This is a genomic window from Thioalkalivibrio sp. ALMg13-2, from assembly GCF_000381185.1.
GTDB classification, from domain to species: Bacteria; Pseudomonadota; Gammaproteobacteria; order Ectothiorhodospirales; family Ectothiorhodospiraceae; genus Thioalkalivibrio; species Thioalkalivibrio versutus.
Map to the genome: position 1 here is coordinate 170,181 of NZ_KB906100.1, position 56,822 is coordinate 227,002.

The following is a 56,822-nucleotide window of genomic DNA, read 5'->3' on the forward strand; positions in this document are numbered from 1 at the left end:
CGGCCATCCTCGCTGCGGTAGAGGATCAGCTCGCCCGCGCTCATGCCGTCACCTTGTTCAGCATCTCCAGAATCTCGCCCTCCAGGTTCTGGATATCCTGCTCGATATCTTCCAGCGGCCGGGGCGGTTCGTAGACATAGAAATGCCGGTTGATAGGGATCTCGTAGCCTACCCTGGTCTTGCCGTGATCGATCCAGGCGTCATCGACGAAGGGCAGCACTTCCCGGGCCAGGTAGTCCTCGCAGTGGTCGCGGACGAGATCGAGCAACTGGCTGTTGTCGGCGTCCTTGTCGTAGCCGATGGGCAGCGGCAGCGGGATGTCGGCGGGCAACGGCACGATCTCGGTATCGCGCAACTCGGTATCCGGCTCAGGGTCGCCCTTGCTGTCCCGGCAGATGGCGGCTTCGGGGTCGCGCTCGGACAGGGCGTTGAGAACGGCCTTCTTGACCGGCGCGGGCAGTTTTTCACCGGCGTCCTTGAACGCGGCCTTGAGCAGGGGTTCGAACTCGGCGCGGTCGGTATGAAGTCGGCCATCCAGCCCTTCCAGAATACTGATCATGCGCTGCTGGGTGGCTTCACCGGCTTTCACCTCGGCCTCCATCTCGGCTTCGTTCTTGCGCTTTTTGCTCTTGGCGAGATTGACAAAGGTGGTCTCCTGCCAGAGGCGCTCGATGCGCTCGGCGCTGACCTGGAAGTTGAGCCGGAGGGGGCGTTCCACGGTGACTTTCAGGTAGCCAAAGTCGCGGTTGTCGAAGACCTTCGTGCAGACCCGCTCGCTCTGCTCCCCGTTCAGCCCCACCCGGCAGGTGGCGCCGTCGGTGAAGTCGGCGTAGAGGCGGGTCAGCTCTTCGATGTGCGCATCGCCCAGTTCGTTGCGCTTGTTGCCCAGGCTCTTTTTCATCTTGCGGTAGTGGCGGGTGCCGTCGATGAGCTGCACCTTGCCCTTGCGCTCATCCGGCTTGCGGTTGCTGACCAGCCAGATGTAGGTGTAGATGCCGGTGTTGTAGAAGAGCTGGTCCGGCAGGGCGATGATGGCGTCCAGCCAGTCGTTCTCGATGATCCAGCGGCGGATGTTGCTCTCGCTGGGGCCAGGCTCGCCGTTGAACAGGGGCGAGCCGTTGAAGACAATGGCGATCTTCGAACCCTCACCCCCTTGTTCAGGGCTGGGCTTCATCTTGCTGAGCATATGCAACAAGAACAGGGTGGCGCCGTCGTTGATGCGCGGCAGACCGGGGCCGAAGCGGCCGTTGAAGCCCAGCTCCCTGTGCTCCTTCTTCACATAGTCTTCCTGGGGCTTCCACTCCACGCCGAAGGGCGGGTTGGCCAGCATGTAGTGGAAGGTCTTGTCCGGGTGGCCATCGCCGGTTTCGCCGTCGCCCAGGGTGTCGCCAAAGGCGATGTTGTCCACCGGCTCATCCTTGATCAGCAGATCCGAGCGGCAGATGGCCCAGGATTCTTCGTTGTACTCCTGCCCGTACAGCGCCAGGTGGGCCTGGGGATTCTGTTCGGTAATGTATTCCTCAGAAACCGACAGCATGCCGCCGGTCCCGGCGGTGGGGTCATAGATGGTGCGGGCGATGCCGGGGGTGTAGACCTCCTCGTCCTTGGTATAGAGCAGATGGGCCATCAGGCGGATCACCTCCCGCGGCGTGAAGTGATCGCCGGCCTCCTCGTTGGCCTGCTCGTTGAACTTGCGCACCAGCTCCTCGAACACATAGCCCATGTCGTGGTTGCTGACCCGGTCCGGGTGCAAGTCGATGCGGGGGTCGGCGAACTCCTTGACGATGAGGTACAGCCGGTTGGCCTTGTCCAGCTTCTCGATCTCGGACTCGAACCCGAAGGCCTCGAATACGGCCCGGGCGGACTCGGAAAAGCCGTTGATGTAGCTGGTGAGATTGGTGGCGATGTTCTCGGGGTCTGCCAGTAGCTTCTCGAAGGTGTAGGGGCTGATGTTGTACAGCGGATGTTCGCGCCCCTGGCTGGCCTTGCGCGCAAGCACCTTGTGCAGAGCGTCACCCTCCAGGCCGCGAGCCTGAAGCTTTTCGTACTCCTTCAGCACCTGCTCCTTGGTGGGCGCCAGCACGCAGTCCAGGCGGCGCAGCACCGTCATGGGGAGCATGACCTTGCGGTACTGCGGCGGCCGGTAGGGGCCGCGGAGCTTGTTGGCGATGTCAAAGACGAAATCAATCAGGCGAGACGTATCGGTGGAGGCCATTGGTCCCCTGCTATGGTTTGTGATTGTTTCCTGGGTAGAAGGTCGAACGCTGTGATCCAGGGTCAAACCTTGCCTTTTGCCTCTCCCGGGCCCGCGAGCAAAAGGCCTGGGGAAACACGGAGACCCCCTTGCACGCTCCCACAAGTATGCCTGCGCGACCCTCACCCCAGTGGACACCAGCCCGGCCGACGACACGGACCGGCACCCGATGGCACGGGCCGAGGTTCGAACGCTCCAGCCTCGGAGTGGAGATCCAGCAAACCCGGCGCGGGCAAGCTCAGATGTGGCCCATCGCCTCCATGGCGCGGGCGACCTTCACGAAGCCGGCGATGTTGGCGCCGACCGTGTAGTTGCCGGGCGCGCCGTATTCCTCGGCTGTTTCGTGGCAGGTGCGGTGGATGTTGGCCATGATCTCCTGCAAGCGCGCCTCGGTGTATTCGAAGGTCCAGGAGTCCCGGCTCGCATTCTGCTGCATCTCCAGCGCACTGGTGGCCACACCGCCGGCATTCGCGGCCTTCCCGGGGCCAAAGGCGATCCCGGCCTCGCGGAAGGTCTGGATACCCTCCGGGGTGACCGGCATGTTGGCGCCCTCGGCGACCGCGATGCAGCCGTTTTCGACCAGGACCTTGGCGTCCTTTCCGGTCAGTTCGTTCTGGGTGGCACACGGCAGGGCCACATCGCAGGGGATCTCCCAGATACTGCCATTCTCGCTGTACTTCGCGCCCTTCTTGCGCTCCGCGTAGGCACTGATCGGGCCGCGCTCGCGTTCCTTGATCTGGCGCACCAGGTCCAGGTCGAGCCCGTCCTCGTCGAGGATAACCCCGCGGGAGTCGGAACAGGCGATCACCCGGGCGCCCAGCTGCTGGGCCTTCTCGGTGGCATGGATCGCCACGTTGCCGGCCCCGGAGATGATCACGCGTTTACCCTCCAGCGAGTCGTTGCGCGCCTTCAGCATCTCCTGAGTGAAGAAGATCGCCCCGTAGCCGGTGGCCTCGGTGCGTGCACGGCTGCCGCCCCAGTCGAGACCCTTGCCGGTGAACACGCCGGCCTCGAAGCGGTTGGTCAGGCGCTTGTACTGGCCGAACAGGTAGCCGACCTCGCGCTGGCCCACGCCGATGTCGCCCGCGGGCACGTCAGTGTACTCGCCGATGTGGCGGTACATCTCGGTCATCAGGCTCTGGCAGAAGCGCATGATTTCGGAATCGGAGCGCCCCTTCGGGTCAAAGTCGCTACCGCCCTTGCCGCCCCCGATCGGCAGGCCGGTGAGGGCGTTCTTGAACACCTGCGAGAAGCCGAGGAACTTGATGATGCCCAGGTACACCGAGGGGTGAAAACGCATGCCCCCCTTGTAGGGGCCCAGCGCACTGTTGAACTGGACGCGGAAGGCCCGGTTGATGTGCAGCTCGCCCTTGTCGTCCTGCCAGGGGACGCGAAAGATGATCTGACGCTCGGGCTCGCAGATGCGCTGGATGATCTTGAGCTCGGCGAGCTCCGGGTACTTCACCAGCACCGGTCCCAGCGTCTCCAGCACGCCATGGACAGACTGATGGAATTCCGTCTCCCCGGCGTTGCGGTGCAGGACTTCCTGATAAATGGGTTCGAGCTTCTCGTCGAGGCTTCCGTTCATGGATCGCATCCTGATGGTCTGATTCGGACGCATTTAGGCATGCGGGTGCCGAGAAGACAATCCCGACCGCCCCATGATGGTGCATTCCGTCACCGACTTCGCAGCGCAGGAAGGGGGCCGGGTGCGGCGTCAGATCGCGCTATTGGCCGCGATCTATCGAAGGCGACAAAGACCTGGCCTGACGCCGAGAACCTGCGCGGCCGGCCGGTCCATCGGTCGCGGCTTCGGGGTCATGGACAGCCTGCGGGCTTCCGTGCGAACCGGCGTACTTGAGAAGCCGAAGATGAAGATGGCGCAGGACATACCCGCCAGCAGGCCCTCACCGGCGCCAATAAGGATCACGCCGCTCGCGCCAGTGTCATACGTCTGGGTCAGCATCACGATCCCGACCATTATCAGCGCGATCGCCACCAGCTTGAGCGTGTCGGGGCTTTCCAGCTTCAGGGCGAAGGAGACGATTAGACGAACACCGGAGCGGTGTACCTCAGTGTGCCCGCCACGGCCACGCTAGCGTTCGCGATACTCAGGAAGTAGAACGCGAAGTGGCCCGCCACACCCGGCGCGAAGCGGCGCCTCCGAAGGAATTACCATCATCCGGCAACGCTCTGGGCCCAAGCGTCCGGAACGAAGGCACTTTTACTCACCGGTCGCGGTCTCATCTGCTATGAATAGGTGAGCATCTTCGCTCGCCCCGGTCGCCTGCAGGTCTCCACCATGTCCGAACGTGTTCCCCCGATTGCCTGGACGCCGGCCGTTTTCTTTGCACTGACCAACCTGGCCGCGGTCACGCTGGTGCCGTGGTGGTGGCTCACCCAGGGCTTCAGCGGCGCGGCCTGGCTGTTTTTTGGCCTGTTCCTGGTGCTGAGCGGGCTGGGCATCACGGTGGGTTATCACCGGCTCTGGGCGCACCGCACCTTCAAGGCGCGGGGGCCATTGCGCGTTCTGCTGGCGCTGAGCGGTGCCCTGGCGCTGCAGAACAGCATCTACAACTGGGGCGCGCGGCATCGCGTGCATCATCGCTACGTGGATGATGTGGAACGCGACCCGCATTCCATCAAGCGCGGTTTCTGGCATGCCCACATGGGCTGGATGCTACGCAACTGGCCCACCAGCGAGCCCGACTATTCGCGGGTGAAGGACCTGGCAAAGGACCCGGTGGTGATGTGGCAACACCGGCATTACTGGACCCTGGCATGGGGACTGAACCTGGGCCTGCCTCTGCTGCTGGGGCTGGCATTCGGGGATGTGATCGGCATGCTGCTGCTGGCCGGCATTTTGCGCATGGTGCTCAGCCACCACTTCACGTTCTTCATCAACTCCCTGGCGCATTGGTGGGGCCGTCGTCCCTACAGTGACGACAGCACCGCCGTGGACAACGGACTGGTCGCCCTGCTCACCTGGGGCGAGGGGTACCACAACTTCCACCACGCCTTTCAGGCGGACTACCGCAACGGGGTGCGCTGGTGGCAGTACGACCCCTCGAAGTGGCTGATCAACCTTTTTGCCTGGACCGGACTGGTGTATGACCGCCGCTGGACACCGCGCTTCAAGATCATGCGCGCACGGCTGCACACCGAGTTTCGCCGCCTGCTCAATGCCGACCAGGCCGGGCCGGCGCACGACTCCTGGCGCGCAACCGTGGAGCGGGAGTATCAGCGTTTCCGCGATACCGTGAACCAGTGGCAGGAGGTGCAGGCGCGCAAGATGCGGGCCGGGCGCGAGGCCATGAACGATCGCTGGGTGCGCACGGAACTGCGCACCCAGTTCAAGGAACTGGAGTATCGCCTCAAGATGCAGCGCCGCCGCCTGCGCGCCCTGTCGGCCTCTCGTCGCGCGACCACGGCGTGAACGCGGGCCCCGGATTGCGGGGCCCGAGTACCTTCAGGCGCGATCACCCCCCAGCTTGGCTGCGACCCGGTCGGCCACCTTGCCACGGACCACAACCTCGTCGGCGCCCGCCTGGCGCGCCGCCTTGAGCATCGCCCCTTCCACGTGCGGGCCAAAGGCGAGAATCTTCGCGTCCGGGTAGCGCTCGCGCCAGGTCGACACCGCTTCCACGCCACGGCTGCCGAGGTCGACCACCACCAGGTCGGGCTGCTCCGGCGCCTGACTGCTGGTAACCGATGCGCCGGCCGAACGCCAGCGCGACTCCAGCCGCACGCGGGTCATCAGGTCCGGGGTGTCCAGATGGATCTGCATGAGCGCTCCTGATTGGGCCGGGCGATTGAAGGGGTGGCGCGCGGCGCGGCGACCTGACCGGATCGTGGGCAACCGTGCCCGGGCGGGTCGATTCCGCGCCTGCACGTAGTACAAACTCTAGACTACCGGGTACCGCCGGCATCATCGCGTTCGCGAAGGCCGGCTGGAAAGCCCCTCCTTGGCCCGGCTACAACCAGAGAACGGATAACAATGGCCCTGAGCGAACTCGAGCGCAAACGGATCGAAAAGCTGATGGAGGCGTTCATGGAACGGCGGCGGCCGCCCGCCCATGTTCGAGACCGTCTGGACTTTGTCTGGCGCCTGGAGGGTCAAAGCGTGTCGCTGTACGAGGTGCGCCCGCTGATGGATGACGCTTCGAGGATCGTGGAAAACCCGGTATTCAAGGCCACGTTCGTGCGCAAGTCGGGCCGATGGAAACTCTACTGGCAACGGGCAGACCTGAAGTGGCATGGCTACGACCCACACCCGGAACTCGCCTCGCTGGAGGACGTGCTACAGGTGGTGGAGAAAGACGAATACGCCTGTTTTTTCGGATAGGGAACACGGATGCACGAGTTTTCGCTGATGGCCGATTTGATGCGCAAGATCGAGCAGGTGGCGGCCGACAACAACGCCCGGCGCGTGACCCGCGTACGGGTATGGCTGGGCGCGTTGTCGCATATCACGCCGGAGCATTTCCGCGAGCACTTCGAGGACGGCACCCGCGGCACCGTCGCCGAGGGGGCCGAGCTGGACGTGGAGACCTCGGACGACGAGACCCACCCCGAGGCCCAGCAGATCCTGCTGCGGAGCCTGGACGTGGCGTGAGCGCCGCCGCGACACGCGCCCCGTCGCCTGCGCGCTGGCACCTGGTGGTCACCGGCCGGGTTCAGGGCGTTGGCTTCCGGCCGTTTGTCGCGGAGCGGGCCCGGCGGCTCGGCATCACCGGCTCGGTGGGCAACACGCCGTCCGGCGTGGTGATCCAGGCCGAGGGACGAGAGGCCGCGCTCGTCGCGCTGCGGGCTGCCCTGGAGCAGGAGGCCCCGCCGGCCGCGCGGGTCGATGCGATCACCGTGACGGCATCTCGCCCCGTCGGCGATACCACCTTCCGCGTGGTTCAGGGTCCCGGGCAGGGCGGCGCGCCGGCCCTGGCGCCGGACCGTGCACCCTGCCCAGACTGCCGCGCCGAGATCCGTGACCCCGAGGCAAGGCGCTACCGCTACCCGTTTACCGCCTGTACGGTCTGCGGGCCGCGCTGGAGTATAGCGACGGCCCTGCCCTGGGACCGCTCGCAGACCACCCTGGACGGATTCCCGCTGTGCGCGGCCTGCCGGGCGGAGTTCGAGGCCCCGGGGGACCGGCGCTTTCACGCGGAGGCCATGGCCTGCCCGGACTGCGGGCCGCAGGTAACGCTGCGCGGCCCGGACGGAAGCGAACACGCCACCGGCGATGCGGCCCTGCACGCGGCAGTCAACGCCCTGCGCGAGGGGCAGATCCTGGCGCTGAAGGGTCTGGGCGGGTTCCAGCTCCTGGTGGACGCGACCCGCCAGGATGCGGTGGCCCGCCTGCGCGCGCGCAAGCAGCGCCCGGACAAGCCGCTGGCGGTCATGCTGCCGGATGGCGACTGGCTGGACCAAGTGGCACGTGCCACCGGCGCCGAACGTACGCTGCTGGATGCGCCGGAGGCACCGATCGTGCTGGTGGACCGCCGGCCCGGCGCCCCGCTGGCAGAGGGCGTGGCGCCGGGGTTCAACCGTCTGGGACTGATGCGGCCGGCGACGCCGCTGCATCACCTGCTGCTGGAGGCCTTCGCCGGCCCGCTGGTCTGCACCTCGGGCAACCGCGGCGGCGAGCCCCTTTGTATCGACACCGCGGAGGCGGTGACCCGACTGGGCATGATCGCGGACGGGATCCTGGACCACGACCGGCCGGTCGCGCGGGCACTGGACGATTCGGTGTTCCAGATCGCCGCGGGTCGGCCTCAATGCCTGCGCCTCGGCCGCGGGTATGCGCCGCTGCGAGTGCCCCTGCCAGACGCCGGGCCCGTCACCCTTGCGCTGGGGGGCCACCTGAAGGCCGCCCCGGCCCTGGCCCTGGAGGACGAGGTGGTCGTCGGCGCCCACGTCGGCGACCTGGACAGCGATGCGGCCCTGCACCGGCTGGCTGGCGAGGCCCGCGCACTGGGCGAGCTCTGTGGCGTGGACATCGCGCGCGTCGCCTGCGACCGGCATCCCGACTACGCCTCCACGTCGCTGGCCGGGGGCTGGGGGCCTCCGGTCGTCGCCGTACAGCACCATCACGCCCACGCGGCGGCCTGCCTGGCGGAGCACGGGGTACGCGAACCAGCCGTGGCGCTGGTCTGGGACGGCATGGGCCTGGGAGAGGACGGCATGCTATGGGGCGGCGAATGCCTGGCAGTGGACGCCGACAGGGGCTTTGAACGGCGCGGTCATCTGCGGCCCTTTCGCCTGCCCGGGGCCGAGGCCGCGATCCGCGAACCCCGGCGCGCCCTGCTGGGCCTGCTGCATGCCCACTTCGACGGCGATCCGGCCGCGCTGGAGGCGAGCCCCGCGCGGGCCTTGTTTACCGCTGCGGAATGGCACCCGCTGCTCGCGGCACTGGAGCGAGGGATCCACGCCCCCTGGACGTCCAGCGTCGGGCGGCTGTTCGACGCGGTCGCGGCACTGGGCGGGCTGCGCACCGGCGCCGGCTTCGAGGGGCAGGCGGCCATGCTCGTGCAGCAGGCGGCGGAGGCCGCAGGGGGCAGGGTCAACGCCACTGGCATTTCGCTGAGTACGGCCACAACACCGTGGCGGGCCGACTGGGGCCCGCTGGTCGCCGCCCTGCTGGCCGATCATGCCGGCGCGGCGACACCCGGACGCATGGCGGCCCGCCTGCACGGGGCGCTGGCCGGATTCGCGGTCGACGCCGCCCGGGCCGGGGGGCATGCAACCGTGGCGCTGACCGGCGGATGCTTCCAGAATCGGTGGTTGCTGCAACAATGCGTGGACGCGCTGCAGGCCGCCGGCTTCCGTGCGCTGTGGCCGCAACGCATCCCGCCCAATGACGGCGGGCTGGCGCTGGGCCAGGCGCTGATCGGGCGCCGGGCCGCGGTGCCCCCGAACGGAGACTGAGCCCATGTGTCTTGCCATCCCCGGTCGTATCGACAGCGTGGACGGTGTCGACCCGCTGTTCCGCCAGGCGCGCGTAGCCTTCGGTGGCGTCACGCGCGTGGTCTCGCTGGCCTGCACCCCGGAGGCCGGGCCCGGCGACTACGTGCTGGTCCACGCCGGCATCGCGATCGCCACCCTCGACGAGGCCGCTGCCGAACGCACCCTGGCGGCCCTGCGCGAAATCCCCGCGCACGACCCGCCCGCCCCGGAGGGCCCGTGAAGCACTTGGACGAATACCGCGACCCGGCGCTGATCCTGCGTCAGGTGGAAGCGATCCGCGCCACCTGCACCCGGCGCTGGACGCTGATGGAGGTCTGCGGCGGCCAGACCCACGCGATCCTGCGCCATGGCCTGGATGAACTGCTGGCGGACGCCGTCGAGCTGATCCACGGGCCCGGCTGCCCGGTCTGCGTGACCCCGGCCGAGACCCTGGACCAGGCGGTACTGCTGACCCGACGCCCGGAGGTAATGCTTTGCACCTTCGGCGACATGCTGCGCGTGCCCGGGGCGCTGGGCGACCTGAACGCGGCGCACGCAGCCGGGGGCGAGGTGCGCGTGATCTACTCGCCGCTGGATGCGGTGGCGCTGGCGCGCGAACACCCGGAGCGCGAGGTCGTGCTGCTGGCGGTGGGCTTCGAGACCACCGCCCCGGCCGCCGCGATCGCCGTGCTGCAGGCCGAGGCCCTGGGCCTGGGCAACCTGTCGCTGCTGGTCTCGCACTCGCTGGTACCGCCGGCGATGGAGGCCCTGCTAGCCGACCCGGACAACCGCATCCAGGGCTTCCTGGCCGCCGGCCATGTCTGCACGGTGGAGGGGGCGGCCGCCTATCACGCGATCGCCGAACGCTTCCGGGTCCCAATCGTGGTGACCGGCTTCGAGCCGGTGGACCTGCTGGCCGGGATCCACGCCTGCGTGGAGCAACTGGAACGCGGCGCGGCCCGGGTGGAGAACCGCTACGACCGGGCAGCGCCGGACGACGGCAACGCAGCCGCGCGCGCTGCGGTCTCTCGCGTCTTCGAGCCGGTCGAGCGCGAATGGCGGGGCATGGGACGCCTGCCCGCCAGCGGCCTCGGGCTGCGCTCGGAATACGCCCGGTTCGACGCCGTGGCCCGTTTCGGGCTCGTCACACCCGAGGCGACCGGGGATGGCCCCTGCATCGCCGGCGAGGTGCTGCGCGGACTGCGCCGCCCCACCGACTGCCCCGCCTTCGGCCGCGATTGCACGCCGGATACCCCGCTGGGCGCGCCCATGGTCTCCTCCGAGGGGGCCTGCGCGGCCTACCTGCACTTTCGGGGCGAGGCATGACCACCGACGTCGTACGCCTCGCGCATGGCGGCGGGGGGCGGATGCAGGCGAAGCTGCTGGACGAGGTGATCCTGCCAGCGCTGGGCATCCCGGCCCTCGCCGCCCCCGATGCCGCCGTGCTCGACGCCCCGGGCGGGCGCCTGGCAATTACGACGGACAGCTTCGTGGTGCGGCCGCTGTTCTTCCCGGGTGGCGACATCGGCCGGCTCGCGGTGCACGGTACGATCAACGACCTCGCTATGGCCGGGGCGCGCCCCCTGTGGCTGACCCTCGGCCTGATCCTGGAGGAGGGGCTGCCGCTGGACGACCTGCGGCGCGTCCTCGCCTCGGTGCAGGCGGCCGCAGAGGAATGCGGCGTGCGGGTGGTCGCCGGCGACACCAAGGTGGTGGAGGCCAGGCGCGGCGACGGGGTCTACATCAACACCAGCGGGGTGGGCGTCGTGCCCGAAGGCGTGCAGATCACGCCGGGCGCGATCCGGCCCGGTGATGTACTGCTCGCCAGTGGCGATCTTGGCCGCCATGGTGTCGCAATCCTCGCCGCCCGCGAAAACCTGGGCCTGGACCCGCCGATCCCCAGTGACAGCGCATCGGTCGCCGGGGCCGTGGCCGCACTACTGGCCGCCGGCGTGCCCGTGCATGCGCTGCGCGACCCGACCCGCGGCGGTGCGATCGCCGCCCTGCAGGAGCTGGCCGATGCCTCCGCCTGCCGGCTGGTGCTGGAGGACGCCGCAATCCCCGTGCGCAACGACGTGCGCGGGGCCTGCGAGATCCTTGGTCTGGACCCGCTGCACTCCGCCTGCGAGGGCCGCTTCCTGGCCGCCGTTCCGGAACACGCGACCGCTCAGGCCCTGAGGATTCTCCGGACCCGCGCGGAGACAGCCGGGGCCGTCGCCATCGGACGGGCGGAGGCGGGCGAACCGGCCGTCATCCGGCGCCTGGCGACCGGCGTGGAGCGCCGGGTCATCCTGCCGGCCGGCGAGCAACTGCCACGTATTTGCTGAAGCGGCCTGCGTGTCGCGCTATGGTGGGTCAGAACGACAGGAGGACCCCGAGATGAACTTGCGCACCCTCATGGGAACCGCTCTAGCATTGGCCACCACGCCCGTCCTGGCCCACCCCGGGCACGGACACGGGGACGCCTTCTCGCTGCTCCACTTCCTGAGTTCACCCGAGCATCTCTGGCCCCTCGGGCTGCTGATGCTGGCCATTGTCGGGGGCCTGTTCGGTGCCCGCTGGTACCGCCACCGGGCGCGACGCTGACGTCAGCCGGCGACGGACGAACCTTCCACCGCCCACCAGTAGCGCTGTTCGTAGTCGCGGTCGCGATCGCGCACGGGTACCGGGACGAAACCCATCGTCGCGAAGAAATTGGCCGCCGAGGCCTGGGCCTTGACCAGCACCCCGGCCACCCCGGCCTCGTGCGCGGCGCTCCGGCAGGCCTCGACCAGTTGCCGGCCCACACCCTGCCCGCGGTCGGCTCGCCCCACGTAGAGGCCATGCAGCAGCAGCCCGTCGGCGGCACCCTCCGGCAGCTCGCGGGGCTCCGCCGTCTCCCAGGCGGCGACGCCGACCACCTCGCCCGCACGCTCCAGCACCGTCACCTCGAGGAACATCAGATCGGCCTCGGTATAGCGGTAGGCCGGCAGGGCGAGCCGGCGCACACGTTCGGGCAGGGGCCAATCCTCGATCGCCTCGGCCACCAGATGGTTGATGGTGTCGAGATCGCCGGGGCGGGCCGGGCGGAGGGATTCGGGAGATTTCGTCATGGGCATGTTTGCAGTATTGGGCACAGTCGGGCTCGTCGTCGGCATGGTTCCTGCTCGGACCTGTTCGACAGGCCGAAGTGCCGGGACAAACGGCCCGCGCGGGCCGTCACGACAACGCCATCCCCGATCAGGGATAATCGTGGCGCACCGAAAGGAGACGACACCGCACCATGACGGAACTGAAAAAGGCGATCGAGCACCAGCGCGACTACCTCGAGGACAAACTGCATGAACCCCTGGCGGAGATCGCCGGCCGGCTGAGTGCCGCCTGGCCGCGCCGCGAGGCGCTGGACTCGATACTGGAGGAGGCGATCCGCCAGATCCCGGAAGCGACCTTCGTGTATGCACTGAACACCGAGGGGGTCCAGCTTTCGGACAACATCTCGCGCACTGGTGTACTGCCGGAACACTTCGGGCGCGATCGCTCGCAGCGCCCGTACATGAAGGAGGCCGTGCCCGCGGACGGTTTCCTGCTGTCGGATGCCTACATCAGCCTGCTCGGACGCCGGCCATCCCTGACCTCATTGCAGCTGGTGCGCGACGACCAGGGCAATGCGCTGGGCTTTCTCGGCGCGGATTTCGACCTGCGCAACCTGCCCGACTTCTCCGAGGACCTGTACGAGGAACCCAGCGAGTGGCGCCAGATCAAGGGCGATCCGTCGATTCGCGGGACACTGTTCCTGCAGAGCCGCACCGAGAGCCTGATGGACCAGAACATGGACACCGCCCTGGCCATTCTGGAAGAACTGTTCACCGAGCGCGGCGTGTTCCAGGGCGTATTTCACTTCTCCAGTTCGCGCGCCACGCTGTGGACCACCGAGGACCCGTACCGCTACCGCATCCTGACCCACGAATCCCTGGGCGACCCGGACGTCTGCCTGGCGTTTCCGCACGAGCCATACCCCGCGGAGGCGCTGATCCCGAGGGAGGACGTCGGCCGCGTGCTGGAGGCGTTGCGCGCGTTGCGCTATGCCGACGAGACCGTGTACCTGCGTTCCGCCTCGATCAACCTGTTCAACGGCATGATCAGCCTGACCTTCTCGTGCGACGGCTCGCATTACATGACCTGGGACGACTTCCTTGGCCGCTCCATCCAGTTCTGGATCGGCGCCACCGGCTGAACTCGCGCTTTCAGCTCAGGCGCTTCTGGCACTCAAACGGCAAGAAGCGTGTCTCGATTAAGTGGTAAAGGCGAGCCCCCAAGCGGATCTACCGAGAAGGTTTCAGCATCACACATTGCCGATTGCCCCGACGGTGACGCTATTCCGAAAGGGCAACAAGCAAGGTTTGACCCCAGATCCTCCACCTCATCGCGTTGGTTGGTAATGACGAGCGCCCACTCCCCGTTTTCTGCTCAATTTCCATCGGTCAGCGCAAAAGGCATGGTTTGACCCCGACTTTCCGCTATTCGGCCTTACCCCTTGCCGGTTACCCCAACGCCGATGCTTGGCCGAAAGGGCAATAGGCAAGGTTTTACCCCAGGTCCCATCACTGCCTGTGATACGCCAAGCGAAAGCCGGGCAGTCGCATAGACCCGGGGCAGGATCACTATCACCCGGCCATCTTCTTGAGGTTTTCGTGGATCTTGAAAATCACAATCAGAAGTTCGGACCACACGCGGGCCCCGATCGCGCCGAAAATGATCACCCCGAGCCCCATGAGGAAGCTCACAAATGTCATCTCATTACCGAACCGCCCGCCGGTAAACATGGTGCCAATCCCGGCCAGCGCGACACCGACCAACAAGAGCCAGTACACGATGGTGATAATTTTCGGGGTGAGCATGGTGTCGAAGAAAAATAGGTCACGCATGGAATCATCCTTGGGTTGTTTGGCGCTGGGAAATCCAGACCCGGGCCAGTAGTTGAGGTGCCCACTCGGCGAGACGGATTGGCGTTATCGCGAGAGAGCACCGATTGTATGTGGCAGATGTACTGGACGCGAAGGGACGCCGGGCGACCTCGCTCCCTGACCGGGATTACCGCCACTCAGCAACGAACTCCAACAGCAGAAGGCCTCATTCAGGGCGCGCTACCAGCACATTCGTTAGTGCTTCGTTTATCGCAGCAGGTGACGCATCATGTTTTCACCGAGGCGGCGTTGCGCTTCGGCCGCGTTATTGCATGCCTCGGTATTGGCGTCACGGCCCTGGGCCGCCTTCTCCATACACTCAACAGAAACCTTCTCGAGCTGGTCGGGGTTTTCCATCAGCGTTTCGACCGACGGAGCACCGCAGGCCCCGAGTAGAAAGACGAGCGGGGTAGCGAAAAGTACCTTTTTCATTTTGGGCATCCTTGTTTTCTGTCCGTACATTCTGCCCCTACCGTAAAACACGGTGAAGCGTATAAACCTTAATTTAATACACCTTTTTAATTTGGGACAATGCACCAACGACTCCGACAACTAAACTCAAGACGACAAGAAGCCAGCATTCGATCCCGGAGCTCCCGCCGGATTTCTACCTTACCCATTGCCAACTACCTTAGCGACGACGCCATGCCGAAAGGGCAGAGGGCAGGCCTTGACCGCAGATATCCCAGATTCGTCTCAGATCCATTGACCAATGTTTTTCTAGGCATGAATCGGAGAGAAACCTTCTTGTTTGAGATATTTTTCTAATGTCGATTCGCGTAGTTTTCCCGCTTTTACGACCAGAAAATAATAAGAAACGAACAATGCGATGGGGGCGAAAAATATTCCAATAACAATCACAACCATCAGAAGCGCCACAGGGAAAACGAAGAACAGCCAGATGTAGCCTAAAGTTTTGTATGGTGAGTTCAACGGGTCGACGCAACAGTGGCCATGAGTTTATCCGCCGGGGAGATAAAGCCCAAAGTTTTCCGCGGTCGCCGATTCAAGCGGAGGGCGACTTCATCCAGGTCGGTCTGTGAGAAGCCGGCCAGTTCCGTACCCTTGGGGAAGTACTGGCGCAGCAGGCGGTTGGTATTCTCGTTGGTGCCGCGCTGCCAAGGACTCTGCGGGTCACAGAAGTAGACCTTCACATCCGTGTCGGCGGTGAAGGCCTTATGGCTGGCCATCTCGCTGCCGCGATCCCAAGTCAGGGAGCGCCACATCTCGCGCGGGAGTCTGCGGACCTCGCGGCTGAGCGCGCTCGCGACACTCGCCGCATCCTTGCCTTGGACCTTCACCAGCATCGTAAAGCGGGAGTGGCGCTCGACAAGCGTGGCGATGTGGCTGTTCTTCGCCCCGGAGATCAGGTCTCCCTCCCAGTGGCCCGGTATCGCACGATCTTCCACTTCCGCCGGACGCTCTCGGATCGATATGGCATCAATGATCTGGCCGCGCGGCTGTCCTTCCGTGCTCGCAAGGCGTGAGCGGCGCATCATCCGTCGCGAACGCAGGTGCTTCAGCAGTTCTTTCTTGAGTACGCCGCGAGCCTGAATGAAAAGGCTGCGGTAAATCGTCTCGTGGGAGATGTGCATATTGGACGCGCCTGGATATTGAACCCGTAGCCATCCTGCGATTTGCTCGGGCGACCAGTCCAATCCGAGCTTCTCTGCCACTATTTGTTGCAGTGGGATATGCGTTGCGAGCCGACAGGGTTTGGGGCGCCGCGCCCGATCCCACGCCCGACTATCGGCCACAGTGGCGCGATATGTGCGCCGGGTGCCGTGGCGCGCGATCTCGCGGCTGATCGTGGAAGGGGCGCGCTGGAGGGTCGCGGCAATCTGACGGATCGTTGCCCCGCCAGCAAGGCTGCGGGAGATCTCCTCGCGCTCTGAGGGCGTCAACGCCAGACGGGACCTGCGACGCTCGGCAGGGGCAATTCCGCCACACGCGGCGACGACGCCATGAATCGAACCAGCCTGCTTGCCCAGCGCTCGGCCAATGTCACTGAGCGACTCGCCGGCTTGCCACCGTGCCCAAAGCTCAGCCCTCTGTTTGGCCGAGAATCCCGGCCTCCCCATTTGCTCCATATGCAACACCCCCCAAACGCAGTATTAGGACCGAAGGTGTTGCATCGATCAATTGAACTCACCATGCCTTTTTTATGGAGGAGATTTCGGATCGGTCGTATACTTTTCTTTCTCCGCTCTCACAAGCGAACATCACACTTAAGCCCCCGCCAACTTCAGATATGTAAAATTTGCCTTCTGTCCCGGGCGACATATATGAGTTTACCGTATTTGGGACTTGGATGTTTTTTACCATCCGGATATTTCCATCGTTATCAATGAATCGTATATAGGCATAAAGGGTGTAATTTTGGGTATACTCAGTCTGCCCAAGCGCCTCGATTTTTCCTTCGATATGAGATAGGTTATTCATCTGTGCCTCCCCTCGAATGTTTGCGTTGTTCCATTTTGGATAAGTTTATGTTCAGGTCGTTTGGTCGCGTCGAAAAATGGGTCGAAAACCCTCTTATGTGTTTTCTATACCTTGCTTTTTATCGTCACGGGTCCCTGATACAACTTTAAGCGCAAGTCAGCGGCTCGGTCCTAATCATGCATTTGGCCACCGCCTCCTCTTGATAAATTACGGCTTCGATAGACGCATCACTTGCGACCACCTCGCCCGTGACCTTCAAAAACTCGATTTTCTGGTGATGAGCGAAGGTATCCATCGAACGCCCGGTTTAATTGTTTTTCTGGACAATGTTGGTTTTTCGGGATTAGAGCATCAGGGTCCGATCCGGGCCCATCAGGGGCGCGATACGTAACGTCCGTGGACGAAGCGTTCGCGGCCTTGGTAGTCGATTCGAAGCCATCCATTGGGTTCGTCGCCGAGCACCTCCAGTGATGTGCCGGCGGTTACCACGCCCACGGCGCGCGTATCCGCAGAGGGGCCGGACCGGACGTTAAGCGCCTCGGCCGTCACCCGGCCCAGCTCGATTTCGTGGTCGCTGCGGCCCCCCAACGACGACGGGGAAGACAGTAAGACCGGCATCAGGGCATCGTCCCAGGCGGCCACCAGGTGGCTGGCGCGGGAGAACCCCGGGTACACGTGCAGGCTGTCGTTGATGGCGAGCCCGACCGGCAGCACGGCGGGCTGCACGTTCAGCGCCCAGCGCGTGGCGTGCGCCACCCAGGGGCTGCCGGCGTCGTCGAGGTTGGCGACCAGATGCCCGACCGGGCCGGAACGCGGGTCGAGGGGCTCGCTGGCGGCGCGAAGCGTGAACGGAAGCAGGAAGAGGACGACCAGCAACAGGCCAACCAGAAGGAAGGCCTTGAGGGCGAAGTGGTGGGCGGACCACTCGGGCGCTTCGTCGTCCCCGGTCAGCAGCAGGTCGGTGCCCTTGACGAGGATCTTGCCCAGCGACAGGAACACCAGGAGCAGCGAGAGGACCATGGCGATGGGCGGCACGAGGACCGCGCGCAGGGCATCCTTGCCAGTGGCCTCGTATACCTGGCCGTTACCGAACAGGGTCGTTTCGGCTTCCAGTTCGGTGATGGTGTCCCGCACACGCCGTTCAATGCCGGGTTCGATCACGTTGAGGCGGAAGGCCTCGCGGTTCCAACCGGTGAGCATGGGCTCGATGTAGTCTTCGCCCATCTCTTCGCGCATGGCCTGCTGGACCTCGGGCAACCGCTCGAACCGAGCGAAGGTGAGGTCGGGCCCGGCGTCGAGACCCTCCGCTCGCATCTGCGCATCCCACTCTGCGCGCAGGTCGGCGTTTACCCGCGCATCGACGGCCGATTCGAAGACGGCGCGGTCGGCGACGGTCCAGTCCCAGGGCAGGTCGAGGCCTTCGCGCTCCAGGCGGTTGCGCACACGGCTGCTGGTGGTCGGGTGGGTGCGAAACTCGGCGATCGAGGTGATGTCGGGGCGGTAACCACCGCTTTCGCGCACGAAATCGCCCACCATGCCCGGGCGGATGCGCTTCTCGTAGTGCGCGGCATCGTTGGTGTAGTGGTAACGCTTGTCCTTCCAGCCACCGTCGCCTCCGCCCGCCCGGTCCAGCACCTGGCCGGCCACCGAGGCGCCACCCGAAATGACAGCCGCCAGCGCGGAACGGCCGAGATTTTCGGCGGCGGAGACCTCTTCCTCGATCAACCAGTAGCGGGGTTCGTACTGATCGAGATCGATGCGGGCCATGTCGCCGTCGTACTGGCGCCGGGCGGTTCGGGCGCAGAAGGCCCGCTCGCCGCAGCGCTCCATGCGTTGGAAGTAGCGATACACCACGGGCGCGGCCTCGTCGGCGCGGGCGCGCACGCGGCCATTGAATGCCTGCACCCCCTGCTGGTATTCCTGCCAGCCGGACTGGATCTCGGTTTCCATGGTTTCGCGATAGCGCGCGACCTCCGAGTCACTGGATTCCACGCGGTCGTGATAGGACTGCGCGGCATCGGCATAACGGCGGTAGTTGGTACGCACGTCGGTGACGAACGTCTGGTACTCCTCCCAGTAGGTCTCGAAGTCGTCCGCGACCGCCTGGCGCAGGTGCTGGCGCAGGATCGGGAGGCGCTGACCCTCGAGGGTCTCGACCAGGCGGGCATCGGCAAACACGAGCCCGCCAAAGATGGTCAGGAAGGTCTTGGCGGCGGGTGTCTGCATCGCGTCCTCGCCGAGATCCAGGCCTTCGATCTCGACCGTGTTGCTAGCGAGCGCGGCGCGCAGTAGCTGGGTGAAGTGTGCGCGCTGACGTTCCTCGGCCGTGCTCGGCTCGATCAGGATGCGTTCGATCGCCACCTTCTGGCCCAGGAACATCACGGACCAGCCGACCAGGAAGATCATCAGATAAGCGCCCAGGCGCACCGACAGGGCGCGCACGGCCAGCCAGCGTGAGGCGGTCTCGGCCAGGAGCAGGGCAAAGCCGAAGCCGGCCAGGGTCCTCCCCAGCAACTCGATGTGATGCAGCCGTTCCGGCGACAGGGCGTCCCCGCCGGCGTACTGGACCAGGACGCCGTTAAAGGCGACCTCGAGGACCACGTACAGCGCCAGCAGCAGGAGAAACAGCACCGGGGCAGAGGGAAGACGCAACAGGAACACGCGGCTACTCCTCCAGCCGGATGCGAATGGGGCTGGACTCGCCGAAATCCACCTCGCCCCCTTCGACCCGTTCGGGCAGGCTGAAGTCCGGGCGCGCGCTACCACTGGTAGCTGCCTGTCGAACGCCCCCGGCTCGGGCATCCGACAGCGCTCGCACCCCGGAGTCCAGGGTCAAGTACAGGTCCTCCCGGGCGTAAGTTGCCTGGGTCTCGAGGTCACGCAGGTCGGCTTCCGCAGGGAGTGCGGCGATCAGTTCTCCGGCCGGCGTCCTGGGGGTGTAGTCGCCGCGGGGTTCGGGGAGGCCCGCGATGCGACCGCAGAACTGATAGACCGAGCTGTCCATGATCGCGATATCCGGAGCGCGACCTCGCTGCTTCAGGGAACGGATCGCGTCCTCGTGATACTCCGGCGCATTGATGGTGTAGGTGGCCACCTGACGCAGCCCAGCGGCGCGTGCCCGCTAGCGCAGCCCCGGCACTTCGGCGTAGCGACGCACGTCCAGATGCAGGCCGGCGTTGGGGCCCAATGTGTCGTGGATCCGCCGAAGAGCGGCGGTCGACGTGTGATCGCGCGCCCGGACGCCGTACCACCAGGTCGCGACGTCGGCGCTCAGCTCCAGGGCCTCGCGATTGCGTTCATACAGAGGATCCTGCGAAACCGCACCCTGGAGCCGCGCGCGCAAGATGCGCAGGGACTCCCGGTGGGGGCTCTGAATCAGGCCCAGGTACACATCGGGGTTCAACGTTCGCAGATAACGCAGGGTCTCGAGATCGCCGCTGGAGTAGCTGTAGCGGCCCGCACCCAGGTGGCGGTGCACCATGGCATTCAGTTGGTACAGGGCGCCTTCGCCGGCCTTGGACTTGATGTCGATATTGAGGATCTGGCCTTCGGGCGCGGAGAGGCGGAAGGCGTGCAGGGCATGGGCCAGGGTCGGGGGACGTTCATCGACCAGGCGACCGGTATTGGTATCGCGCACCTGCAGCGCGCGCCACCCGGGCAGGAACATCCGGTCAAGGCGCTCGCGCTGACCATCCCGACGGCCCGTTGCGCGGCCGGTTCGGGTGTCGTGATGGAGGACCCAGGTGCCGTCGAACAGCCGCATGACATCGATCTCGACCGAATCGAATCCGCCCTCGGCCGCCCGCTGGATGGAACTCAGCGTGTTTTCGTGGGCATCCGGGTCGCCCCGATGCGCCTCCAGACGCAGATCTCCGCATGGGGCCTCGGCGGCGGGCACGACTTCCCCGAAGTAATTAAGGTAGGTACCGCGGTCCCACAGCGCGAGCTGCATGTCGATGGTGCGCTCGTCGGGCTCGCGGAGCGCACCGGGCGGCAGATGCCGCAAGGCGGCGGGACCGTCCGCGGGGGCAACACGCCGGGGCTCCGGCGTGGGGTCGGCCGTCGGCCCCGGAACACCGGGCACAGTCGCACAACCGCCGAGCATTGATGCCAGCAGGAAGGCCGCGATCGAAGATCCCTTTCTTGTTGTCATGAAGCCGCCTTCGAATCCGGGATCCTTCCCGTAAGCGCCCAGTGGAGGGGCGAGTGCGCGCCAGAATTTAGCAAGGGGCCCGGAAAAAGGGAAACGCCATGCCGGCTTCCAGTGCGCCTCCAGCAGGTTGAGACACTCGTCGAAAGAGCGCACAGAACTGACAAGGACAAGCCCGCTGAGCGATCATGGAGCATAGGTCACGCGAGGCTACCGATGGAAACCGGATACGCCAGGGAGATGGGTGGCCGCGCCGAGCAACAGGACGCGGTGACCGTGCTACAAAACGCGGACGGGCAGAGCGCCCTGCTGCTGGTCGCGGACGGAATGGGCGGCCACGAGGGCGGGGCACGCGCCTCGCACGCCGCGATCGCGACCGCCGAACGCCTGTGGACCCGCTACGCGGGGCAGGCTGCCGATGCCCGTGACCTGCTCCACGCTCTCTTCCACGAGACCCATGCAGCCTTGCTGGAGGCCGGGGGTACCGATCCGTCACAACGCCCCGGCACCACGCTGGTGGCACTGTATGTGACCCCGACCTCCGCCTGCTGGGCCCATTGCGGCGACAGCCGGCTGTACCACTTCGAGGGCGACACCCTTCAGCGACGCACGCGCGATCACACCCGGGTCCAGCAGCTGGTCGACGAGGGGGTAATAAGCGAGGCGCAAATGGCAACGCACCCGGAGCAGAACCGGCTATTGCGAGGCCTCGGCGTGGTCGACCCGATCGAGGTGGACTACGCCGAGGCCCCCGTCACCCGTCACACGCGCTTCTTGTTGTGCTCGGACGGCTTCTGGGAACAGATCGAACCGATGGAGATCGAGGAACTGCTGGACAGCCCGGACCTCGACACGGCCACCGCGCGCGCAGCCGTCGAAGCGGCGCGACGCGGCGGGCCCAAGGGTGACAACGTGGCCCTGGCAGCATGGCGGAGCGGGCCGCCGCGCAGGCGTCTCTGGCGCCGGCACCTGAAGGCGCGCATTGGGCCCACCCTGGGCCTTCTGGCGCTACTGGCTGCGGCCCTTGCGATCCTGCTGTGGCCGCTGGACTGATGCCGACCGTATACTCGCGGACTCGCCGAGCCGCACCAGTCCTTGCCATGATGCCAGCCCACACCACGCTGCTTCGCCTCGTCTCGCTTGTCGTACTGACAGCGTTCCTGTCCGGCTGTGCGCAGCTACAGGGCTTGTTCGACCCCGAGGCGGAGTCTACCGAGGACGAGGTCGTCGCGACCGACGAGGCCCCGTCCGACCCGATCGCCCGTGAGGAGCAGGACGAGCGCCTCAAGATCGCCGAGATCGTGCAGCTCTTGCAGGGCGGCGAGATGGACCGGGCACGCTCGGCACTAGACCGGATCCTCGCAGATGATCCGGGCAACCCCGCCGCCCGCGGCCTGCGTGAACAGCTCTCCGGGGATCCGCAGGCGACCCTGGGCGAGGCCTATTTCGTTCACACGGTGGAGCCGGGCGACAGCCTGGGCGGGCTGGCGCGTGAGCACCTCGGCGATGCCACCCGCTTTGTGATCCTTGCACGCTACAACGACATCGAACGCCCGGACCGGCTGCTCGTCGGGCAACGGCTGCGCATCCCGCGGGATGCAGCGGGGCCGCAACGTGGCGAGACCGATCTGGACGAACAGCTGATGGCTCTGGACCCCGACGCCGCGCCCGGCGTCAGCGAGGACGGTTTGCGCCGCGCCATCGAGGCCGACCTGGCAGCCGGGCGTTATGGCGCGGCGCTGGAGGTCGTGGAGCTGGCCCGCGAACACCCCGAGGCGCAGAACGAATGGGCCAGCTGGCTGGACCCGCTGGCGCGCGACGCGACGATCGGCTACTGGCACCGGCGGGGCGTGGAGGCGCGCGCGGCAGGCGCGACCGAAGAGGCGCTGGAGGCCTTCGGCCGGGTGCTCGAACAGGACCCGCAACACGCGACCGCGCGCCAGCACCTTGACGAGCTGGAGCAACAGCGCAAGGAGGCCCTGCACGCGGAGGCCATCGTGCGCTACCGCAACCAGGACCTGGAGACCGCCATCGCATTGTGGGACGAGGCCCTGGCGATCGACCCCGGGTTCGAGGCGGCGCGCGGCTATCGCCTGCGAGCCCTGGAACTGCAGCGTCGCCTGAATGCCCTGGACCGCGAGAACGGCCGGAGTTAATCCGTAGCGGTACGTCTTGAGGTGGCTTCGATCGGCAACTCGTCGGATGCGAGCTCCTGGGTGCGGTCGCCGTCAGCAACCGGCCCGGCAGCGCTGCGCTCGGGCGTCCCGGCGACCCGGCGCTTCATGCGCGCCTCCAGCGAGTCGGCCATCGCGTTGTAGGCACTGAAGACCCGCTCGAAGTCGTCGTGTCGACGGGCACGGATCCGGGTATCGAGCCGCCCCTGACCGATCTGGTCCAGCGCCCCGCGCAGGCGGTCCAGCGGCGCCTGAAGACGCCGGGCGAGCACGTAGGCCCCCAGGAGCACCGCGAGGAGGGTGACCAGCGTGAGCATCAGCAAGGCCATGAAGGTGGCCTCGTTCGCCGCGCGCAGCGACCCCGTGGACAGCCCGACCTGGAGTTGCCCAAGGTGATGATCCTGGTAGCGAACCGGGGCCTCGAACATGAACAGCTCTGCGCCATCCCGCCCGGTGACGGACCACACGGCCTGGCCGTCGCGACGCTGAAGCAGGCGGTCCTCGGAAGGCGGCTCGTAGGGCTGGCCCAGGGCCTCCGGGTCGCTGCTGGCCACCACCTCGCCGCGGTGGTCCACGACGCTCAGCAGGGCAATCTCCCGGTTCGCCTGCATGTCGCGCAGGCGGCCCTGGACCGCGATGGTGTCCTCCAGCAACAGGTCCTCGGCACTCTCCACCGAGATGATCTGCGCCAGCGTGGCCCCATAGTCAAACGCCAGATCGGTCATCACCTCGTTCTGCTTCTGGTGTACCAGCGTACCGCCGACAACCAGGGTGACCGCCACCAGTGCCCCCATGACCGCGGCCCAGCGCAGACGCAGCGGGATGATCCGACGCCCGGCACCTGCCCGTTCGCGCTCGGCGCGTTGCTCGTCGATACGCTCGAGGTCCACCAGTAGCTCGCCGGCCGACTGGTAGCGCTCGTCCGGCTCCTTCGCCAGCAGGCGCAGCACCAGCTCGATCAGTTCCTGCGGACAGTCGCGCACGATGACCCGCGGTGCGGGGACCGAATCCTTGACCACCCGGGTCAGCAGGGTCTCGACATCATGCCCGCGAAACGGGGTGGCCCCCGTCAGGAGCTCGTACAGCACCACGCCCACGGAATAGAGATCGGCACGAGCGTCGGTATCGCGGCCACGGACCTGCTCCGGCGCCATATAGTGCGGCGATCCTGCGATATAGCCGTCGTCGTCCTCGGCAAGCCAGTCGTCGTCGGCGCGCCAGTCGGGGTCCCTGAGGGTGCGGGCAATGCCGAAGTCCATCACCTTGATGTTCGCCGTGGCGCTGGTGACGATGATGTTCTCGGGCTTGATGTCGCGGTGCACGACGCCATGCCGGTGCGCATAGTCCAGGGCCTCCACCAGCTGGATGGCGATCTTCAGGACATTGCGCAGCAGCAGCGGGCGGAACTGTTCCGCGAACTCCGCGAGGGTGATGCCGTCCAGCAGCTCCATCGCGATGAACGGCTGCTGATCCGACTCGCCGACATCGAAGATGGTGACGATGCCCGGGTGGGTCAGGGTGCCGGCGGCGCGCGCCTCGGCCAGGAAGCGCCGGCGGTACTCGGGCCGTCGGGCGTAGTCCGGCTGCAGGCACTTGATCGCCAGCGGACGCCGGATATCCGGGTCATAGCCGCGATGGATGACAGCCATCGCACCGCGCCCGATCTCCTCGCCGACCCCGTAGCGTCCGATCCGCTGCATGCTCCGGCGACCCTGAGCCTCAAACCGTCTCGAGCAGGATGCGCGCGACGACCGCCAGTACCAGGACCGCCACCGCGATGCCCAGCCAGCGCCAGCGTGACCGAGGCCCACGGCCAGGCCGGGCATCGGAACCGTCGTCGCGGCGGCGGAACACGAACTCGGCCCGCCCGAAACGGACGTGGTCGCCGTCCTTCAGCGCAGCCTCGTGCACCTTCTCGTCGTTCACCCAGGTGCCGTTGGTGGACAAGAGATTGACCACCCGGCATTCGCCGCCGTCGTTGACCAGCCAGGCATGCTGCGAGGAGACGCTGCCCTCCTGCAGAACGATGTCATTGGTCGCCTGACGGCCCACCGAGCGCTTGCCCGGTTTCAAGGTCAGGCGCTGCTGGCCGAAGGGCTCGGAGATCCCCACCAGCACCGGGTGGCCGCCGGGGGGTGCCCCCTCGCTGGCGGTGTCCGCGGCACTTTCCTGCTCGGGCAAGGCCTGTCCCTGAAACAGCATTGTCCCCTGCGGCCCGCTGCGGCCGGCATCCCTGCGTCGTCCCTGATCGCTCATACATCCCCCTGCTTCACGAGCCTTGCGTGGCCCTGTTTTTCGGGTTGGCACTTGCTCGAGTATGCACGGGCGGCGCGCACCAAAACAACGAATGCGTCACACCATGAAAGGGCCTGCTATGCTCCGGCCATCCGCCCATCACGACAAGGAGTCTGAACATGGAACAGGACACCACCAACGGGGCCGACCTCCGTGGACTGATCGAACCGCTCGTTCGCGGGAAGTTTAAGGGCGACGCTTAGCCATTCGCGCCCTCGCGTTGGCGCCCCATTTTTTCCGAGACCAGGCGCGGCGCGCAGCCGGTAGTGGTGCTACCGGCAAGTGACGCAACGCAGGATCGGGGAAAATGGGGTGCCAACCCCGAAGGGGCTCGGCCGATTTTGCCCGCTGACAGCGTTGCGGCTCTTTTGTGCAGAGTGACTGCACGGCAGACACCGCGCCTTGTCAGCACGCAAAATCGACTCGAGCGCGAGGGCGCGAATGGCTAAGCGTCGCCCTGAATGCAGTTGATCGGGGTGATGATGATCATCTCGGGCGTGCTGACCGCCCTGTCGATCATCGGCATCATCATTGCCTGGATCCCGATCTGGGCCGGCGTGGTGCTGATGCAGGCCGCCGGCGCCTCCCAGCGCGCCTACGAAAGTGCCGATCCGGAAGCGATCAAGTACGCCCTCGGCCGCCTGCGCATCTACTTCACCATCTTTGGCGTGCTGCTGCTGATCTACCTGATCCTGATGGTCCTGGGCATGCTCTTCGGCATCGGCGCCGGTCTGATGGGCGGCTTCGGCCACATGCAGTAGAGTGCCCCCCGGCCGCGTCATGGCGAGCCCCCGGAAGGGGGCGTGGCAGACGAACACGAACACACCCGACGGCCGCCGTTGGGGCCGCAAGCGGCCTACCGATAGCCAGGTCGGACGCAACGTCCGGTGGGGCCAGAGGCAGATTGCTTCGTCGCTGCGCTCCTCGCAATGACGAGGATGTCGCTCAGACCTCGCGGTAAATCTGTGCGCCCTTGTTGACGAACTCGACCGCCTTCTCCTGCATCCCCTTCTTCAGGGCCTCGTCTTCGGAGACGCCCTGGGCCGCGGCGTAGTCGCGCACGTCCTGGGTAATCTTCATGGAGCAGAAGTTGGGACCGCACATGGAGCAGAAGTGGGCGACCTTGTGCGCGTCCTTGGGCAGGGTCTCGTCGTGGAATTCGCGCGCGCGTTCCGGGTCCAGCGCCAGGTTGAACTGGTCCTCCCAGCGGAACTCGAAGCGCGCCTTGGACAGCGCGTTGTCCTGCAGCTGCGCGCCGGGAAAGCCCTTGGCGAGATCGGCCGCATGGGCCGCAATCTTGTAGGTGATAATGCCGTCGCGCACGTCCTGCTTGTTGGGCAGGCCCAGATGCTCCTTCGGCGTCACGTAGCAGAGCATCGCGGTGCCGTACCAGCCGATGTTGGCCGCGCCGATCCCGGAGGTGATGTGGTCGTAGGCCGGGGCGATATCGGTGACCAGCGGGCCGAGAGTGTAAAACGGCGCCTCGAAGCAGTCTTCCAGCTCCTTGTCGACGTTCTCCTTCACCTTCTGCAGCGGGACGTGGCCGGGGCCTTCGATCATCACCTGCACGTCGTGCGCCCAGGCCTTCTGCGTCAGCTCGCCCAGGGTCTCCAGCTCGCCGAACTGCGCGGCGTCGTTGGCGTCGGCCAGGCAGCCAGGGCGCAGCCCGTCACCGAGGGAGAACGAGACGTCGAACGCCTTCATGATCTCGCAGATCTCGTCGAAACGGGTGTAGAGGAAGTTCTCCTCGTGATGCGCCAGGCACCACTTGGCCATGATCGATCCACCGCGCGAGACGATGCCGGTCACCCGATCGGCGGTCAGCGGCACGTACTGCAACCGCACGCCGGCATGGATGGTGAAGTAGTCCACACCCTGTTCGGCCTGCTCGATCAGGGTGTCGCGGAACAGTTCCCAGGTCAGGTCCTCGGGCTTGCCGTCGACCTTCTCCAGCGCCTGGTAAATCGGCACGGTACCGATCGGCACCGGCGAGTTGCGCAGGATCCACTCGCGGGTCTCGTGGATGTTCTTGCCGGTGGACAGGTCCATCAGGGTGTCGCCGCCCCAGCGCGCGGACCATACGAGCTTCTCGACCTCCTCCTCGATCGAGGAGGAGACCGCGGAGTTGCCGATGTTGGTGTTCACCTTCACCCGGAAGTTGCGGCCGATGATCATCGGCTCCAGCTCCGGGTGGTTGATGTTGGCCGGAATGATCGCGCGGCCGCGGGCGATTTCGTCACGCACGAACTCGGGCGTGATCGCCTCGGGGATGGACGCCCCGAAGGACTCGCCGGCGTGCTGGCGCAGCAGCTTCTTGTAGCGCGGGTCGGCGCGCAGCTCCTGCAGGCGGTTGTTCTCGCGGATGGCGACGAACTCCATCTCCGGTGTGATGGTCCCCTGGCGGGCGTAGTGCATCTGCGAGACGTTCGCCCCGGCATGCGCGCGGCGCGGCGGGCGGATGTGCTCGAAGCGCAGGCTGGCCAGTTCCGGGTCGGCGGCGCGGGCGCGGCCGTATTCGGAGCTCGGGCCATCCTGCCATTCGGTGTCGCCGCGCTCGTCAATCCAGCCGCCGCGCAGATCCGTCAGGCCCTGGCGCAGATCGATGGTCGCGTCCGGATCCGTGTACGGGCCCGAGGTGTCGTAGACCGGGATCGGCGGGTTCTCTTCCGGGGTGCCGGAGGTCAGCGTGGGGCTTTGTGCGACCTGGCGGAACGGCACGCGGATATCCGGGCGCGAACCCTGCACGAAGACCTTCTCGGAATTGGGAAACGGGCGCGTGACGTCGGCGGAGACCTGGGCGGTCTTGCGGGCGAAGGACTCGGGAATGGCGCTCATACGGTGACCTCTGCGATGCGGATGTGGCAGCAGAGGGAACAGAACGGGCCGGACAGACTGCGAACGGGGCGCGCGCGGACTGGATCGAGCACCGAGCTTCCCTCCGCCAGCGTTAACTGGTTCAGGTTCAAGGGGACTCTCTCAGCTCGCATCGATCGCGGGCACCCCCAGCTCTGACGGATGAGTGTACCGCACAGAGGGCGGCGGCGGGACCAACAAGACAGCGCGCTCCGGTGTTTTGCGTTAGATTATCGCTTTGTGACAACCTTCGCGCCGCCATGTCCCCCAAGAACTTCGTCTTCGAGCTGTTTGGCCGTTCCCCGGTACGCCCGCTACAGGCGCACATGGAAAAGGTGCGCGCCTGCATCGCCGAGCTCCCGCCGTTCATGGAGGCCATGGCCCGCGACGACTGGGAGACCGCGCGGGTACAGCAGAAGAAGATTTCGAAGCTGGAACGCGAGGCGGACCGCCTGAAGAAGGACCTGCGCCTGCACCTGCCCAAGGGCATGATGCTGGCCATGTCGCGCCGCGACGTGCTCGACACCCTGCTGATCCAGGACCGCATCGCCAACATGGCGAAAGACATCGCCGGGCTGATGCTGGGCCGGCAGATGCAGTTCCCCGACAACATGGGCGAGCCGCTGAAGCGCTTCCTCGATCGCAGCGTGGATGCGGTCGACCAGGCCGGCCGGGCAATCAACGAGCTGGACGAACTGGTGGAGGCGGGCTTCCGCGGCCACGAGGTCGAGGTCGTCAACGGCATCCTCACTGAGCTGGACCAGATCGAGCACGAGTCCGACGAGGCCCAGCGCGAGGTGCGCGAGATCCTGTTCGCGCAGGAGGCCGAACTACCCCCGGTCAACGTGATGTTCATGTATCGCGTAATCGACTCCATCGGCGAGCTGGCCGACCTGGCCCAGCGTGTAGGCAGCCGCCTGCAGCTGATGCTCGCCAAGTAACCACCGGCACCCAGGCACAGGCACCGAGGACGGCATGGAATACAGCACCCTGTTGCTCGGCCTTGCAGTGATCTTCGGCCTGTTCATGGCCTGGGGCATCGGCGCCAACGACGTTGCCAATGCCATGGGCACCTCGGTGGGCTCACGCGCGCTGACGATTCGCCAGGCGGTGTTTGTAGCCGCGATCTTCGTGTTCTCCGGGGCCTGGCTGGCCGGCGGCGAGGTCACCCAGACCATTCGAAGCGGGATGGTCGACTCCAGCCTGATGGCCGACAACCCCGAATTGCTCGTTTACGGGATGCTGGCGGCCCTGGCAGCCGCCGGGACCTGGCTGATGGTCGCCTCCTATTTTGGCTGGCCGGTCTCCACGACCCACTCCATCATTGGCGCCATCGTCGGCTTTGCCGTGGTCGGCCTCGGCTTCGAGGTGGTTCGCTGGGAACGTGTCGGCACCATCGCGATGTCCTGGGTGGTCTCGCCGCTCGTCGGCGGGATGATCGCCTTTGCCCTGTTCCGCAGTGTGCAGATCCTGATCCTCGATACCGTCGATCCGCTGAAGAACGCCAAGCGCTGGGCGCCGCTCTATATCTTCCTCACGGCCTTTGTCACGGCACTGGTAACGATGTTCAAGGGCCTGACCCACGTCGGCCTGGACCTCACGCCCGTGCAGGCCTATGGCTTCGCGATCCTGATCAGCGCCATCGTGGTCGTGCTCGGGATGATGGCAATCCGGCGCCTGCGCTTTGACGATCCCACCGGCGTGGGCGAGGAAGGCTCCCATTTCGCCAATGTCGAGAAGGTGTTCGGCATCCAGATGGTGGTGACCGGGTGCGCGATGGCCTTTGCCCTGGGCTCCAACGACGTCGCCAATGCCGTCGGCCCGCTGGCTGCAGTCGTGGACGTGATCCAGACCGGCGATGTGAGCACCGAGACTGTCGTGCCCATGTGGGTGCTGCTGCTGGGTGGGGTCGGCATCGTGTTCGGCCTGTTCACCTACGGCCACAAGGTGATCGCGACCGTGGGCACCGGGATCACCCAGCTCACCCCCAGCCGCGGCTATGCCGCCACCGCCGCGGCGGCGGCCACCGTGGTCCTGGCCTCCGGCACCGGCCTGCCGATCTCCACTACCCATACCCTAGTGGGCGCGATCCTCGGCGTGGGCCTGGCGCGCGGGATTGCCGCGATCAATCTGGGGCTGGTGCGGATGATCTTCCTGTCCTGGATCGTGACCCTGCCGGCCGGCGCGATCCTCGCGGTGGCCTACTTCTACATCCTGCGCGGTATCCTCGGATAAGTTGGCCCCGGTCTCCGGACGTTCCAGTCCGGGGTCCGGCCTGCACGCCCCCTCAGGAGGAACAGCTTAGCTGGATCCCGCTCGCCCACTCCGGCGGCAGGTCCGCATAGGCCTCGTATTCTGGCTGTTCAGCGAACGGACGCGCCAGGATCTGTTGCAGACGCAGCACCTCGGATGCATCCCCCGCCTCGGCTTGCTCGATCGCGGCCTGGGCCAGATGGTTGCGCAGGATGTACTTGGGATTGACGGCATTCATCGCCGTGCGCCGCTCTTCAGGGGGCAGCCCCTCCCCCGCCAGCCGCGCCTGATAGCGCGACCACCAGGCCTGCCATGCGGCCCCATCCTCCAGTTCCGATTCCAGTTGCGCCCGGATCTCCGCCTGCTCGAGATCCGGCAGCTGGCGGAAGAAGCGGGTGTAATCCACACCCTCGGCTGCCATGCGCGCGAGCAGATCCTGGATCAATGCCTCGTCGTCCTCCTGTTCCACCTGCAGCCCGAGCTTCGCGCGCATACGCGCCAACCAGGCCTGCCGGTACTGCGGCTGGAAGCCCTGCAGCAGCGCCTTGGCGTGCTCGATCGCCGCCTCGCGGGTGGCGTCGGCGAAATAAATCACCAGGGTCTCGGCCAGGCGGATCAGGTTCCACTGCGCGATCTGCGGCTGCTGGTCGAAGGCATAGCGCCCGCCCTGGTCGGTGTGGTTGCAGATGTAGCCGGGGTCGAAGGCATCCATGAACGCGAACGGGCCGTAGTCGATGGTCAGGCCGGCCAGGCTCATGTTGTCGGTGTTCATCACGCCGTGACAGAAGCCGATGGCCTGCCAGTCGGCGACCATCTCCGCGGTGCGGGCGATCACCGCCTCCAGCATCGCGGCGACGGGATCATCGGCCCCCTGGAGTTCCGGGTAGTCATGCGCCAGGGCGTAGTCGATCAGCTCCTGCAGGCGGGCGCTGTAGCCGTTGTAGTGGAAGTATTCGAAATGGCCGAAGCGCAGGAAGCTGGGCGCGGCGCGCAGCACGATGGCCGCCGGCTCGACGCGCTCGCGGTACACCGGCAGGCTGGAGCCAAACAACGCCACCGCGCGGGTAGTCGGCACGCCCAACGCGGCCATCGCCTCCGAGACCAGGTACTCGCGCACCGAGGAACGCATGACCGCACGACCGTCCGCGCCGCGCGAGAAGCGCGTCGGGCCGGCACCCTTGACCTGCAACTCCCAGGTCTCGCCCGTTGGCGTGCGAACCTCGCCCAGGAGCTTCGCGCGACCATCGCCCAGTTGCGGCACGAAGACGCCGAACTGGTGTCCCGCGTACACCGAGGCCCGCGGCTCGGCCCCCGCCAGCTCGCTACCGTGAGTGCAGGCCCCGAGCCACGGGTCGCGGCCCAGGGCCGCAGCCTCCAGGCCCAGACGCTCGCACATGGCCGGGCTGCTCGCCAGGCAGGTCGCATCCGGAAACGGGGCGGGCGCCGGGCTCTCGTGAAAGGCCTCCGGCAGCCGGGCAAAGTGGTTGATCCACTCCAGCTGGCTCTCGGATGCGGTGGCGTTGACGGGGTCGGGGACCGACATGGGGCATTCTCGGCAGGTTGCGGTGTCAGGGGTTATCATGCGCGTCGCATCGACCCGGGTTCAGGAACCCACGGCGGTCGCGCGTTCATTTTCCGGCCGGATGCCCCACGGCAAACGGCACCCTGCATTCCGGAGGCAAACCCCGTGTCCGAACAAGACAACCCCAAGCCGCAGAACCTGAAGACCAACGAACGCCTGGTCTGGCTCGGCTTCATGCTGTTTTTCGTGGTCGTGCTGGCGATCTACATCGCCCGCGGCAACGGGCTCGAACAGGATCTTTCGGAGGCCAACCGCGATCTGCTGCAGGCGCAGATGCAGCTGCAGCAATACACCCGCCACGAGATCCCGCGTCCGGTGGAACTGGGCCTGACCAATGCCCATCTCCAGGACCTGCAGCGTCGCGGCATGGTGCGCCCGAACGAGCGTCTCGCCGATGACCTGATGCAGCAGACCGGCCTGATCCCGCACGAGGCGCCGGAAGGCGACGCATACGCATTCCGCCGCGACGGCATCCACGTCCTGAACCACCAGTGGGTCCTGGCGAACTTCGAGGGCGACTCGGCGCACGGCCAGCTACTGCTGGCCTACGAGGTCGTCCACGGCAACGTCCACTGGGAAGTGCTGGAGTCCACGCTGGACCGGATCTGAAGGCGGGCCAGGCGGCACACAGACGCGCCCCGCCCCCGGGAACCGGAGTGCGGGGTGAACTAACTCAGCGGTCGGCGCGGGCCAGCGCGGCCAGGTGCTCGCGGGCGGCCGCAGCCTGGCGGCGCACCTGTTCCGGGGCGGTCCCCCCCGTGAGGTTACGCGCGGCGGCCGAGCCCTCGGGCGTCAGCACCGTGAACACGTCCTCGCCCACCGCCGGGCTGATCGCCTGCAGGTCCGCCAGCGGCAGCTCCGCCAGGTCCACCCCGCGCTCCTGCGCAATACGCACCGCTCGCCCGACGACCTCGTGGGCATCGCGAAAGGCCACACCGCGCCCGACCAGGTAGTCGGCCAGATCGGTCGCCGTGGCGAAGCCCTTGCGGGTCGCCGCCAGGGTGTTCTCCCGCCGCACCTCAAGGTTCGGCACCATGTCGCCGAACGCGCGCAGCGAGCCCAGCAGGGTGTCGACGGTGTCGAACAGCGGTTCCTTGTCTTCCTGATTATCCTTGTTGTACGCCAGCGGCTGGCTCTTCATCAGGGTCAGCAGCGACATCAGGTGGCCGTAGACCCGGCCGGTCTTGCCCCGCACCAGTTCGGGTACGTCCGGGTTCTTTTTCTGCGGCATGATCGAGGAGCCGGTGCAGTAGCGATCCGGCAGCTCGATGAAGGCGAACTGGGCGCTGGTCCACAGCACCAGCTCCTCGGCCTGACGCGACAGGTGCATCATCAGGGTCGCGGCGGCCGCGGTGAATTCGATGGCGAAATCACGATCGGAGACGGCGTCCAGGGAGTTGCGGGTGACACTGTCGAAACCCAGCAGTTCGGCGGTGTATTCACGATCCAGCGGATACGGCGTACCAGCCAGCGCGGCTGCGCCCAGCGGCAGGATGTTCACCCGGCGCCGCGTATCACGCAGACGCTCGGCATCGCGCTCCAGCATCTCGTACCAGGCCAGCATGTGATGGCCGAAGGTGACCGGCTGGGCGGTCTGCAGATGGGTAAAGCCGGGCATCACGGTATCCGCCTCACGCTCGGCCAGGGCCACCAGGCCATCCTGATAGCCGCGGATCAGGCGCAGGACATCGTCGATGGCCGCGCGCAGCCACAGGCGGATGTCGGTCGCGATCTGGTCGTTGCGCGAACGCCCGGTGTGCAGCTTCTTGCCGACGTCGCCGATGCGCTCGATCAGCCGCGCCTCGATGTTCATGTGCACGTCCTCGCGCCCGACCTGCCAGTCGAACTCGCCGGCGGCAATCTCATCGCGGATCGCGTCCAGCCCCGCGAGGATCTCCCCGGCCTCGGCCTCTGTCAGCACCCCGACCTTGGCCAGCATGCGCGCATGCGCCTGCGAGCCCTGGATGTCCTCGCGGTACAGACGCCGGTCGAAATCCACCGACGCGGTGAAGCGCTCGACGAAGGCATCGGTCGGCTCGGAAAAGCGCCCGCCCCACAGCTTGGCCTCACCGGAGGCGGCAGGCGTGGCGGCTGGCTTGTCGTGCGGGGAATCCTGCGTCATGGTGCATCCTGAAGCGGGTGGGGAAAGACACGGAAGTATACGGGCACAGCCGGGGAGTGAACATGGCGCGGTCCTGCGCCCGTTTGTGCACGGCAACAGGGGAGAGTGTTACGCATGGCCCAGGGGGAAACCACCAGGGACACCACCGGGGAGCTCTCGCCGCTGCCCGATTTCTGCAGTGCGGAGACGTTGCTGCGCGTGCTCATGGTGGCCGTGCTGCTGGCACTGGCCGTAGCCCTGTTGCGCGGCGGCGGCCAGGACTGGCTGTCGGCCCTGGCGCTGCACGCGCTGTTCATCTTCTGGGTGGCGCTGACCAGCCTGTTGATCCTGTGCGGGCTCAAGAGATCGCTGCACCGACTGCCGCTGACCGCGCAGATCGTGCTGCCGCCCCTGGTTCCCATCGCCAACACCGCCATCGTCTATCGCCTCGCGGAGGAACTGGTGCTGGCCGACCCGGCGCTGCGCTGGCCGGTGATCGGCGTCGCCACCATCCTCAGCCTGATGGCCATGCACTACCTGTACCTGCAGGCGGCCTGGCAACGCGAAACCCGGGCCGTGGCAGCGGCCCGGGAACAGGCCATGCGCGCCCGCCTGCGCCCGCATTTTCTCTACAACAGCATGAACACCATCGCCGGGCTGTGTCGCAGTGATCCTGCGCGTGCGGAACAGGTCACCCTGGATCTGGCGGATCTGTTCCGTGCGACCTTCGCCACCGGGGATCGCCACTCGCTGCGCGAGGAGCTGGACCTGGTCCGCGCGTTCCTCGAGATCGAACAGACCCGTTTCGGCGAACGCCTGGTACTCGACTGGGACTGCCCCGACCATCCGGGCCTGGATCTCGATGTGCCCACGCTGATCCTGCAACCGCTGGCGGAGAACGCGATCCAGCACGGGATCGCACCCGCACGCGGCGCAGGGCGCATATGGGTGCGCTGCCGCATGGATTCCGGACGGGTCACGGTGACCATCGGCAACACCGTGGATCCACACGCACGCGGCGAGGGGACCGGCACCGCCACCGATGCGGTACGCCTGCGGCTGCAGCACGCCTTCGGCGGGCAGGTACACTTCGAGGCCGAGGCCGAGGTGGAGCGGTTCGAGGTCCGGATCCGTTTGCCGCTCGCGAACCGGGGGGAAACCACATGAACACCGCTCGACTGGAGTTATTGATTGCCGACGACGAGCCGATTGCCCGTCAACGGCTGACCGCGCTCGCGCAGGAGTTGGGGCATCGGGTGGTGGCGCAAGCTGCGCATGCCGGCGAGGTCGAGATGCAATTGCAGGACCACGCGCCGGATGCCCTGCTGCTGGATATCGACATGCCCGGGGAAACCGGGCTGGAACTCGCGCGGCGTCTGCATGCAGAAGATCCCGCGCTGACGGTGATCCTGGTCACCGCCCACGACCGCTTTCCGCTGGAGGCATTCGAGGCCGGGGTGCGCGACTACGTGCTGAAGCCGGTGCGCCGCGAACGGCTGGAACAGGCGTTGCAGCGTGCCGTGCAGCAAAAACAGGACCGGCCCGAGACCTTCCCGAACGAGGTCCACATCACCGTTGGCCGGCGCGAGGAACGCGTACCGCTGGAACAGGTGGACATCTTCATCGCGGAGGGCGGTTACGTCATGGCGCGTTCGGCACGCCTGGCCGGCTTCGTCGACGCCCGCCTGCGCGAACTGGAGGGCCGGTACGGCCCCGCCCTGTTGCGGGTGCACCGCGGCTGCCTGGCGGTGAAGGCCTCGATCAAGGGCGTCGAAAGCCTCGGCCAGACCGACCACCGCCTGCTGTTCCACGACGACCTGGACCCGATCCCCATCAGCCGCCGCCAGCTGCCCCGAGTGCGCGATTACCTGCGCAACGGGACCTGAGAGGGCCGCACACCCCTGCGGGATTCGGGGCGCGAAGCATTCGCCGTTATACTAGTCCGTTTGAACGCCCGGCCGCTCGCGCCGTGGCTCGCCCGGACAATCCATGAAGCCTGTACGCATCGCCACCCGAAAGAGCCCGCTTGCCATGTGGCAGGCCGAACACGTCGCCGCCCGTCTGCGCGCCCGTGATCCGGAACGCCCGGTTGAACTGGTGGGCATGACCACCCAGGGCGACCGTGTCCTGGACTCCCCGCTGGCGCGGATCGGCGGCAAGGGCCTGTTCGTGAAGGAGCTGGAGATCGCGCTGCTGGAGGACCGCGCCGACATCGCGGTGCACTCGGTGAAGGACGTGCCGATGGAGCTGCCCGAGCAGCTCGAACTGCCGGTGATCCTCGACCGCGAGGACCCGCTGGACGCGTTCGTGTCCAACCAGTACTCACATGTCGACGAGCTGCCGCAGGGGGCCCGGGTTGGCTCCTCCAGCCTGCGCCGGCAGTGCCAGCTGCGCGCGCGGCGACCGGACCTGGAGGTCCGTGACCTGCGCGGCAACGTGAATACCCGCCTGGGCAAGCTGGATGCCGGCGAATACGACGCCATCCTGCTCGCCGCAGCCGGGCTCAAGCGCCTCGGGTTCCATGAGCGGATTCGCAGCTGCCTGGAGCCGGACGTCAGCCTGCCGGCGGTTGGTCAGGGTGCCATCGCCATCGAGTGTCGCGCCGGCGATACCGCCATCGGCGCGCTGATCGCACCATTGAACGATGCGGATACCGCCGACCGCGTGCGCGCCGAGCGGGCCTTCAACCGTCGCCTGGAAGGCGGCTGTCAGGTCCCACTGGCTGCCCATGCGACGCTGGTCGGGGATCAGCTGCACCTGGACGGCCTGGTCGGCGCGGTGGACGGCAGTCGCCTGTTGCGCCGCCAGGTCGAGGGGCCGCGCAGCGACGCCCAGGCCCTGGGGATCCGCCTGGCGGACATGCTTCTGGAACTCGGGGCAGGCGAACTGCTCGCGGCCGCACATCGGGAACACGGCCAGGACACGAAGGGGTAGACGCATGACCGCATCCGCAGACGACAACACGGTGGTCGACGAGGCCTGCGGCCCGCTGGCCGGCCTTGGCATCCTGGTCACCCGCCCGGCCGCCCAGGCGGAGCCGTTCTGTACCGCCTTGACGGCCGAGGGCGCGAGCGTGATCCGCTTTCCCGTGCTGGAGATCCTGGCCCCCAGTGATCCCACCAACCTGCGCGAGGTGCTGGACCGGCTGGCGGACTTCGATATCGCCGTGTTCATCAGCCCGAACGCCGTCCAGCGCGTGCTCAATCTGGCCCTGGCGGAACGCACATGGCCCGCGAGCACGAAGATCGCGGCGATCGGCAATCGCACGGCGCAGGAACTGAAGGGCTTCGGGCGCCCGGCGGACATCCTGCCGCCGCGACGCTTCGACAGCGAGGCCCTGCTGGCGCAGGAGGCGATGCAGGACGTGGCCGGCAAGCGCGTGGTGATCTTCCGCGGCGATGGCGGCCGCGAATTGCTGGGCGACACCCTGAAGGCCCGCGGCGCCGAGGTGACCTTTGCCGAGGCCTACCGCCGCGGGCGCCCCGAGGGCGATACCGGCGAGCTGATGTACGCCTTCTCGCGCGGGCAGATCGGCGTGATCACCATCACCAGTGGCGAGGGGCTGCGCAACCTGTACGAGATGGTCGGCAAGCTGGGGCGCATGTGGCTGCGCAAGACCCCGCTGGTGGTCGGCAGCGAACGCATCGCGGAGATCGCGCAGGAGCTGGGCTTCAAGGCCGCCGTCGAGACCGCCGAGGACCCGACCGACGCGGCCATGCTGGCGGCAGTCCATCAACTCGCGGAACGCCTGCGCGCCGATGGGGCTTAGGTTTTTTCTGGCACGAAGAAGGGCGGTTACACCACAGGTGTTGGCCCGTCGTCCCCGTGCGGGGCTGTGGTGAGCAGACCCATCGGGCATCGAGGTCGGGGATCAGCGGTTCGCAGAGGGACTGATGCGATTCGCTGCGCTCATCCGCATCCTACCGTCCTTATGACGCCATCCCCGGTTTTCTCCGTGACCTCAGTCTCCTCTGTGGTTCAACCGATTGTGACCTTGCCTTTCTTCGTGTCTTCGCGCCCTTCGTGGTGAATAAGCGACGCGGGCGCCGCGGTGTTACTCGGCCGGGGTGGCCGGTTCGAAGCTGTCGTAGTACAGCTGCTCCGGCGGCAGACCGGCCGCCTGGAAGGCCTCGCGCGCGGCGTGGATCATCGCCGGTGGCCCGGCCATGTAGACATCAAAGCCGGACAGGTCCGGGTACTCCGACAGCACCGCATCTTGAGGCCAGCCGCTGACGGCGGCAAAGCCGGCGGCGGTCTCGGCCGGGGCATCCGACAGCACCGGCGTGAAACGGAACGGTCCGGCGTGCTCGGCGGCCATCTGCTGCAGCCAGTCCGGGGCATAGATGCCATCGGCGCCGCGGGCGCCCCAGAACAGGTGGTGCGGTCGATCCAGTCCTTCGGCGGCCAGATGGTCCAGCATGCCTTTCAACGGACCAAAACCGGTGCCCCCACCAACGAACAGGCGCGGGCGCGGGGATTCCTCGTCGACGAAAAAGCTGCCCAGCGGCCCCTCGATACGCAGCAGCGCCTTGGGCTTGAGCTCCTCGAACACCATGGTGGAGAAACGCCCGCCCGGCATGTGCCGGACATGCAGGGACAGCTGCGCGTCATCGTGCGGGGCGTTGGCCAGGGAATAGCTGCGGCGCTCGCCCCCCTTGAGCAGGATGTCCAGGTACTGCCCTGCGAGGAACTGGAGGCGTTCGGCGGCCGGGAGCTGCAGACGCAGCTCCATCACGTCGTCGGCCAGGCGGTTCAGGGCCGCCACGCGACACGGCAGGGTCTTGACCACGATGTCCCTGGCCGCGCCGATCTCTTTCACCTCGATCTCGAGGTCGTCCACCGGGACCGCCTGGCAGAACAAGGCCATGCCGTCGGCCAGTTCCGCCTCGCTGATGCCTGGTGGCTTGTTCGGCCCGTGATCAACCTCGCCCTGCAGCACCCGCCCCTTGCAGGAGCCACAGGCGCCATTGCGGCAGCCGTAAGGAAAGGCGAAGCCCTGGCGCAGGCCGGCCTCGAGGACGGTCTCGTCGTCTTCGACCTCGAATACATGGCCACTGGGCTGAATGGTGACATCGAACGCCATCGGAAACCCTCGGTCGCGGAAAGGCCGTTATTCTCGCCGCTGCCGCCCCGAACGCAAGCAACCGCAGTCCGGCCGGGTCGTCGGCGTAGGGGTTCCCTCGCGCGGACGGGTTCGGCAGAATCGGGACCGAACCATAAAAACGACAAGGGAATGCCATGCGTCATCTACTGATTGCCGCCGGGGCCGGGCTGCTGCTTGCAAGCGGCTGCGCCTCGAACGAGACCCGGTCCACCGATTCCGGGGATGCGGCGGCCACGCCGACGGACACGCCGGCCGCTACCGTCGAGGTCGCGGCGGATGCGCCAATGATCCGGGTTGCGCACGCGGTGCCCTACAGCGCCGATGCCACCATCGCCAACAACATCCGCCAGGAGTGCAACCTGGAGGAACAGTTCTCCGAGTTCATCGAGCACTACGGGGCCGATCAGGGCATCCGCTTCCAGCGTAGCCAGGATCTCGATCCAGCGTCCGGTGGCCAGGTGCTGATGGTCGAGCTGACCGACGCGGTCAGCGGTGGCAATGCCTGGGTCGGCCACCGCAAGGTAACCGAGGCAGCGGGAACGCTGTACGCGGACGGGGAGGAGCAGGCCAGCTTTACCTCGCGGCGTTTCTCGGGCGGCGGCGCGTTCGGCGGCTTCAAGGGCTCATGTTCGGTGCTGGGGCGTACCGTGCAGGTGATGGGCCGTGACATCGCGGCCTGGTCGGCGGCGCCGGAGGACGGTGCCCACCTGGGCGACTAATCGTCGCAGGGGTCGGGCCTTCGCGCCGTGCGGGCGCCGACCTCCTCGCCTGCCAACCGCTGCATCCAGTCGACCAGGCGGATCGCCGTGGTCTGCCAGTCGGGGGCGTGCAGAATGAGATGCGGCCATTCGGGGTCGGTCCAGACCTCGGCCTGGCCCCGAGGATGGGCGCGGGCGGCCATGCAGACCGACTCGCGCTGGATCGTCCCGTCCTGCTCGCCCCACAGGTACACCACCGGGGCTGTGACGTGGCCGATATGATCCGTGGCGTACTGGGCCAGCCAGACCACGCCGGCATAGGTATCCATGCGCACACGGCGGATGATGCGTGGGTCCTTGGAGAAGCGTTCGACCGCGTCGGGTGCAAGGCTGTCGGAGTAGTCGGGGTCGATGGTCAGCGTGAGCCCGCCGGCGAGGACCTCGCCGGTGCGTACGGCAGCATCCCAGAAACCGCGCGCGGGGATCCCGCCACGCAGGCCCGGGGCGACAGCCATCACCCCGGCGACCTCCAGCTCGGGGTGGGTGGCGAGGCTCGCTAGCGCGGCGGAGCCGCCCATGCTCTCGCCCAGCAGGAAGATCGGCCGTTCGGGGTCCTCCGCTTGCGCCGCGCGGACCATCGCAGCCACGTCGCTGATCAGGGGTTCGGCACCCGGCCAGCGGCCGTGCGGCTCGCTCGTGCCATGGCCGCGCTGATCCAGCGCCTGGACACTGTAGCCGCGATCGGCCAGCCAGGGGCCCAGGGCGTCATAGGCACCGGCGTGATCGCGGAAGCTGTGCAGGGCGATCACCACGGCGACGGGTTCTGCGGCCGACCAGCGGCGGACGCGATCGGGGGCAATCGCTGCGCCCGCGGGAGCTTCCTTCACTGGGGTCCCCGCCGCGCGCACGGTTTCACGCTCCGGGGCGGCCGCACAGGCGGTCAAAGCCAGCAGCAGTACAGCCAGGAGCCCGACCGCGCCCGGGATTCGGCGGCGCGTCACGCCTCATATCCCCAGTTCATCCCAGATCTCGTCCACGCGGCGCTTGACCGCCTCGTCCATGGCGATCGGCCGGCCCCACTCGCGATCGGTCTCGCCCGGCCATTTGGAGGTCGCGTCCATGCCCATCTTGGACCCTAGACCCGAGACCGGCGAGGCAAAGTCGAGATAGTCGATGGGGGTGTTTTCCACGAGGGTGGTGTCGCGGGCCGGATCCATGCGCGTGGTGAGTGCCCAGATCACGTCATTCCAGTCCCGGGTGTTCACGTCGTCGTCGACCACAATCACGAACTTGGTGTACATGAACTGACGCAGGAAGGACCACACCCCCATCATCACGCGCTTGGCGTGGCCCGGGTACTGCTTGCGCATGGAGACGACGGCCAGACGGTAGGAACAACCCTCGGGCGGCAGGTAGAAGTCCACGATCTCCGGGAACTGCTTCTGCAGGATGGGAATGAACACCTCGTTCAGGGCCACCCCGAGCACGGCGGGCTCATCCGGCGGGCGACCGGTGTAGGTGGAATGGTAGATCGGCTGATCACGATGGGTGATGCGGTCGATGGTGAAGACCGGGAATTCGTCCACCTCGTTGTAGTAACCCGTGTGGTCCCCGAACGGACCTTCCGGCGCGGTGTCGCCCGGGTGGATGTGCCCCTCGAGCACGAACTCGGCGGAGGCCGGGACCTCCAGGTCGGAACCGATGCAGCGGGTGACCTCGGTTCGACTGCCACGCAGCAATCCGGCGAAGGCATATTCGGACAGGGTGTCCGGCACCGGGGTCACGGCGCCGAGGATGGTGGCCGGATCGGCACCCAGGGCGACCGCGATGGGAAACGGCTCGCCGGGGTGGGCCTGGCACCACTCGCGAAAATCGAGGGCCCCGCCACGATGGGACAGCCAGCGCATGATCACGCGATTGCGCCCAATGACCTGCTGGCGATAGATCCCGAGGTTCTGACGCGACTTCTCCGGGCCACGGGTGACCACCAGGCCCCAGGTAATCAGGGGGCCGGCGTCTTCCGGCCAGCAGGTCTGGACCGGGAGTTGGTCGAGATCAACCGCATCGCCTTCCAGCACATGGCGCTGGCAGGGCGCCCCGCGGATCTTCTTGGGCGCCATGTCCAGCACCTTGCGAAAGATCGGCAGCTGTTCCCAGGCGGCCTTGAGCCCCTTGGGTGGGTCCGGCTGCTTGAGGAAGGCGAGCAGGCGCCCGACCTCGCGCAGGGCTTCGACCGAGTCCTCGCCCATGCCCATGGCCACCCGCTCCGGGGTACCAAACAGGTTGGCGAGCACCGGGATGTCGGAGCCGGTAGGGTTTTCGAACAGCAGGGCCGGGCCGCCGGCGCGCAGGACGCGGTCGGCGATCTCGGTCATCTCCAGGTTCGGGTCCACCTCGCGGGTGATGCGGCGCAGCTCGCCGCGCTGTTCGAGGCCATCAATGAAATCGCGCAGATCCTTGTACTTCACGGGGTCTCCCTCGGGAATGGCCGGTTGGTGCGACCCGGGCCGGGGTTAGGCGGAGAATTCCGCCCAGACCGGCGCATGGTCGGACGGACGCTCCCAGGCACGCGGTTCGCGGTCAATGCCCGCGGCCTGTAGACGGGCCTGCAAGGGAGCGCTGGCGAGGACCAGGTCGATGCGCAGGCCCCGATTGCGACGGAAGGACGCAGCCCGATAATCGAACCAGGAATACTCCTCCGCGGGCTGCTCGAAGGTGCGGAAGGTATCCGTGAGGCCGAGATCGGTCAGCGCGGCCAGGGCCTCGCGTTCCGGCGTGGAGCACAGGATGCGCTCGTGCCAGGCCTCGGGGTCGTGCACGTCGCGATCATCCGGGGCGATGTTGAAGTCACCGAGGACCACGAGATTCGGGTGCTGCGCAATCTCGGCGGCCAGCCAGGCGTGCAGCCGCGCCAGCCAGTCCAGCTTGTAGGCGTATTTCTCGGTTCCGACGTTCTCGCCGTTCACGACATACAGGTTGACCACGCGAACCTCGCCGATGGTGGCGGCGAGGATACGGCGCTGGGCGTCCTCGAGCCCGGGCGGGTCGGTGACCACGTCGGTGGCCTCGGTGCGGGAGATGATGGCCACGCCGTTGTAGGTCTTCTGCCCGGAGAACACGACCTGATAGCCCGCATCGCGGATGGCCGCCGCCGGAAAGTTCTCGTCGGTCAGCTTGGTCTCCTGCAGGGCCAGGACGTCGGTCCGCGAGCTCCCCAGCCAATCGAGGACCTGCGGCAGACGCACCTTGAGCGAATTGACGTTCCAGCTGGCGATCTTCACGCGGCTTTCTCCTCCAAGCCGCTATGGCGCAACAGGGCGTCGATCTGCGGATCGCGCCCGCGGAAGGCACGGAAGGAATCCGCGGCCGGGCGCGAGGCGCCGGCCTCGAGAATCTCGCGCAGGTAGGCCGCCCCCACCTCGGACGAAAACAGACCTTCCTCTTCGAAGCGCCCGAATGCGTCAGCCGACAGGACCTCGGCCCACTTGTAGCTGTAGTACCCCGCGGCGTAGCCGCCGGCGAAGATGTGGCCGAAGCCGTGGGCGAAGCGATTGAACGCCGGCGGATGGACCACCGCGATCTCCTGACGCACGGTCTCCAGGAGCTGCTGGATGTCCGCGGCCTTCGCAGGGGCGGGCCCGGCATGCAGGCGCATGTCGAAGAGGGAGAACTCGACCTGGCGCAATAGCTGTAACGCCGCGTGGAAATGGCGGGTGCCCTGCAGGCGCTGGAACAGGTCCTCGGGCATCGCCTCGCCGGTCTCGTGATGGCGCGCGAACAGATCCAGCGCCTCGCGTTCCCAGCACCAGTTCTCCATGAACTGACTGGGCAGTTCGACCGCATCCCATTCCACGCCGTTGATGCCGGCGATATCGGGTTCGTCCACCCGGGTCAGCATGTGATGCAGGCCGTGACCGAACTCATGGAACAGCGTAATCACTTCGTCATGAGTGAAAAGGGCCGCCTTGCCGTCCACCGGCGGGGTGGAGTTGCAGGTCATGTAGGCGACCGGCAGCTGGGCGCGGTCCTCGGAGATGAAACGGTTGCGGCAGACATCCATCCAGGCGCCGCCGCGCTTGTTCTTGCGGGCGTAGAGATCGAAGTAAAAGCCAGCGCGTTCGGTACCATTCGCGTCAAAGATGCGATAGAACCGGACGTCGTCGTGCCAGGTCTCGATGCTGTCGTCGGGCTCGAAGCGGACCTGGAACAGCCGCTGGACCAGACCGAACAAGCCGTTGACTGCGCGGTCAGCGGGGAAGTAGGGCTTCAACATCTCCTGGCTGAGACCCAGGCGCCGCTCACGCATCTTCTCGGCCGCGAAGGCCATGTCCCAGGCCTCCAGGGTTCCTAGGTCGAGCTCGTCGCGGGCAAAGGCGCGCAACTCGTCCAGGTCGCGCTCGGCCCGGGGGCGCGCGCGGTGCGCCAGATCCTGGAGGAAGCCTTCGACCTGCTCGGCGCTATCGGCCATCTTGGTCGCGAGCGAACGCTCGGCGTAGTGGCGAAAGCCCGTCAGATGCGCCTTCTCCTCCCGCAACTGGAGGATCTCGACCATGATCTCGCTGTTGTCGTGATTGCCGGCGCCGGGCCCGAGGTCAGACGCACGCGTCGTGAAGGCCTCGTACACACGGAAACGCAGGTCGCGATCCTCGGCGTGGGTCATGACTGCGAGGTAGCTGGGGATATCCAGGGTCACGACAAAACCCGTCTGGTCGTGATCGCGAGCGTTCTGCGCGAGCATGGCCCGATCGGACTCGGAGATGCCGGCGAGCGCGGCCGCATCATCGGTCTGCCAGGTCCAGGCCTGAGTGGCGTCCAGCACGTTCTCTTCGAAACGTGCAGTCAGCTCCGAAAGGCGGGCGTTGATGGCGCGCAGGCGTTCGCGCTCGGCCTCGGGGAGATCGACGCCGCTCAGATGGAAATCACGCAGCATGTCATCCAGCACCTTGCGCCGCTGGGGCGAAAGCTGCGCGTACTCTTCACTGTCTGCCAGGCGACGGACCGCCCGGTACAGGCCCTGATGCTGCGAAACCCAGCTGCCGTAATCCGACAACAGGGGAAGGCTGGCGTTGTATGCCTCGCGAATCTCGGGACCGTTCATGACCGCATTGAGGTGACCCACCGGGGACCAGACGGCATCCAGGCGCGTGTCCAGCGCCTGCAACGGCTGGATCAGCGTGGCCCAGGTCGGTTGATCCCCGACGGCCGCGACCAGCCGATCAATCTCCGCGCGATTCTCCACCAGGACGGTTTCCACCGCGGGCAGGACATGTTGGGGCTCGATGGCACGAAAGGCGGGCAGCCGGTCGGTCTGCAGCAAGGGGTTGGACACGGTATCTCCAGGGGTCGGGCCAGCAGTGGATTATGCCATTCGGACAGAAAGCCCGGCAGGGTGTTCCCGGCAACGGGGTCGTCGGGGCGAAGCTTACGGGCTCGGCGGGCGAACGGGGTGAAAGACGGCATGGCCAGCGAGGCGGGCGAGGAGTCCGTAGGCCCACTGGCAGCGCAGCCCGGCATAGGCATCCACAGCAGCATTGTAGCGGCTGAGGGCCTCCGTAATTGCTTGGTCCAGTGCCGCTACGCGAGGGGGCAGTCGATCGGGCGAAACCGATAAATTGCTATCTTTATCAAGGATTTGTGTTCGTATATGGTCCCATTCGGCGCGGATGGCGCGTTCGCCCCGGGCCAGACCAGGAAGATCACCGCAGCGTCGCGCTCGCTCCTGTTCCTGGACCAGCTGTTGGAGCGCCCGCAGGTCCAGGGGCGGATCGGCCCGGGTCGCGGAACAAGCCCGCTCCAGCAGGCCATTGCGCTGGGTGAGCAGGGTATCGAGTCGATCCCAGGCCGCGACGACGCGGCGTTCATGGACCGCAAGATGGGTGTACAGGCGAAACGCGACCAGCGCCAGAATCACCAGGACCAGGAGTGCGGCCAGGACCTGCATGGTGCCGGCGGGATTCGTCGTACCGTGGCAGCGAGTACGTCAGATATCGACGTTCTCGGCACTGAGGGCTCGCGACTCGATAAATTCGCGACGCGGCTCGACCTGATCGCCCATCAGGGTGGTGAAGATTTCGTCGGCACGGATGGCATCTTCGACCCGGACCTGGAGCAGGCGGCGGGATTCGGGGTTCATGGTGGTGTCCCAAAGCTGGTCGGGATTCATCTCGCCTAGGCCCTTGTAGCGCTGGGTTGCCAGCCCGCGGCGGCCTTCCTGCAGGAGCCATTCCATGGCTTCGGAAAAGCCCTCGATCACGTGGACGCGTTCCCCGCGCTTCATGTACGCACCTTCGTCGAGAAGGGCGTTAAGACGGGCGGACAGGTCGAGTACCGCCTGAAAATCACGCGAAGCCAGGGTGTCATCGGTGATGTACTGCGACAGGGCGGCGCCGTGTTCGATGCGGTCCAGGCTCAGCTGTGCCGTGCCTTCATGCTGGGTCACCGGCCCCAGGCTGTAGCGGGTTGCACCCGCCTTGTCGCTGGACAGATTCTCCAGGATGCGGGCAAACCACGCCTGAACCGCTGCGTTGGTCACGCTTCGGGGCTCGGGGATCGCGTCGGCCTCGAGCATCGCCCAGAGGATGCGCGAGTCGTACATCCGGCCCAGGCGCTGCACGGCGCGCGCGGCCTTTTGATAGCCCTTCACCAGGTCTTCGAAGGCTTCGCCGGTAATCGGAGGTGCATCCGGGCTGGGATAGAGCGCAGCGCCGTCCAGGGCGAGGGAGATCACGATCTCGCCCATTTCGGCCTCGTCGCGCACATACTGCTCGCGCTTGCCACGCTTGATCTTGTACAGCGGCGGCTGCGCGATATACACGTGGCCGCGCTCGATCAGTTCCGGCATCTGGCGGAAGAAGAAGGTCAGAAGCAGGGTACGGATATGGGAGCCGTCCACGTCCGCGTCAGTCATGATGATAATGCGGTGATAACGCAGCTTGTCCGGATCGTACTCTTCCTTGCCAATACCGCAGCCGAGCGCCGTGATGAGCGTGCCCACCTCGGCCGAACCCAGCATACGGTCAAAGCGCGCCCGCTCGACATTCAGGATCTTGCCCTTGAGCGGCAGGATCGCCTGGAAATGGCGGTCACGGCCCTGCTTGGCCGAACCTCCGGCGGAGTCACCCTCGACCAGGTAGAGCTCGGACTGAGCCGGGTCCTTCTCCTGACAGTCGGCCAGCTTGCCCGGCAGACCGGCGATATCCAGCGCCCCCTTGCGGCGGGTGACCTCACGCGCCTTGCGGGCGGCCTCGCGCGCTCGCGCGGCATCCAGCACCTTCTCGGTGATGGCCTTGGCTTCCTGCGGGTGTTCCAGCAGGAAGTTGTTGAGGGCGTCCGACAGTACGCTTTCAACGATCGGCTTGACCTCGGAGGAAACCAGCTTGTCCTTGGTCTGCGACGAGAACTTGGGGTCCGGCACCTTGACCGAGAGCACGGCCGTGAGGCCTTCGCGCATATCGTCGCCCGCCGTGGCGACCTTGGCCTTCTTGATCAGGCCCTCGTTCTCCAGGTACTGATTGATCGTGCGCGTCAGCGCGGCGCGAAAGCCCGCCATGTGCGAGCCACCGTCGCGCTGCGGAATGTTGTTGGTGTAGCAGAAGATGTTTTCCTGGTAGGAGTCATTCCACTGCAGGGCGATTTCGACTGCGTAGTCCTCGCGCATCTGGTCCGCGTAGACGACCGTGGGATGCAGCGCGGTTTTCTTCTGGTTCAGGTGTTCGACGAAGGCACGGATACCACCTTCGAAGACAAAGGTCTCCTCGCGGTTGTCCCGGTGGTCGCGCAGCGTGATGCGCACGCCCGAGTTGAGGAACGACAGCTCCCGCAGGCGCTTGGCGAGGATCTCGTAGTGAAAATTGATGTCGGTGAAGATGGTCGGGCTGGGGCGAAACCAGATCTTCGTTCCGTTGCGCTCCGTGGTGCCGGTCACCGCCAGCGGCGCATGCGGGACGCCGAGGTGATAGATCTGTTCGTGGCGCTGACCATCCCGGTGGATCTCCAGGCGGAGCTCTTCCGACAGGGCATTCACCACCGAGACACCCACGCCGTGCAGGCCGCCGGAGACCTTGTAGGAGTTATTGTCGAACTTCCCGCCTGCGTGCAGGACCGTGAGGATGACCTCGGCGGCCGACATACCCTCTTCTTCGTGGATATCCACGGGAATGCCGCGACCGTTGTCCGTAACGGAGACCGCATTGTCCTCGTGGATCGTGACCTCAATACTGTCGCAGTGACCCGCTAGCGCCTCGTCGATCGAGTTATCGACCACCTCGAAGACCATGTGGTGCAGGCCTGTACCGTCATCGGTGTCACCGATGTACATGCCCGGTCGCTTGCGAACGGCATCCAGGCCCTTGAGGACGCGGATCTGAGAGGAATCGTAGACGGAGGGATCTTGGGCTTCAGTTTCGGACATGCGGGTCAGTCATCCGGCCAGTTGCAGACACGCCAGTATAGCGCAAAGGCGGGGGGCACCGGTGAGGTCAGGTGCGGGGGTCCAGGAGGGCGACGAGACCCAAGGCCGGGGCGCATCAGGCTGGGGATTCGGGTGTTACGCGACCATGTTTCACGTGGAACAATTGCCCTGCGGTATCCCCTGCCAGCCCCGGGATGTCATCTCCCACAGCGGTCACCAGGATCTGCCAGCCCGACGCACACAACCCGGACATCAACCCCTCCACTGCCTCGCGATCCAGCTCCGACACTACATCGTCCAGCAACATCACCGGCGCCCGCCCGGTCTCGGCCTCGAGCATCCATGCCTGCCCGCCCACGAGAGCCGTAACCAATCGCTTTTGCTCGCCCCGGGAGGCCTCGGCGGCGAGACGACCCGATAGCCGCAAATCAATGTCGGCCCGCTGCGGCCCCGCCTGCGCGAAGCCCCGTTCTTCGTCGCCCTCCCGACTACGCTCCAGCGCCTCGCTCAGGCTCCTTTCCCGGTCCCAGCCCATCCGCGGATTCAAGTTCAAATCGGCTAACCGCTCGCCGAATCCGAACTGCCGGGCAGCCTCCATGGTCGCCGCCTGCCAGGACTCCACGTAACGACGCCGCGCGTCACCGATCGCCTCGCCGAATTCCAGCCAGGGTCGCTCAAACTCGCGAGCCCCCGCGCGGTCCCCCGCGCGCAAGGCGGCATTACGTTGGTCATGGGCCCGCTTCCAGCGCTGCCACTGGCCCCGGTACCCCGGGATCGCATGGAAGCAGCCCCAGTCCAGCAAGCGCCTGCGTTCTTCCGGTCCACCCGTCAACAATTCGAAGGAGCCCGCATGCAGCGTGCGCGCCGGCAACCACTCGGCCACCGCCGCGTGGCCTTCCATCCAGCGGCCATCAAGCCGCGACCGGCGCGCACCATCCCAGCTAATCCCCAGCCGATGGGAGCCCCCGGCCGGATCCTTCACCACTGCCCCAATCCACAACCCGTCGGCTCCGCTCCGCCCAACACGCCGTAATTGCTGAGTACGAAACGAGCGACCAGCCGCGAGGATATGCACTGCTTCGAGTATCGAGGTCTTGCCTGCACCATTCGGGCCGACCAGCCGATTGATTCCCGGCCCCAACGTCAAGGCCTGTTCCTCAAGGTTGCGGACCCCCTGCCACCACAGCGACTCCAGCACGCAGACCCCGGAACTACAGGCGCATCGGCATCACCACGTAGCGCGCCCCGCCCGGTGGTTCCGCCTGAATCAGGATCGACGAGTTCCCGTCACGTAGCCCGATCCGGACCTGCTCGGTCTCCAGGACATTCAGCACGTCCGCCAGGTACCCGAGGTTGAAACCGATCTCCATTGGCCCCCCATCGTATTCCGCCTCGACCGACTCCTGGGCCTCTTCACGATCCGCGTTGTGGGTCATCACCTGGCAACCGTTCTCCCCCAGGGCCATGCGTACGCCGCGATACTTGTCACTCGCCACAATCGCGACCCGGCCCAACGCCTGTTTCAGAACTTCCCGGTCGACCCGCAACGTGGAGGGCAGATCCGAAGGGATGACCCGTTCGTAGTCCGGGAAGCGCCCCTCGATCACCTTGCTGCGCAGGACCGCTTTGCCGAGTTCGAATACGACCTGGTCTTCCCCGAAGCCGATCCGGACCGTCGATTCGTCGTCGGCCAGATTTCGTCGCAACTCCGCGACGGCCTTGCGCGGGACAATGCGTTCAACTCGCCCCTCCACCGGGTGCTCGAGTTCCACCTCGGCCAGCGCCAAGCGATGCCCGTCCGTCGCCACCGCCCGCAGACTGGTCCCGCTGGCTACCAGGAGCAAACCCTGGAGGTAGTAACGCACGTCCTGCTGCGCCATCGAAAACATCGTCGCTTCCAGCAGACGCCGCAGCCGGTTCTGGGGTACATCGAGCACGACCTCCGACCCTCGCGCCTCCCAGTCGGGGAAGTCCGCGCCGGGCAGGGTCGCCAGGCTGAAGCGCGAACCGGCGAATCCCACGGTCATGCGTTCGCCTTCCACCCGAGCCCGAATCTCGCTGTCCCCTGGGGCCGCCTTCACGACGTCCAACAGCTTGCGCACCGATACGGTGACATCGCATTCGCCCGGGATGGTGCCTTCCGCACCCGCCTGCCAGGCGAGTTCGAGATCGGTGGTATCCATCCGGATCGCACCGTTGTCGTCCGGTCGCAGACGCACATTCCCGAGGATCGGCATCGTCAATCGTTTTTCGGCCGCGCCCACAATCCGTTGCAGCGCTTCGGTCATCGTCTCGCGATTGAAAGACAGTTCCATGGCGATGTCCTGTATCTAGTGTTTAGATATTTAAATAGTAGTAATAAGGGGCAGGTCGACCTGTGCAGGAAACCCAAATTTCGTTTTAAATTCAGTTATTTGTCGACACTTTTTGGCTCTCCCGAACCTCTGTGAAGCCTGTTCCCAACCTGTGGACAGTTTCGCGGTCCGTGTTTTCCACCTTTCCATACCGCAGTTGCACCCAGCTTATCCACAGCTTTGCCGAGCAGTGGACAGCCACTTCAGCTACTGAGAGTCCGCAGAAGATTCGAGTAGTCCTCGTCCAGGCTGGCGTCCGCCTCGCGGAGTTCGGCGACCTTCCGGCAGGCATGGATGACCGTGGTGTGATCGCGACCGCCGAAGGCCTGTCCGATCTCCGGCAGGCTGTGCTGGGTCAGTTCCTTTGCCAGGGCCATCGCGATCTGCCGCGGACGGGCAATCGACCGGCTGCGCCGGCTCGACAGCAGATCGGCCACCTTCACGCGATAGTAGTCCGCGACCGTCTTCTGGATATTCTCCAGTGTAATCAGTTTGTTCTGTACCGCGAGAAGGTCGCGCAGCGCGTCCTTGGCAAACTCGACGGTGATCGGTTTCCCGGTAAAGTGCGCGTTGGCGATCACCCGCCGCAGCGAGCCTTCCAGTTCGCGGATGTTGGAACGGATCCGCTTGCCCATGAAGAATGCGACCTCGGAGGGGAGCTCGATCCCCGCCTGCTCGGCCTTGCGCTGGAGGATGGCCACTCGGGTCTCCAGTTCTGGCGGCTCGATCGCGATCGTCAGCCCCCAGCCGAAGCGAGACTTCAGGCGTTCCTCCAGCCCCTCCACCTCTTTCGGGTAGCGATCCGAGGTCAGGATGATCTGCTGCTGGCCCTCCAGCAGCGCGTTGAAGGTGTGGAAGAACTCCTCCTGGGAACGCTCCTTGCCGGCAAAGAACTGAATGTCGTCGATCAGCAGTGCGTCGGCGGAGCGATAGTGCTGCTTGAACTCGTCGATCGCGTTGTGCTGCAGAGCCTTGATCATGTCCGCCACGAAGCGCTCGGAGTGCAGATAGATGATCCGCCCTTCGGGGTGCCGGGCCAGGATGCTGTGACCGATGGCATGCATCAAGTGGGTCTTGCCAAGCCCGACCCCGCCATAGATGAACAACGGGTTGTAGGCCACACCGGGGTTTTCCGCGACCTGGAGGCTGGCTGCGCGCGCGAGCTGGTTCGACTTGCCCTCGACGAAGCTGTCGAAGGTGAAGGCCGGGTTCAGGTTACTCACGGGCCCCTGCGGGCGTGGCGCAGTGCTGGCGCTCTTGTCTGCAGCACCGCGTTCATGGCGGGACTCGCGACCACTGGGGGTCGGCGGGACCGGAATCTGCGCACCACCAATCCCGAGTCGCACGCGGCGCCCGTCCTGCCCGCCCACCGGCTGCAGCTCGCCCACGGTCTGCTCGATCGATTCCAGCAGGTGATCGCGCACGTGCTCGAACACAAACTGGTTCGGCGCGAGCAGTCGCAGCCCGCCTTCGGACTCTTCGGCATGCAGCGGCCGCAGCCAGGTGTTGAGTTGCTGTTCGCTGACCTTCCCCTGCAGGCGATCCAGACAGGCTGTCCACAGGGCATTGGCTGACACGCGTTCGTCTCCGGGGCGACGGGGGAATTGGAAGCCACCGAGTCTACGCCGATGGGGGTACCCGGTGCCAGCGACTTGCCGACCCTCGAGATTGACTTTGCGTCCGGATGGCGCTAGTTTTCACCGCCCTTTAACCAAGCGTCACGGGAACTCTCATGAAGCGCACTTTTCAACCCAGCCGGCTCGTTCGCGCCCGCACGCACGGCTTCCGGGCCCGCATGGCCACCCGTGGTGGTCGCAAGGTCCTGAACGCCCGTCGCGCCAAGGGCCGCAAGCGCCTCTGCCCGTAGTCCGGGCGGCGCGCCGGCTCCCGTGACCGCGGCGCCAGCTAGCGAGACCTTTCCGCGCCGCGTCCGTCTGTTGACCGGTGCGGATTATCAGCGCGTCTTCAAGGATGCCCGGCGCCAGCGCGGTCGCGATCTGACCCTGCTCTATCGCCATTCGGAATCTGGCGAGGCACGCCTGGGCCTAGCGATTGGCAAGCGGCATGTCCGCCATGCATCCGACCGCAACCGGATCAAGCGCATCGTCCGAGAGGCCTTTCGCCAATGCCGGATCTCACTGCCGCCGGTCGACATGATCGTGCTGGCCCGAGGCGGCGCGGCGACCACGGATCGCCGCGCCCTGCGCGCCGAGATCGACAGCCTGCTGGAACGCCTGCAATGAGCCTGCCACGCAAGATCGCCCTGTTGCCCGTCCGGGCCTACCAGTACGGCATCTCGCCGTTCATGGCGCCCCATTGTCGGCATTACCCGACCTGTTCGGCCTATACCGTCGAGGCGGTCGAGACCCACGGGGTCCTGCGCGGCTTCTGGCTGGGCCTGCGGCGCATCCTGCGCTGCCACCCCTGGTCGCCGGGCGGTTATGATCCGGTCCCGGCTCCGCGTTCCGCTTCTCCCAGCACCCGACCCTCAAAGTAGTCGCGCTCATGGATAACCTTCGCCCCCTTCTGTGGCTCACCCTGGCCTTTGTCCTGTTCCTGATGTGGCAGGCCTGGAACCAGGATTACGGCACCCCGAGCCAGCCGGACCGCAGCGCCGAGCAAGCGGCCGAGGACCCGGATGCCCGGCCGGAGGACGTGCCGGACGCCCCGCAGTTCGAATCGGAGGCGGATCCACGGGCGGCTGACGCGCCGCAGGTCAGCACCCTGCAGGAGCCAGACCGCCAGCAGATCAGCGTGCGCACCGACACCCACGAGATCCTGATCGATACCCGTGGCGGGACCCTGCTGCGGGCGGACCTGCTGCAGTACCCGCAGGACCTGCAGGACGATCCGCTGGTGCCGGTCCGACTGTTCGACCACCGCGTGCGCGGCTATGTCGCGCAGAGCGGCCTGACCCATGACCGGGTGAACGACCAGTCGATGGAGGCCCGCGCACCTTCGCATCACGCCAACTTCCAGGTCGATCAGGACCGCTTCGAACTCGCCGACGAACAGGACACGCTCGAGGTCCCGCTGCGCTGGACGTCCGACGATGGCGAAATCGAGGTCACCAAGACCTACACCTTCACGCGTGGCTCGCATCTGATCGAAGTGGACTACGAGGTCCACAACCGCTCGGATTCCACCTGGAGCGGCCGCCAGTACCGACAGCTGCGTCACGGTCCGACCCCCGACCGCGAGTCGTGGTGGCTGTACACCTTCACTGGCGCGGCCTATTTCGATGGCAGCTACGAGCGGGAACGCTTCGAGTCATTGCGTGACGACCCCATCCAGGCGCGCATCCAGGGGGGCTGGGTCGCGATGATCCAGCACTACTTCGTGTCGGCCTGGGTCCCGGGCGAGGACGAGGTGAACGCCCTGTACGCCCGCGCGGTGCCCGGTGAGGTGGGCGATGAGTACCTGATTGGCCTCCATTCCGAGTCCGTTCAGATCCCGGCGGGCTCCAGCGGCGGGTTCTCCACCCGCTTGTGGGTAGGTCCGAAGCTGCAGGACGAGCTGTCCCAGATTGCCCAGGGCCTGGAGCTGACAGTCGACTACGGTATCTTCACCTTCCTGTCCAAGCCGTTGTTCTGGCTGCTGGACAAGATCTACAGCGTGGTCGGGAACTGGGGCTGGGCCATCGTGCTGCTGACCATCCTGATCAAACTGGCCTTCTTCAAGCTGTCCGCGACCAGCTACCGTTCCATGGCGCGCATGCGCAAGGTCGCGCCGAAGCTGCAGGCACTGAAGGAACGCTACAAGGACGACAAGCAGCGCATGAACCAGGCGCTGATGGACCTGTACAAGAAGGAGAAGATCAACCCGCTGGGTGGCTGTCTCCCGATTCTGGTGCAAATCCCGGTGTTCATCGCCCTGTACTGGGTGCTGCTGGAGAGTGTCGAACTGCGCCAGGCGCCCTGGTGGCTGTGGGTGCAGGATCTGTCCTCGCGCGATCCGTACTTCATTCTGCCGATCCTGATGGGCGTGTCGATGTTCGTGCAGTACAAGCTGAACCCGCCGCCGATGGACCCGGTGCAGCAGAAGATCTTCATGGCGCTGCCGTTCGTGTTCACCGTGTTCTTCGCCTTCTTCCCGGCGGGTCTGGTGCTGTACTGGTTCACCAACAACCTGTTCTCCATCGCCCAGCAGTGGTACATCACGCGCAAGATCGAGAGCGGCGAGGACCCGGACAAGCAGAAGAGCTGACGCTCCGTGACCGTGACGGACACCATCGTCGCGGTCGCCACCCCGCCGGGGGTGGGCGGTATCGGTGTGGTCCGTCTGTCGGGTCCGCAGGCCCTGCCCATCGCCCAGCGTCTGACCCGACGCGCGCATCTGCTTCCACGCCACGCCCACTACGGCAGCTTCATTGATCCGGCGACTGGCGAGTCGCTGGACGACGGTCTGATCCTGTCCTTCCCGGGCCCGCACTCCTACACCGGTGAGGACGTGATCGAGCTGCAGGGCCACGGCAGCCCGGTCTTGCTGGAGGCGATCGTCGCCGCCGCGGTGGATCTCGGCGCGCGTCGTGCCCGACCGGGGGAGTTCACCGAGCAGGCCTTCCTCAACGGCCGACTCGACCTGGCGCAGGCGGAGGCGGTGGCCGATCTGATCCACGCCCAGACCGAGCAGGCCGCCAGGCTCGCGCGATCCAGCCTGGACGGCGCCCTGGCGACCGAACTCGAACCGGTCTCGCGCGCGATCCGCGACCTGCGTGTGATCATCGAGGCGGAGATCGACTTCGGCGAGACCGATCTCGAGTCGGAGGCTGCCGCCGATATCGCACGCCGTGCCGACACCCTCCACACGACCATCCGCGAACTCCTCGAACGGCTGCGTCCGGCGCGTTACTTTGCCCAGGGCTTGCGCCTGGCCCTGGTCGGTGCCCCGAATGTCGGCAAGTCCAGCTTGATGAACCGTTTGGCCGAAAGCGAGGTCGCGATTGTCACTGATCGCCCCGGGACCACTCGCGACGTCCTGCGTTCGCCGATTGCGATCCACGGGATACCGGTCGAACTGATCGACACCGCCGGGCTGCACGCGAGTGAGGATCCGGTGGAGAAGATCGGCATGGAGCGGGCGCAGGAGGCGGCCACCGGGGCTGACTTGATCCTGGAGCTGCGCGATCTCACGCGTCCGGATGCGGCCCCCGACTTGGCGGCCCCGGCGGAAATCCCGCGACTGACCGTCTGGAACAAGATGGACTGCGTCGCCGACTCCACCCGAGCGGACCACGGGCTCAGGATCTCTGCACGGACCGGGGCAGGGGTCGACGCGCTCAAACAGGCGATCGTCGAGCGCCTGGGCGTGAGCGAGGGTGGCCAGCAACGCTTCAGCGTGCGCGCGCGTCATCTGGACGGCCTGCGTACGACGGCCACCCATCTCGCCGCGATCGACGCCGCCGCGCCCCCGGACCTGATCGCCGAGGAGTTGCGTCTGGCCGAACGCGCCCTGGACGCGCTCCTCGGTCGCCAGGACCACGAGGCCCTGCTGGGCGAGATCTTCGCCGGCTTCTGCATCGGCAAGTAGTCCCCGTCATTGCGAGGCCCCGAACGGGCTGCGGCAATCGCCCGCCGCGACCACCGGATTTCGCGGCCCGACGCCATGCCCGCTTCCGGAGATTGCTTCGCTTTGCTCGCAATGACGGGGGGGCGCTGGATGCGGCCTCTGCTGCCCATCACGGCCGAAGCCGCCGCGGCGCAACGAACCAGGCGAACAGGCCGCCGCGGCACGCCCGGAAAACCATTTGGCCCGGGGGCCGCTTCGCGCTCGCGTAACTCCCTGCTAGAATTCCGATTTTCGTGCCCGGACCATAAGCGGCGCGAATTGCACTCACAGGCCGGACCGTCGGCCGGGATAGCAGGACCATGGCGAACTCCTTTGATGTCATCGTGATTGGCGGCGGGCACGCCGGCACCGAGGCTGCCTTGGCCGCGGCGCGCGGCGGTGCGCGCACACTGCTGCTGACCCACAACATCGAGACCATCGGCCAGATGAGCTGCAACCCGGCCATCGGCGGGATCGGCAAGGGCCACCTGGTCAAGGAGATCGATGCCCTGGGGGGCGTCATGGGCCGCGCAGCGGACGCCGCCGGCATCCATTTCCGCATCCTCAATCGACGCAAGGGCCCGGCCGTGCGCGCGACCCGCGCCCAGTCGGACCGGCAGCTCTACCGCCAGGCCATCCGCCAGTTCGTCGAGGCCGAGCCGAACCTGCAGATCTTTCAGCAGCCGGTGGCCGATATCACCCTGGACGGCGACCGGGTCACCG

The 56,822-nt window shown here is 66.4% G+C and carries 51 protein-coding genes, 2 pseudogenes and 1 riboswitch (2 of these 54 cut by a window edge); of the genes and pseudogenes, 26 read left to right on the forward strand and 27 right to left on the reverse strand.

Translation table 11 applies throughout. The annotated features are described in order from the left end of the window. The 4 genes and pseudogenes from F618_RS0100790 to F618_RS16125 all read right to left on the reverse strand — a co-directional run. On the reverse strand, positions 1-44 hold the beginning of the coding sequence (locus F618_RS0100790) for a virulence RhuM family protein (RefSeq protein WP_019567515.1). Its footprint begins 970 nt before the window's first position; 44 of the gene's 1,014 nt are visible here — the first part of the coding sequence; it begins with the start codon at positions 42-44; its stop codon lies off the left edge, out of view. Further along, positions 41-2,215 (reverse strand): class I SAM-dependent DNA methyltransferase, encoded by a 2,175-nt coding sequence (locus F618_RS0100795; RefSeq protein WP_019567516.1) that lies wholly within the window; start codon positions 2,213-2,215, stop codon positions 41-43. The genes F618_RS0100790 and F618_RS0100795 overlap by 4 nt, the downstream gene beginning before the upstream one ends. A 277-nt stretch (positions 2,216-2,492) precedes the next feature. After that, positions 2,493-3,842 carry an NADP-specific glutamate dehydrogenase gene (gene gdhA, locus F618_RS0100800; protein ID WP_019567517.1) on the reverse strand — a complete coding sequence of 450 codons (1,350 nt, stop codon included), beginning with the start codon at positions 3,840-3,842 and terminating at the stop codon, positions 2,493-2,495. A gap of 235 nt (positions 3,843-4,077) precedes the next feature. Further along, positions 4,078-4,399: pseudogene (locus F618_RS16125) on the reverse strand (EamA family transporter); the annotation flags it as partial. Between the two features lie 157 nt (positions 4,400-4,556). Here F618_RS16125 and F618_RS0100810 point away from each other — a divergent pair. After that, complete coding sequence (locus F618_RS0100810) at positions 4,557-5,690, forward strand: acyl-CoA desaturase (protein ID WP_038070977.1); 1,134 nt, start codon at positions 4,557-4,559, stop codon at positions 5,688-5,690. A 33-nt stretch (positions 5,691-5,723) separates the two neighbouring features. Here F618_RS0100810 and F618_RS0100815 read toward each other — a convergent pair whose 3' ends face one another. Then, positions 5,724-6,041 carry a response regulator transcription factor gene (locus tag F618_RS0100815; protein ID WP_018144999.1) on the reverse strand — a complete coding sequence of 106 codons (318 nt, stop codon included), beginning with the start codon at positions 6,039-6,041 and terminating at the stop codon, positions 5,724-5,726. A gap of 210 nt (positions 6,042-6,251) precedes the next feature. On the opposite strand from F618_RS0100815, the gene F618_RS0100820 reads away from it, so the two are divergent. Genes F618_RS0100820 through F618_RS0100850 form a run of 7 tightly spaced genes read left to right on the forward strand, consistent with a single transcriptional unit; the run spans position 6,252 to position 11,779 of the window. Beyond that, a complete protein-coding gene (locus F618_RS0100820) occupies positions 6,252-6,599 on the forward strand; it encodes a DUF3024 domain-containing protein (protein WP_018649599.1) in 348 nt (115 codons plus the stop codon). A 9-nt stretch (positions 6,600-6,608) separates the two neighbouring features. Further along, entirely contained in the window at positions 6,609-6,869 is a 261-nt protein-coding gene (locus tag F618_RS0100825; protein ID WP_019567518.1) for a hydrogenase maturation nickel metallochaperone HypA, read from the forward strand. Further along, a complete protein-coding gene (hypF, locus tag F618_RS0100830) occupies positions 6,866-9,175 on the forward strand; it encodes a carbamoyltransferase HypF (RefSeq protein ID WP_019567519.1) in 2,310 nt (769 codons plus the stop codon). Before F618_RS0100825 ends, hypF begins: the two co-directional genes overlap by 4 nt. Positions 9,176-9,179: 4 nt before the next feature. Next, positions 9,180-9,434 (forward strand): HypC/HybG/HupF family hydrogenase formation chaperone, encoded by a 255-nt coding sequence (locus F618_RS0100835; protein ID WP_018168829.1) that lies wholly within the window; start codon positions 9,180-9,182, stop codon positions 9,432-9,434. Further along, positions 9,431-10,519, forward strand: coding sequence for a hydrogenase formation protein HypD (gene hypD, locus F618_RS0100840; protein WP_019567520.1), 1,089 nt, complete (start codon positions 9,431-9,433; stop codon positions 10,517-10,519). The genes F618_RS0100835 and hypD overlap by 4 nt, the downstream gene beginning before the upstream one ends. After that, a complete protein-coding gene (gene hypE, locus F618_RS0100845) occupies positions 10,516-11,520 on the forward strand; it encodes a hydrogenase expression/formation protein HypE (protein ID WP_019567521.1) in 1,005 nt (334 codons plus the stop codon). Before hypD ends, hypE begins: the two co-directional genes overlap by 4 nt. Before the next feature lie 52 nt (positions 11,521-11,572). Continuing rightward, the gene (locus F618_RS0100850; RefSeq protein WP_018950892.1) at positions 11,573-11,779 is read left to right on the forward strand and encodes a hypothetical protein; all 207 of its coding nucleotides are present in this window, start codon (positions 11,573-11,575) and stop codon (positions 11,777-11,779) included. A 2-nt stretch (positions 11,780-11,781) separates the two neighbouring features. Here F618_RS0100850 and F618_RS0100855 read toward each other — a convergent pair whose 3' ends face one another. After that, the gene (locus F618_RS0100855; protein ID WP_019567522.1) at positions 11,782-12,285 is read right to left on the reverse strand and encodes a GNAT family N-acetyltransferase; all 504 of its coding nucleotides are present in this window, start codon (positions 12,283-12,285) and stop codon (positions 11,782-11,784) included. A gap of 170 nt (positions 12,286-12,455) precedes the next feature. Between F618_RS0100855 and F618_RS0100860 the strand changes: the two genes are divergently transcribed. Further along, the gene (locus F618_RS0100860; RefSeq protein WP_018144990.1) at positions 12,456-13,406 is read left to right on the forward strand and encodes a PDC sensor domain-containing protein; all 951 of its coding nucleotides are present in this window, start codon (positions 12,456-12,458) and stop codon (positions 13,404-13,406) included. Between the two features lie 430 nt (positions 13,407-13,836). On the opposite strand, the gene F618_RS0100865 is transcribed toward F618_RS0100860, so the two are convergent. The 6 genes from F618_RS0100865 to F618_RS15170 form a co-directional block, all read right to left on the reverse strand. Continuing rightward, positions 13,837-14,097 carry a DUF4282 domain-containing protein gene (locus F618_RS0100865; protein ID WP_019567523.1) on the reverse strand — a complete coding sequence of 87 codons (261 nt, stop codon included), beginning with the start codon at positions 14,095-14,097 and terminating at the stop codon, positions 13,837-13,839. Between the two features lie 246 nt (positions 14,098-14,343). Then, positions 14,344-14,568, reverse strand: a complete 225-nt coding sequence (locus F618_RS0100870; protein WP_019563859.1) for an EexN family lipoprotein — start codon at positions 14,566-14,568, stop codon at positions 14,344-14,346. Between the two features lie 497 nt (positions 14,569-15,065). Continuing rightward, positions 15,066-16,226: an IS30 family transposase gene (locus F618_RS15225; protein WP_081620841.1), complete on the reverse strand. Its 1,161-nt coding sequence runs from the start codon at positions 16,224-16,226 to the stop codon at positions 15,066-15,068. A gap of 724 nt (positions 16,227-16,950) precedes the next feature. Next, positions 16,951-19,239, reverse strand: a complete 2,289-nt coding sequence (locus F618_RS0100885) for an SH3 domain-containing protein (protein WP_019567525.1) — start codon at positions 19,237-19,239, stop codon at positions 16,951-16,953. Between the two features lie 4 nt (positions 19,240-19,243). Next, positions 19,244-19,672: a hypothetical protein gene (locus F618_RS0100890; protein ID WP_019567526.1), complete on the reverse strand. Its 429-nt coding sequence runs from the start codon at positions 19,670-19,672 to the stop codon at positions 19,244-19,246. 27 nt (positions 19,673-19,699) lie between these two features. Beyond that, positions 19,700-20,731 carry a glycerophosphodiester phosphodiesterase gene (locus tag F618_RS15170; protein WP_081620838.1) on the reverse strand — a complete coding sequence of 344 codons (1,032 nt, stop codon included), beginning with the start codon at positions 20,729-20,731 and terminating at the stop codon, positions 19,700-19,702. A gap of 213 nt (positions 20,732-20,944) precedes the next feature. Here F618_RS15170 and F618_RS0100900 point away from each other — a divergent pair, with 213 nt between their 5' ends. Further along, complete coding sequence (locus tag F618_RS0100900) at positions 20,945-21,781, forward strand: PP2C family serine/threonine-protein phosphatase (RefSeq protein WP_019567528.1); 837 nt, start codon at positions 20,945-20,947, stop codon at positions 21,779-21,781. 47 nt (positions 21,782-21,828) lie between these two features. Continuing rightward, a complete protein-coding gene (locus F618_RS0100905) occupies positions 21,829-22,884 on the forward strand; it encodes a LysM domain-containing protein (protein ID WP_019567529.1) in 1,056 nt (351 codons plus the stop codon). Here the strand turns inward: F618_RS0100905 and F618_RS0100910 are convergent. Both F618_RS0100910 and F618_RS0100915 read right to left on the reverse strand, forming a co-directional pair. Beyond that, positions 22,881-24,602 carry a serine/threonine-protein kinase gene (locus tag F618_RS0100910; protein WP_018950887.1) on the reverse strand — a complete coding sequence of 574 codons (1,722 nt, stop codon included), beginning with the start codon at positions 24,600-24,602 and terminating at the stop codon, positions 22,881-22,883. The two genes, F618_RS0100905 and F618_RS0100910, sit on opposite strands and share 4 nt — an antisense overlap. 19 nt (positions 24,603-24,621) lie before the next feature. After that, positions 24,622-25,104, reverse strand: a complete 483-nt coding sequence (locus tag F618_RS0100915; RefSeq protein WP_018937493.1) for an FHA domain-containing protein — start codon at positions 25,102-25,104, stop codon at positions 24,622-24,624. A gap of 554 nt (positions 25,105-25,658) precedes the next feature. Here F618_RS0100915 and F618_RS0100925 point away from each other — a divergent pair. Continuing rightward, positions 25,659-25,958 (forward strand): annotated as a pseudogene (locus tag F618_RS0100925) (DUF5362 family protein); the annotation flags it as partial. A gap of 184 nt (positions 25,959-26,142) precedes the next feature. Here the strand turns inward: F618_RS0100925 and thiC are convergent. Beyond that, positions 26,143-28,032 (reverse strand): phosphomethylpyrimidine synthase ThiC, encoded by a 1,890-nt coding sequence (thiC, locus tag F618_RS0100930; RefSeq protein ID WP_018937495.1) that lies wholly within the window; start codon positions 28,030-28,032, stop codon positions 26,143-26,145. Between the two features lie 81 nt (positions 28,033-28,113). Continuing rightward, positions 28,114-28,211, reverse strand: a riboswitch (TPP riboswitch). Between the two features lie 99 nt (positions 28,212-28,310). Between thiC and F618_RS0100935 the strand changes: the two genes are divergently transcribed. Both F618_RS0100935 and F618_RS0100940 read left to right on the forward strand, forming a co-directional pair. Next, positions 28,311-28,991 (forward strand): TIGR00153 family protein, encoded by a 681-nt coding sequence (locus F618_RS0100935; protein ID WP_018144982.1) that lies wholly within the window; start codon positions 28,311-28,313, stop codon positions 28,989-28,991. Between the two features lie 34 nt (positions 28,992-29,025). After that, positions 29,026-30,285, forward strand: a complete 1,260-nt coding sequence (locus F618_RS0100940) for an inorganic phosphate transporter (RefSeq protein ID WP_019567530.1) — start codon at positions 29,026-29,028, stop codon at positions 30,283-30,285. A gap of 52 nt (positions 30,286-30,337) precedes the next feature. Here the strand turns inward: F618_RS0100940 and F618_RS0100945 are convergent, their stop codons facing one another. Then, entirely contained in the window at positions 30,338-31,846 is a 1,509-nt protein-coding gene (locus F618_RS0100945) for a YdiU family protein (protein ID WP_019567531.1), read from the reverse strand. Positions 31,847-31,990: 144 nt separating this feature from the next. On the opposite strand from F618_RS0100945, the gene F618_RS0100950 reads away from it, so the two are divergent. Next, complete coding sequence (locus F618_RS0100950; protein WP_018649594.1) at positions 31,991-32,494, forward strand: hypothetical protein; 504 nt, start codon at positions 31,991-31,993, stop codon at positions 32,492-32,494. A gap of 64 nt (positions 32,495-32,558) precedes the next feature. Here the strand turns inward: F618_RS0100950 and argH are convergent, their stop codons facing one another. Beyond that, positions 32,559-34,007 (reverse strand): argininosuccinate lyase, encoded by a 1,449-nt coding sequence (argH, locus tag F618_RS0100955; protein WP_018937497.1) that lies wholly within the window; start codon positions 34,005-34,007, stop codon positions 32,559-32,561. A gap of 114 nt (positions 34,008-34,121) precedes the next feature. Between argH and F618_RS0100960 the strand changes: the two genes are divergently transcribed. The 4 genes from F618_RS0100960 to F618_RS0100975 all read left to right on the forward strand — a co-directional run bounded on the left by F618_RS0100960 (position 34,122) and on the right by F618_RS0100975 (position 37,755). Continuing rightward, positions 34,122-35,153 carry a sensor histidine kinase gene (locus F618_RS0100960; protein WP_018950883.1) on the forward strand — a complete coding sequence of 344 codons (1,032 nt, stop codon included), beginning with the start codon at positions 34,122-34,124 and terminating at the stop codon, positions 35,151-35,153. Continuing rightward, positions 35,150-35,872 (forward strand): LytTR family DNA-binding domain-containing protein, encoded by a 723-nt coding sequence (locus tag F618_RS0100965; RefSeq protein WP_018937499.1) that lies wholly within the window; start codon positions 35,150-35,152, stop codon positions 35,870-35,872. Before F618_RS0100960 ends, F618_RS0100965 begins: the two co-directional genes overlap by 4 nt. A 103-nt stretch (positions 35,873-35,975) precedes the next feature. Next, the gene (hemC, locus tag F618_RS0100970) at positions 35,976-36,920 is read left to right on the forward strand and encodes a hydroxymethylbilane synthase (RefSeq protein WP_081618716.1); all 945 of its coding nucleotides are present in this window, start codon (positions 35,976-35,978) and stop codon (positions 36,918-36,920) included. A 4-nt stretch (positions 36,921-36,924) separates the two neighbouring features. Further along, complete coding sequence (locus F618_RS0100975) at positions 36,925-37,755, forward strand: uroporphyrinogen-III synthase (protein WP_019567532.1); 831 nt, start codon at positions 36,925-36,927, stop codon at positions 37,753-37,755. 285 nt (positions 37,756-38,040) lie between these two features. Here F618_RS0100975 and F618_RS0100980 read toward each other — a convergent pair whose 3' ends face one another. Beyond that, positions 38,041-39,069 carry a CDP-6-deoxy-delta-3,4-glucoseen reductase gene (locus F618_RS0100980; RefSeq protein ID WP_019563842.1) on the reverse strand — a complete coding sequence of 343 codons (1,029 nt, stop codon included), beginning with the start codon at positions 39,067-39,069 and terminating at the stop codon, positions 38,041-38,043. A gap of 155 nt (positions 39,070-39,224) precedes the next feature. Between F618_RS0100980 and F618_RS0100985 the strand changes: the two genes are divergently transcribed. Next, a complete protein-coding gene (locus F618_RS0100985; protein WP_019563843.1) occupies positions 39,225-39,809 on the forward strand; it encodes a hypothetical protein in 585 nt (194 codons plus the stop codon). On the opposite strand, the gene F618_RS0100990 is transcribed toward F618_RS0100985, so the two are convergent. From F618_RS0100990 to dnaA, 9 genes are all read right to left on the reverse strand, one after another. Beyond that, a complete protein-coding gene (locus F618_RS0100990) occupies positions 39,806-40,789 on the reverse strand; it encodes an alpha/beta fold hydrolase (RefSeq protein WP_019567533.1) in 984 nt (327 codons plus the stop codon). The genes F618_RS0100985 and F618_RS0100990 overlap by 4 nt on opposite strands. Positions 40,790-40,792: 3 nt before the next feature. Then, entirely contained in the window at positions 40,793-42,256 is a 1,464-nt protein-coding gene (gene ubiD, locus F618_RS0100995) for a 4-hydroxy-3-polyprenylbenzoate decarboxylase (RefSeq protein ID WP_018950877.1), read from the reverse strand. 45 nt (positions 42,257-42,301) lie between these two features. After that, complete coding sequence (gene xth, locus F618_RS0101000; RefSeq protein WP_019567534.1) at positions 42,302-43,069, reverse strand: exodeoxyribonuclease III; 768 nt, start codon at positions 43,067-43,069, stop codon at positions 42,302-42,304. Next, positions 43,066-45,117 (reverse strand): M3 family metallopeptidase, encoded by a 2,052-nt coding sequence (locus F618_RS0101005; protein WP_019567535.1) that lies wholly within the window; start codon positions 45,115-45,117, stop codon positions 43,066-43,068. The genes xth and F618_RS0101005 overlap by 4 nt, the downstream gene beginning before the upstream one ends. A gap of 93 nt (positions 45,118-45,210) precedes the next feature. After that, positions 45,211-45,729, reverse strand: a complete 519-nt coding sequence (locus F618_RS0101010; protein ID WP_019567536.1) for a hypothetical protein — start codon at positions 45,727-45,729, stop codon at positions 45,211-45,213. A 39-nt stretch (positions 45,730-45,768) separates the two neighbouring features. Further along, positions 45,769-48,198: a DNA topoisomerase (ATP-hydrolyzing) subunit B gene (gyrB, locus tag F618_RS0101015; RefSeq protein ID WP_019567537.1), complete on the reverse strand. Its 2,430-nt coding sequence runs from the start codon at positions 48,196-48,198 to the stop codon at positions 45,769-45,771. Positions 48,199-48,313: 115 nt separating this feature from the next. Continuing rightward, positions 48,314-49,396 carry a DNA replication/repair protein RecF gene (locus F618_RS0101020; RefSeq protein WP_081620839.1) on the reverse strand — a complete coding sequence of 361 codons (1,083 nt, stop codon included), beginning with the start codon at positions 49,394-49,396 and terminating at the stop codon, positions 48,314-48,316. A gap of 13 nt (positions 49,397-49,409) precedes the next feature. Next, complete coding sequence (dnaN, locus tag F618_RS0101025) at positions 49,410-50,513, reverse strand: DNA polymerase III subunit beta (RefSeq protein ID WP_018937511.1); 1,104 nt, start codon at positions 50,511-50,513, stop codon at positions 49,410-49,412. A 242-nt stretch (positions 50,514-50,755) separates the two neighbouring features. Next, positions 50,756-52,129 (reverse strand): chromosomal replication initiator protein DnaA, encoded by a 1,374-nt coding sequence (gene dnaA, locus F618_RS0101030; RefSeq protein ID WP_018937512.1) that lies wholly within the window; start codon positions 52,127-52,129, stop codon positions 50,756-50,758. 155 nt (positions 52,130-52,284) lie between these two features. Between dnaA and rpmH the strand changes: the two genes are divergently transcribed. The 6 genes from rpmH to mnmG all read left to right on the forward strand — a co-directional run. Then, positions 52,285-52,419 (forward strand): 50S ribosomal protein L34, encoded by a 135-nt coding sequence (gene rpmH, locus F618_RS0101035; RefSeq protein ID WP_018141118.1) that lies wholly within the window; start codon positions 52,285-52,287, stop codon positions 52,417-52,419. Positions 52,420-52,441: 22 nt separating this feature from the next. Beyond that, positions 52,442-52,795, forward strand: coding sequence for a ribonuclease P protein component (rnpA, locus tag F618_RS0101040; RefSeq protein WP_026331104.1), 354 nt, complete (start codon positions 52,442-52,444; stop codon positions 52,793-52,795). Next, the gene (gene yidD / locus F618_RS0101045; RefSeq protein ID WP_018937514.1) at positions 52,792-53,049 is read left to right on the forward strand and encodes a membrane protein insertion efficiency factor YidD; all 258 of its coding nucleotides are present in this window, start codon (positions 52,792-52,794) and stop codon (positions 53,047-53,049) included. The genes rnpA and yidD overlap by 4 nt, the downstream gene beginning before the upstream one ends. Positions 53,050-53,057: 8 nt before the next feature. Next, positions 53,058-54,758, forward strand: a complete 1,701-nt coding sequence (gene yidC / locus F618_RS0101050; RefSeq protein WP_019567540.1) for a membrane protein insertase YidC — start codon at positions 53,058-53,060, stop codon at positions 54,756-54,758. A 6-nt stretch (positions 54,759-54,764) separates the two neighbouring features. Then, on the forward strand, positions 54,765-56,081 hold the full coding sequence (mnmE, locus tag F618_RS0101055) for a tRNA uridine-5-carboxymethylaminomethyl(34) synthesis GTPase MnmE (RefSeq protein WP_019567541.1): 1,317 nt from the start codon (positions 54,765-54,767) through the stop codon (positions 56,079-56,081). A 338-nt stretch (positions 56,082-56,419) separates the two neighbouring features. Further along, positions 56,420-56,822 carry the 5' end (the start) of a tRNA uridine-5-carboxymethylaminomethyl(34) synthesis enzyme MnmG gene (gene mnmG / locus F618_RS0101060; protein ID WP_019567542.1) on the forward strand. 1,472 nt of this gene lie beyond the right edge of the window, so the window shows 403 of its 1,875 coding nt (coding positions 1-403); it begins with the start codon at positions 56,420-56,422; the stop codon falls past the right edge of the window.

What these genes read in the sequence shown, in the direction of transcription:
- F618_RS0100795 (WP_019567516.1), bottom strand. Translation starts at nt 2,215, where the DNA reads ATGGCCTCCACCGATACGTCTCGCCTGATTGATTTCGTCTTTGACATC.
- gdhA (WP_019567517.1), bottom strand. Translation starts at nt 3,842, where the DNA reads ATGAACGGAAGCCTCGACGAGAAGCTCGAACCCATTTATCAGGAAGTC.
- F618_RS0100810 (WP_038070977.1), top strand. Translation starts at nt 4,557, where the DNA reads ATGTCCGAACGTGTTCCCCCGATTGCCTGGACGCCGGCCGTTTTCTTT.
- F618_RS0100815 (WP_018144999.1), bottom strand. Translation starts at nt 6,041, where the DNA reads ATGCAGATCCATCTGGACACCCCGGACCTGATGACCCGCGTGCGGCTG.
- F618_RS0100820 (WP_018649599.1), top strand. Translation starts at nt 6,252, where the DNA reads ATGGCCCTGAGCGAACTCGAGCGCAAACGGATCGAAAAGCTGATGGAG.
- F618_RS0100825 (WP_019567518.1), top strand. Translation starts at nt 6,609, where the DNA reads ATGCACGAGTTTTCGCTGATGGCCGATTTGATGCGCAAGATCGAGCAG.
- F618_RS0100835 (WP_018168829.1), top strand. Translation starts at nt 9,180, where the DNA reads ATGTGTCTTGCCATCCCCGGTCGTATCGACAGCGTGGACGGTGTCGAC.
- hypE (WP_019567521.1), top strand. Translation starts at nt 10,516, where the DNA reads ATGACCACCGACGTCGTACGCCTCGCGCATGGCGGCGGGGGGCGGATG.
- F618_RS0100850 (WP_018950892.1), top strand. Translation starts at nt 11,573, where the DNA reads ATGAACTTGCGCACCCTCATGGGAACCGCTCTAGCATTGGCCACCACG.
- F618_RS0100855 (WP_019567522.1), bottom strand. Translation starts at nt 12,285, where the DNA reads ATGACGAAATCTCCCGAATCCCTCCGCCCGGCCCGCCCCGGCGATCTC.
- F618_RS0100860 (WP_018144990.1), top strand. Translation starts at nt 12,456, where the DNA reads ATGACGGAACTGAAAAAGGCGATCGAGCACCAGCGCGACTACCTCGAG.
- F618_RS0100865 (WP_019567523.1), bottom strand. Translation starts at nt 14,097, where the DNA reads ATGCGTGACCTATTTTTCTTCGACACCATGCTCACCCCGAAAATTATC.
- F618_RS0100870 (WP_019563859.1), bottom strand. Translation starts at nt 14,568, where the DNA reads ATGAAAAAGGTACTTTTCGCTACCCCGCTCGTCTTTCTACTCGGGGCC.
- F618_RS15225 (WP_081620841.1), bottom strand. Translation starts at nt 16,226, where the DNA reads ATGGAGCAAATGGGGAGGCCGGGATTCTCGGCCAAACAGAGGGCTGAG.
- F618_RS15170 (WP_081620838.1), bottom strand. Translation starts at nt 20,731, where the DNA reads ATGACAACAAGAAAGGGATCTTCGATCGCGGCCTTCCTGCTGGCATCA.
- F618_RS0100900 (WP_019567528.1), top strand. Translation starts at nt 20,945, where the DNA reads ATGGAAACCGGATACGCCAGGGAGATGGGTGGCCGCGCCGAGCAACAG.
- F618_RS0100905 (WP_019567529.1), top strand. Translation starts at nt 21,829, where the DNA reads ATGATGCCAGCCCACACCACGCTGCTTCGCCTCGTCTCGCTTGTCGTA.
- F618_RS0100910 (WP_018950887.1), bottom strand. Translation starts at nt 24,602, where the DNA reads ATGCAGCGGATCGGACGCTACGGGGTCGGCGAGGAGATCGGGCGCGGT.
- F618_RS0100915 (WP_018937493.1), bottom strand. Translation starts at nt 25,104, where the DNA reads ATGCTGTTTCAGGGACAGGCCTTGCCCGAGCAGGAAAGTGCCGCGGAC.
- thiC (WP_018937495.1), bottom strand. Translation starts at nt 28,032, where the DNA reads ATGAGCGCCATTCCCGAGTCCTTCGCCCGCAAGACCGCCCAGGTCTCC.
- F618_RS0100935 (WP_018144982.1), top strand. Translation starts at nt 28,311, where the DNA reads ATGTCCCCCAAGAACTTCGTCTTCGAGCTGTTTGGCCGTTCCCCGGTA.
- F618_RS0100940 (WP_019567530.1), top strand. Translation starts at nt 29,026, where the DNA reads ATGGAATACAGCACCCTGTTGCTCGGCCTTGCAGTGATCTTCGGCCTG.
- F618_RS0100945 (WP_019567531.1), bottom strand. Translation starts at nt 31,846, where the DNA reads ATGTCGGTCCCCGACCCCGTCAACGCCACCGCATCCGAGAGCCAGCTG.
- argH (WP_018937497.1), bottom strand. Translation starts at nt 34,007, where the DNA reads ATGACGCAGGATTCCCCGCACGACAAGCCAGCCGCCACGCCTGCCGCC.
- F618_RS0100960 (WP_018950883.1), top strand. Translation starts at nt 34,122, where the DNA reads ATGGCCCAGGGGGAAACCACCAGGGACACCACCGGGGAGCTCTCGCCG.
- F618_RS0100965 (WP_018937499.1), top strand. Translation starts at nt 35,150, where the DNA reads ATGAACACCGCTCGACTGGAGTTATTGATTGCCGACGACGAGCCGATT.
- hemC (WP_081618716.1), top strand. Translation starts at nt 35,976, where the DNA reads ATGAAGCCTGTACGCATCGCCACCCGAAAGAGCCCGCTTGCCATGTGG.
- F618_RS0100975 (WP_019567532.1), top strand. Translation starts at nt 36,925, where the DNA reads ATGACCGCATCCGCAGACGACAACACGGTGGTCGACGAGGCCTGCGGC.
- F618_RS0100980 (WP_019563842.1), bottom strand. Translation starts at nt 39,069, where the DNA reads ATGGCGTTCGATGTCACCATTCAGCCCAGTGGCCATGTATTCGAGGTC.
- F618_RS0100985 (WP_019563843.1), top strand. Translation starts at nt 39,225, where the DNA reads ATGCGTCATCTACTGATTGCCGCCGGGGCCGGGCTGCTGCTTGCAAGC.
- F618_RS0101010 (WP_019567536.1), bottom strand. Translation starts at nt 45,729, where the DNA reads ATGCAGGTCCTGGCCGCACTCCTGGTCCTGGTGATTCTGGCGCTGGTC.
- gyrB (WP_019567537.1), bottom strand. Translation starts at nt 48,198, where the DNA reads ATGTCCGAAACTGAAGCCCAAGATCCCTCCGTCTACGATTCCTCTCAG.
- dnaN (WP_018937511.1), bottom strand. Translation starts at nt 50,513, where the DNA reads ATGGAACTGTCTTTCAATCGCGAGACGATGACCGAAGCGCTGCAACGG.
- rpmH (WP_018141118.1), top strand. Translation starts at nt 52,285, where the DNA reads ATGAAGCGCACTTTTCAACCCAGCCGGCTCGTTCGCGCCCGCACGCAC.
- yidD (WP_018937514.1), top strand. Translation starts at nt 52,792, where the DNA reads ATGAGCCTGCCACGCAAGATCGCCCTGTTGCCCGTCCGGGCCTACCAG.
- yidC (WP_019567540.1), top strand. Translation starts at nt 53,058, where the DNA reads ATGGATAACCTTCGCCCCCTTCTGTGGCTCACCCTGGCCTTTGTCCTG.